This is a genomic window from Streptomyces sp. bgisy100 (genome assembly GCF_057709105.1).
Genome location: NZ_JBYITE010000052.1, coordinates 1 through 46,606, shown reverse-complemented (window position 1 = coordinate 46,606; position 46,606 = coordinate 1). Strand labels below are relative to the sequence as shown.

Genomic DNA, 46,606 nt, shown 5'->3' with positions numbered 1-46,606 from the left:
CTGGTGTCCCGGGTGTCCCCCCCCCGGCCCGGCCCACCGCCCGGGCCGCGGGTTCGGGGGGGGACGGGCCGGGACACCATGGGGCCGGTGGGAACGCCGGCGCCCCTGGGGTTCCGGCCCGCGCGGGAGCACCGGAACCCGCCGTGCCGCCCCTCGCGCAACGGCACGGCCGCGCCTAGGCTGACTCGCGGGTAACGCCCTCGGACGAAGCGGCGACAGCACGGCATCGGACGGGTCGGCGGCGCCCTCCGGCGACGAGGCGAGGAGGAGACCGGTCATGACGGGCTGGACCCCGAACGACATTCCGGATCAGACCGGGCGCACCGCCGTGGTGACCGGCGCCAACAGCGGCCTCGGCTACGTGACCGCCCGCGAGCTCGCCCGCCGAGGAGCCCATGTGGTGCTCGCCTGCCGGGACGCCACGCGCGGCAAGGAGGCCGAGGCCCTCATCCGGAGCGAAGTCGCGGACGCCGACGTGCAGTTCGCCCCGCTCGACCTCGCGGACCTCTCCTCCGTGCACGACTTCGCCCGGTCCTTCGAGCGCGCCCGGCTCGACCTGCTGATCAACAACGCGGGAGTGATGGCCCTGCCGCACCGGCGGACCATCGACGGCTTCGAGATGCAGTTCGGGGTGAACCACCTGGGGCACTTCGCCCTGACCGGCCTGCTCCTGCCCAAGCTGCTCGCGGCGCCCGCGGGCGCGCGGATCGTGACGGTCTCCAGCGGGCTGCACGTCCTGTCCAACATCGACCCGCGCGACCTCAACAGCGAGCGCGGTTACCACCGCTGGGTGGCGTACGCGCGGTCCAAGAGCGCCAACCTGCTGTTCGTGCACGAGCTGGCACGACGGCTGACCCGCGCGCACGCCCCGGTGACGGCCGCCGCCGCACACCCCGGCTACGCCTCCACCAATCTACAGACCGCGGGGGTGCGCATGGAGGGCCGCCGGGCGGCCGAGAAGATCGTGGCCGCCGGCAACCGGCTGCTGGCCCAGCCCGCCGAGAGCGGTGCCCTGCCCTCCCTGTACGCCGCCACCGCTCCCGGGGTGCGCCAGGACTCCTACATCGGCCCCCGCCTGCACTGGCGCGGCGCACCGGGCCCCGCCCGACGCGCCTCGTGGACCCGCAACGACCTGGCGGGCGAGCAGCTCTGGGGCGCCTCCGAGCGGCTGACCGGGGTGGCGTACGCGGCGCTGGAGCGGTAGAGCGGGGGCGGTGAGGCCGGTCCCCGCCCGGTGGAGCGGCTTGGATGGCCGCCGGGCAGGGACCGGCGTCCCCCTGGTGACGTCGGCGATGGAGCGGATGCCGCCCAGCAGCACGGTGCCAGTGGGCCCAGGCTGCCGTATCCGGGCAGTGACGATCGAGGGCTGCGGCTCTCAGGTTCCACCTCTGTGCATCACCCGCCGTTCCTGCCGTGATCCGTCGCATAAGCCCGGAAGGTGTCGCGAGGAGTGCCGCCACAGTGGAGGAAGCGTTCGTCGAGGACGGCGGCGAGGTCCGCGAGTGCGGTGGTGAGCAGAGCCGCCGCGAGTCGTACCTCGGGATTCCGGGCGCTTCTGCCCCGTTCGGCGAGTTCGTCGGCATACAGGATGCTTGCGGCCAGGGACGTCCGGTCATACCCCTCGTGGAAGTAGTAGGACTCGGCGTACTGAAGCAGGTCGACGGATACCGCCGCCAGCCGTTCGGCAAGGCCGTCCAGGATGCGTGCTCCGAGTGACGAGTCGAGCTGCGGCGGCCCTGGATCATTGCGCTGCAGTTGGGACAGCCGCAAAGCCACGGCTCGTCTGCGGCCGAGTGCCGGGTAGATCTCCAGAACCCAGGAGACCGTCGCTGTGAGGAGCGCGAAGCCGACGAGTGCTTCGAGCGGGGCGACGATGCGGAGCCACGGCTCGGTCGGGGCGATGTCGCCGAGCCCCAGGGTCGCCACGGTGACCAGCGAGATGTAGAGGGCGTCCACCGGCCCGTGGTGCTCGTCCGGCTCCAGGCCGGTGGCGAACGAGAAGGACTCCGGCAGATGGGGCCAGTAGATCAGCGCCCATCCCACGACAACGGCACCCGCCCACATGGCCACCACGGTCACCATGGCGAGCGGACCGGCCAGCCCCGCTGCCCGTTTCCGGAAAGGAAGCCGCTGGGACAGTTTCCACAGCGCGGCCATGACGTGCCGACTCAGGGCGCCGTGGCGGGTCGGGTGCCACAGCGTATGGAATACGTCTCGCAAGGCGGCCATGACCAGCCCCGCTCCGAGCAGTGAGACCAGCCATTTCATACGCGTCTCCCAAGGCGCGGCGTAGGCAGTGCCCAGCATGCATGCCGGGCCGCCGGGAAGCCTGCACGGCACGCCCCGGCGGGCCTGTCCCCCACCCCTCCCCCGTCCGCCGGTCAAAGAGCACTGCCGCTTCACCACTCGTTGTCACCCCGGTCACGGCCCGCTCCTATCGTCCGGTGGCGCGTGACTCCGTGCGCCGTCCGGCCACTGGGTGGTCACACAACTGGCGGTGAGTGACAGTGGAACGTCGTACTTTCCTGCGTGGAGCAGTCATCGGCACCTCGGCCGCGGCCTTCGGCGGCACCCTGATGCGGGGAGCCGCCTACGCGGCCCCCGCACAGCCCGGCCCCGGCCCCTACGGCGCCCTGGGCGCGGCCGACGCGAACGGCATCCACCTGCCCGGCGGATTCAGCAGCCGGGTGATCGCCCGGTCGGGACAGACCGTCCCGGGCACCTCGTACACCTGGCACAGCGCACCCGACGGCGGCGCCTGCTTCGCCGACGGCACGGGCTGGATCTACGTCTCCAACTCGGAGATCAACCCCGGCGGCGGCGCGAGCGCCGTCAGCTTCAGCGCGGCGGGCACCGTCACCGGCGCCCGCCGCATCCTCTCCGGCACGCGGCAGAACTGCGCGGGCGGCAGAACGCCGTGGAACACCTGGCTGTCCTGCGAGGAGGTCAGCCTGGGCTACGTCCACGAGACGGACCCGTGGGGCGTGCAGCCGGCCCGGCGCCGCGACGCGATGGGCCGCTTCAAGCACGAGGCGGCCGCCGCCGACCCGGTGCGCCGGACGGTCTACCTCACCGAGGACGAGACCGACGGCTGCTTCTACCGCTTCACCCCGGACACCTGGGGCGACCTGTCCAGCGGCACCCTCCAGGTGCTCAAGGCCGGTTCCGCGACGTCCGGTTCGTTCAGCTGGGCGACCGTGCCCGACCCGGACGGTTCCCCCACCGTCACCCGGAACCAGGTCTCCGGCGCCAAGCGGTTCAACGGCGGCGAGGGGTGCCACTACGCCAACGACACCGTCTGGTTCACCACCAAGGGCGACAACCGGGTCTGGCAGCTCGACCTGGCGGCCGGCACCTACCAACTGGCCTACGACGACTCCCTGGTCGTGGGCACGGACGCCCCGCTGACCGGCGTGGACAACATCACCGGCACCTCCTCCGGCGACCTCTTCGTCGCCGAGGACGGCGGCACCATGGAGATCTGCGTCATCACCCCGGACGACGTCGTCGCGCCGTTCCTGCGGATCAGCGGCCAGTCCGCCTCCGAGATCACCGGCCCGGCCTTCTCCCCCGACGGGCGGCGGCTCTACTTCTCCAGCCAGCGCGGCACGAGCGGCAGTTCATCGGCCGGCATCACCTACGAGGTCACCGGCCCGTTCCGGACGTAGCCCCCGGCCCGACGCGGACGCGGGGGCCGCACCGGCGGCCGAGGTCAGTCGGCCACGGCCTCGATGAGGGAGAACGGTGCGGCCCCCGCGAGCGGGGTGACCGAGACGACGGCCAGGCCCCCGCGGCGGCACACGTCCTCGAAGTCCCCGCGGGTGCGCTCCCTGCCCCCCACGTTCACCAGCATGTTGAGGTCGCTCAGATAAGTCACCCCGCCGCCGGCACCGGGCCCGGCTCCGGTGTCGACGGCGGGGGTGCCGACGGCGTCGGGAAGCACGGGTTCCACGATCACTACGCGGCCGCCGGGCGGCAGCGCCTCGCGGCAGTGGCTCAGGATCGTGACCGCCTGGTCGTCCCGCCAGTCGTGCAGGACGCTCTTCAGCAGAAAGAGGTCCGCGCCCTGCGGAACCGAACGGAAGAAGTCCCCGGCGACCAGGGAACAGCGTCCCTCCAGCCCGTGCCGCTCCAGCGTCCTCGGCGCCTGCGCCAGGCCCTCCGCCGTGTCGTAGAGGACACCGATGAGACCGGGATGCGCCTCGAGCAGGGCGGCCAGGAGGGTTCCGTCGCCGCCGCCGATGTCCGCGACCGTGCCGAAACGGCCGAAGTCGAAGGCGTACGGCAGCGCGGCGGCGGTTTCTCCGGTGGCCTGGCTCATCGCCGCGTTGAACTCCGCGGAGAGCTCGGGGTTCCGGCCGAGGTGGCTGAAGAAGTCCGTGCCGAAGACGGCGTCGAACGCGAGGTCTCCGGTGCGGACACTGTCGTCCAGGTGCTCCCAGGCACGCAGCACCGCCGGCTCGGTGAACATCCGCACCAGGGAGACGAGCGAGCCGGGGCGGCCGGGGTCGAGGAGTGCGCCCGCGGGGGTCACCGCGAAGGAGCCGGGGGTGTCTTCCCTCAGCAGGCCGAGACCGGCCAGGGCGCGCAACAGCCGGGTCATGGGCTGGGGCTCGGCCCCGGCGTCGGCGGCCACGTCGGCGGCCCGGCGCGGTGTCTCGCCGATCAGTTCCGTCACGCGCAACCGGACCGCCGCGCGCAGGGTTTGCGCGGCCATGCTCCCGAAGACCAGCCGGACGATCAGGTCGCGATCGGCCATGCCCGGTGCTCGGACATCGGTGTTCACCACAGGTGTCTTCCTTCTTGTCGGATGTGCTCGGTGTCGGATGTGCTCGGTGTTGGATGTGCTCGGTGTTGGATGTGCTCGGTGAGGTGGACGTGCTGATGCCGGGCCGGTGCACGAACCGGCCTGCCCGCCCGCGCGCCTCGCTGTCACTCCGGTGATCCCAGGGGCCACTCCGGTGATTCCAGAGGCCGGCCGGCGGTCGTCGCCCTTCCGGCCAGGTCGCCCGGCGTGCATCCGGCGAAGGCCAGGACGTCGCGATGGAGATGAGGCTGGTCGACGTATCCGCACGCCAGGGCCACGTCGGCGGCGCTCTCGCCCGCGCAGAGCGCCCGGGCGGCGTGGTCGAAGCGGACCAGCATGGCGGCGCGCTTGGGGGTGAGGCCGATCTGGGCACTGAACCTGGACCACAGCCGCTTGCGGCTCCAGCCGCAGGACGCGGCGAGGTCACCGACCCGGATCCGGCCCCGATGGGCCACGATGCCGTCCCAGGCGGCGGCGACCTCAGGTGACATCGACGGTGCCGGATCCACCCGCCGCGTGAGGAACTCGTCCACCAGCACGAGGCGTTCCTGCCATGTCGCGACGTCGGTCAGCTGCTCGTGGAGGCGCCCCACATGCCGCCGCCCCCACAGGTCGTCGAGCCCGGCGATGGACCCGTCCAGTTCGCACAGCGGGACACCCAGCAGCGCATGAGCGGCTCGGGGTGACAAGCGCATCTCGACGCACTCGGCACCCTCGCCGCGGATCCGGGCCGGACCGGGCGACAGCGTGGCGACAAGGCTCCTCAACGGCACGCGCCCGGCGGCTCGTTCCACGGTGAACGGCTCGTCCCCGAGCCCGATGACGACGATCACGGCGGGCTGCGGGAGCACCTGCATGTCCAGTCCGGCAACGGTACGGTTGCGGAACCCGGCCATCCGGACGCCGTCGAGAGTCGTGCCCCCGAGGGGGTGGACGGCCTCCCAGCCGTTCTCGGCATCGTGGTCCAGGGGGTCGGAGATCCCCACGTCGTAGCTGCGCATGCCGCTACCCTCGCCGACGCCGACAGTCCTGTCTTGGACGAAAGTTCCGTGGCCCGTGCCGGTGCCTGCCGGTACGAGCGGTGGACGGGCGGACACCGGCACGGGCGGTCCCGGCCCCACGTGCCGGCATCGTCGCGCCACCGGCCGGGCCCCCGTCCGGGCGGTCGCCCTGCCGCGAAGCGGGCCCTGCCTGCTCAGGCACCTGCCCCTCAGGCACCGCCCCTCAGGAACTGGCCCCGCCCGCCGCGGCCGACACCTCCGCGAGCTCCGACGGCGACGGCACCACGGCGGCGCCGCCCCGCAGCAGGGCGGCGCCCAGCGGCGTCAGGGTGTGCAGCACCGCGCCGCCGTGCCGCAGGGTGACGACCAGCCCGGCCTCCCGCAGCACGCTCGCATGCTGGCTGGCCGACGCGGCCGACACCCCGACCCTGCGGGCGAGTTCCCCGGTCGTACAGCCGTGGCCGATGGTCCGCAGCACCGCGGACCGGGTGTGGCCCACCAGCTTGCCGAGCGAGCCGACGTCCCCCGCGCAGCTGCGCACCGGCTTCGTCGGCACCGACTCCTCGGTGTGCTCCACCGGGTAGACCAGCACCGGCGTCAGATCCCGGTCGTGGAACGTCACCGGGGTCCTGCGGCAGAAGAACGACGGCAGCAGCAACAGCCCCCGGCCGCCGAGGTACAGGTCCCGGTCGACCGGATAGTCCGACTCCAGCACCGGGGAGCGCCAGCGCATGGTCCCGGGCAGCGACGCCAGCAGCCGGTCGGTGCCGCCGTCCAGCAGCGCCCGGCCGCGCGCCGCCCGGTCGGCCTCGATCCGGGCCCGTATGTGCGGCCAGTACGGGGCGATGGCGGCCCGGTGGTAGCTGCGCAGGGCGCCGATGAGCCGGCCCAGCGCCCCGCTGTCGCCGTCGGCGAGCTCGCGCAGCCAGCCCGGCCGGGTGCGCGCCGTGCCGAGCAGCGACAGCTCGCGCTGCAGCCGCGGCGCCGGTGTCTCGCGCAGCGCCTCGATCGCCGGCTCCACTCCGAGCACCCCTTCCGGAGGCGTCAGGAAGTCGGGGAAATAACCGCGCGACGGCACCAGGGAAGAGAGCAGGCGTGTTTCACCATTCAACCTGGATCGCGCTTCACAACGCCACGGTCCGTAAACCGTTGGCCCTTGCTTGTCGCGTAGTCGGTGAAAACTGAGGACGGATTCCCATAGCGCGTCCGGACGTGCGGCTATCCGGACCCGGGCGAGATCAAGCCCGGTGAAATGGATGCGTAGCACCAAACCCCCACAAGTGGCCCCCGCCTTTGTCCCGGTCACCGAGTATGCACTCCAGCACTGTCGGTTACCACGCCGTTTAAGCCACAGTTGAAACGGGTCGCGGGCCTCCGGCCGCTACCGAAATGCTGGACCCCGTCGGGCACACGGAAGCCGCCGATGGGACTGTTGTGGGGGCAGTGCGGCGGTTCGCTTCCGGGCGGCTTTGGGTACCGCCTCGCGCTCGGCAGGGGTTACGGCCTGCGGTCCGGTGCATACGAGCCCGCCCGGACCGCGGGTCGACCACCTGGCAGCCGTCCGCGACAGGGCACCCTCGGGACGCGGGCCCCTCCGGACGCGTCGACACCTTCACGCATGACGAACCAGCCGCACACCGGCCACCCACGACAGCGCTGCCGCATGCGTCCCATGCTCATTTGCAAGGCGGTCGTTCCACCGATCCTGCAGAAGTCTCCACCGCCGCAGAGGGGTTGCCGGTATCCCCCGGAACGCCGCACAAGAAGCTTCGACAAGTACGCCAACGGCCCTGCCTGTCCGAGCGAAATCATTCACACCGGGAGACGGGCCGATTTTCGCGCGACAGGCGCCCGGGCCCGGAATGGCGATTGAGGCACCTTCTCCGGCCCGGAAATCATCCGAGCGCGCCATGGACAACTCCGGGGCAGGACGGCTCGTGAGTATCGGCTCGCATGACGGCGGCCCGCGCTCCGCGGCTCGAAGGACTCACACCGGCCCGGAGAGGCCGGGCACATGCCGAGCAGCGCGCCGGGCGACGGAGCGCCGGACTCCGGGGCGGCGCCGTTCACCCCGACGCCCCGCCCTCGTGCTCAGCCTTTGCTGGTAAGGGTCCGGAGCAGGGTGTCGAGATAACGGCGCTGACCCTCGACATCGGAGGGCAGGGCCTGCGGGACCGCATGGATGAGCTGGATCTGACCGAGGTGCGCGGTGTAGACCAGCACGCCGCGACGGTGCGCCTCGTCGGCGGGAAAACCGAGATCGGTGAAGATCTGGGTGACGAACGCGATCCGGCGCTCGGTCACCCGTCGCAGTACAGCGGCCACTTGAGGGTGTGAGATCGACGTCAGCAGCGTGACTTCGATCGGATCCCCGGTGGTCGCCGCCGCAGGGACCGCTTTGAACAGACTGCGCAGCCGCCGCTTCGGGTCCGTCTCCGGTTCCACCACAGCGATCACGTGTTCCGTATTCGTCTCTTCCCAATGGCTGAGCGCGGCCTCGATCAGCGCGTCCCGGTTGGGGAAGTGCCAGTAGAAACTGCCCTTCGTGGCCCCCAGGCGCTTGGCGAGCGGCTCGACCGCGACAGCCCTCAGGCCGCCCTCACCGATGGCCGTCAGGGCTGCGTCGACCCAGTCCTGAGCAGCCAGTCGGCCACTCTCACGGGATGGCTGATTCTTGCGGTGCACCATGACGCCATACGCTACCGTATGGACATCCATACGCTTCCGTATGGTGCGCGGCGGAGGGCGCGCAAAGGCGATCCGTCGCGGTCGTGCGGGCCCGACGTGCCTGCGTCGAGACCCGTACGGGAGCAGGAGCGTCAGGAGGGGGCGTCCGCGGCACGGTACCGCGCCACCCCTCCCTTCGAAACGGGGGAACGAGACCATGCGAACGAACCAGCCAACAGTGCGCGGCACATGGACGAAGAGCGGAACCGACGACAGGAAGCCGGCGGCGGTGGGCGCCGACGGGCCCACCACCGATCGGCCGGCCGGCCACGGGGGGACCGAGCCATGCTGACCGAGAAGGGATTCTGCACCCGGGACGTGGCTCCGGAGGACCGGTTCGACTACTGGCGGGAAGTCCTGTCCGAGAACGACGCGCCCGCGGAGATTCTCAGCGGACGGGCAGCCGACTTCCCCGCGTCACTGCGCATCCTGCAGCTGGGCGCCGTACGCCTGTGGAGGGCCGAGCACCCCCGGATGACGCTCCGCCGCACCCGGAAACTGATCCGGCGTTCCGATCCGGAGATGTTCCACCTGTCACTGGTCCTCCGCGGCAGCAGGACACTGACCCTGCACGGGCGCGAAGTGCACTACGGAGCCCATGACATGACGCTCCTCGACACCTCGCGCCCCTACCTCATGGAGGCACGCGCCGAAGACGGCCGGGAGCGCGTCCTGAGCACGGATGCCTTCATTCCGCGTCACCTGCTGCCGCTGCCGGCAACGGGCATCAGCCGGCTCCTCAACCGGCGGATTCCCGGGCGGGACGGGCTCGGAGGCATACTCGCCACCTTTCTCACCCGGATCTGGGACGACGCCGGCTCCTATCACCCCACCGACGGGCCACGGCTGGGCACGGTCGCCACCGATCTGCTCTTCGCCCTCTTCGCCCACGTCCTCGACGCCGAGCGCACCCTCGAACCGGAGACCCAGCGCCGCAACCTGACCCTGCGCATCAAAACCTTCATCCACCAGCACCTCTCCGACCCCGGCCTCACCCCCCGCACCGTCGCGGCCGCCCACCACATTTCCCGCAGCTACCTGCACCGCCTCTTCCAGGAGGAGCAGCTCACCGTCGCCGGCTGGATCCGCCACCAGCGACTCGAACGGGCACGCCACGACCTCGCCGACGCCTCGCTGTGCCACACACCCGTCTACGCCGTCGCCGCCCGCTGGGGCTTCCCCCGCGCCTCCGACTTCACCCGCGTCTTCACGTCCGCCTACGGCATGTCGCCCACGGCCTACCGGAACGAAGCGCGCCTGCTGAACATCAGCGTGTAGCGCTCGTCCGTGGCCGCCGGCGGACACATCGCCGGGCTCTCGCCATCGAGGCCCGATCAGGATCGTGCCGCACAGCCCATCGGGCATCCGACCGACGTCAGGTGTGCCGCGGTCCGGAGGGAGTGCGGGCCGGAAAGGAACGGGGGCGGCACCTCCGCACAAGGTGCCGCCCCATTCAGGTGCCGAAGCCGCCGGGTCGAGGGTGAGTCCCGGCGGGTGCTCCGGCGTGCGTGGCGAGGCGCCGACCGTCGCCCCGCCACTTCTCAGCGGTGGTCGCTGCCCTCGCTCTCGGCGGCCGCACGGCCCGCCTCGAGACGCGCCACCGGGATCCGGAACGGCGAACAGGAGACGTAGTCCAGGCCCGCCTCGTGGAAGAAGTGGACCGAGTCCGGGTCACCGCCGTGCTCGCCGCAGACGCCGAGCTTGAGGTCGGGACGGGTCGCCCGGCCGGCCTCGACGGCGTTCCGGACCAGCGAGCCGACACCGTCCCGGTCGATGGTCTCGAACGGGCTGACGCCGAAGATGCCCTTCTCCAGGTACGCGGTGAAGAAGCTCGCCTCCACGTCGTCGCGGGAGAAGCCCCACACGGTCTGGGTGAGGTCGTTGGTGCCGAAGGAGAAGAACTCGGCGGCCTCCGCGATCTGGCCGGCGGTCAGCGCGGCCCGCGGCAGCTCGATCATGGTGCCGAGGGTCAGCTTGAGGTCGGTGCCGGTCGCGGCCTCCACCTCGGCGATGACCTGCTCGGCCTCGTCGCGCACGATCTCCAGCTCCTGCACCGTGCCGACCAGCGGGATCATGATCTCGGCCCGCGGGTCGCCCTTGGCGTTCTTGCGCAGGGCCGCGGCCTCGGCGATGGCCCGCACCTGCATGGCGAACAGCCCCGGGATGACCAGGCCGAGCCGCACACCGCGCAGACCCAGCATCGGGTTCTGCTCGTGCAGCTTGTGGACGGCCTGGAGCAGCCGCAGGTCGTTCTCGTTCGGGTCCTTGCGGGACTCGGCGAGGGCGACCCGGACGGACAGCTCGGTGATGTCCGGCAGGAACTCGTGCAGCGGCGGGTCGAGCAGCCGCACGGTGACCGGCAGCCCGTCCATCGACTCGAACAGCTCGACGAAGTCGTCGCGCTGCAACGGCAGCAGGGAGCCCAGCGCCTCGTCGCGCTCGTCCTCGGCGTCCGCCAGGATCAGCCGCTCGACCATCTCGCGGCGCTCACCGAGGAACATGTGCTCGGTGCGGCAGAGCCCGATGCCCTGGGCGCCGAAGCGGCGGGCCCGCGAGGCGTCCTCGGCGTTGTCGGCGTTGGCCCGTACCCGCAGCCGGCGTACCCGGTCCGCGTAGGCCATGATCCGGTGGACGGCCTTGACCAGCTCGTCCGCGTCCTCGGCACCGGCGTGCATCCGGCCCTCGAAGTACTCGACGACCGGGGACGGCACGACCGGCACCGTACCGAGGTAGACCTTGCCGGAGGAGCCGTCGATGGAGACGACGTCGCCCTCCTCGATCACCACGCCGCCGGGCGCGGTCATCCGCCGCCGCTTGGTGTCGACCTCGAGTTCCTCGGCACCGCAGACACAGGTCTTGCCCATGCCGCGGGCGACGACGGCCGCGTGCGAGGTCTTGCCGCCGCGCGAGGTCAGGATGCCCTCGGCGGCGATCATGCCGTTGAGGTCGTCGGGGTTGGTCTCCCGGCGGATGAGAATGACCTTCTCACCGGAGCGGGACCACTTGACCGCGGTGTAGGAGTCGAAGACCGCCTTGCCGACGGCCGCGCCCGGGGAGGCGGCGATGCCGCGGCCGATCTTCTCGGTCTTCGCGTTCTCGTCGAACCGGGGGAACATCAGCTGGGCGAGCTGGGCGCCGTTGACCCGCTGCAGCGCCTCGGCCTCGTCGATCAGCCCCTGGTCCACGAGCTGGGTGGCGATCCGGAAGGCGGCACCCGCGGTGCGCTTGCCGACCCGGGTCTGCAGCATCCACAGCTGACCGCGCTCAATGGTGAACTCGATGTCGCACAGGTCCTTGTAGTGCGTCTCGAGGGTTTCCATGATCTGCATCAGCTGGTCGTACGACGCCTTGTCGATCCGCTCCAGATCGGCCAGCGGCACGGTGTTGCGGATACCGGCGACGACGTCCTCGCCCTGCGCGTTCTGCAGGTAGTCGCCGTAGACGCCCTGGTGGCCGCTGGCCGGGTCGCGGGTGAAGGCGACGCCGGTGCCCGAGTCCGGGCCGAGGTTGCCGAAGACCATGGAGCAGATGTTGACCGCGGTGCCCAGGTCGCCGGGGATGCGCTCCTGACGGCGGTAGAGCTTGGCGCGGTCGGTGTTCCAGGACTCGAAGACGGCCCGCACGGCGAGGTCCATCTGCTCGCGCGGCTCCTGCGGGAACTCGCGGCCGGTCTCCTTGGCGACGATGCCCTTGAACTGCTCGACGAGCCGCTGGAGGTCGGCGGAGTCGAGGTCGACGTCGACCTTCACACCCTTGGCCTGCTTGGCCTCCTCGATGGCCTCCTCGAAGAGGTCGCCGTCGACGCCGAGCACGGTCTTGCCGAACATCTGGATGAGCCGCCGGTACGAGTCCCAGGCGAACCGCTCGTCCCCGGCCTGCGCGGCGAGCCCGCTCACCGACTCGTCGGAGAGGCCGATGTTGAGGACCGTGTCCATCATGCCGGGCATGGAGAACTTGGCACCGGAACGTACGGACACCAGCAGCGGGTCGTCCGGCTGGCCGAGCTTCTTGCCCATGTTCTGCTCGAGCGCCTCGAGGTGGGCGCTCACCTCGTCCCGCAGCGCCGGGGGCTCACTGCCGCTGTCGAGGTAGACCTTGCAGGCCTCGGTGGTGATGGTGAAGCCCGGAGGCACCGGGAGACCGAGGTTGGTCATCTCGGCGAGGTTGGCCCCCTTCCCGCCGAGCAGGTCCTTGAGGCCCTTGTTGCCCTCGGTGAAGTCGTAGACGAACTTCTGCTGATCTTCTGTTTCCGGCACGGGACTCGACTCCTCGCGGACGGCTGCCCTGACGGCCGGGAGCGTACCCAGATCGAAGGCATGTGAGTACGTCCACTCGGCCGTCATGCGGCTGTAACCACTCGTCCGCCACCAGATCGAAAGTACGAAGCTCAGACGTCACTCATTTGAGCGCCTTCAAGAATTGAACTCAAGACTACTGAGTGCCACTGAAACACAAGATCTAATCACTCAACGCGAGAAAGTCGTCCAGTTCTCGAAGCTTCAATGGGTGGCACCCAGTGCCACCCATTGAAAAGGCGCACCCCGCCCACGAATGCTCATCTGAGCGGGGCCCCTATCAGGGGTGGCGAGGATCACGCGCTCAGCGAAGGCCGGATCTCATCCTGTGGACACATTCGGAGCAGTGTCGGCTCAGATGAGCACCCGTGTGGCGACCCGTTGCGTCGGCCGTTTCTGTGATACCGAGACTCGGAGTGACCAGCTCCGGACGGAGCGCGACGAAGGGCAGGGCCGGCCGCATGACAGGGCACCATCTCCTGGTCCACGACGGCACCTTCGCCGTGGTGACCGACTCCGGCGACATCACGGGCGCCCGCGGCGCCTCTCCCGACGGGCTGTTCTCCCGGGACGCCCGTCATCTGAGCCGGTGGCAGCTGACCGTGGACGGCGCACCGCCCGAGGTGCTCGTCGCCGCCGCGCAAGCGGGCCCCGACCGCCCACTGGCCGCGGTCCTCACCCCGCCCGCCGCGCCGGCCGAGCCGGCGGCCTGCACGGTCCGGCGGGAGCAGGCGGTCGCCGACCGCTCCCTGGCCGAGCGCATCCGGCTGACCAGCAACCGGCCCGAGCCGGTGACCGCCCGGATCACCCTGACCGTGGACGCCGACTTCGCCGACCAGTTCGAGCTCCGCAGCGACCGGCACCGCTACGACAAGGCGGACGCCGTACGCTCCGCCGACGCCTCGCCGGACGGCGTCACCTTCGGCTACGAGCGGACGGCGCCCGCCGGGCGCCCGGCCTGGCACTCCCGCACGGTGATCCGCGCGATCCCCGCCCCGGACACGGTGGCGCGCACCGCGGGCGGCACCGCCCACACGCTGGAGTGGCGCGTCGAGCTGCCCCCGCACGGCAGCGGACAGATCACCCTCCAGGCCTGGGCGGTGCCCTCGGGCACCGGGGAGGAGCCGCCGCCCATCGAGCCTCCGGCCGTGGCACTGGCCGGGCCCGCCCGGGAGAACGCCGCCTTCACCGGACAACACCCCCGGCCCCGGGATCTCATCGGCTGGCCCGAACTGGCCCGCACATGTGAGCAGGGGCTGGCCGACCTCGCCGGGCTGCGCATCCCGGCGAACGGCCCGGGCGGGGAGCCGCTGCGGGTGCCCGCGGCCGGCATCCCCTGGTTCCTCGCCCTCTCCGGGCGCGACTCCCTGCTCACCTCGCTGTTCGCCCTGCCGTACCGGCCCGAGCCGGCCGCCGCGACCCTGACGGCGCTCGCCGCGGCCCAGGGGACGGGGTACGACGAGCCCCCGGCGCCCGGCGGCACCGGCCGGCAAGAGCAGCCGGGCCGGATCCCGCACGAGATCCGGCACGGCGAACTGGCGCACTTCGGACAGGTCCCGTACGGGCGCTACTACGGCGCCGTCGACGCCACCCCGCTCTTCCTGACCCTGCTGCACGCGTGCACCGAGCGGACGGCGGACGACGGCCTCGCACGGCGGCTGGCGCCCCAGGCACGGGCCGCCGTGGAGTGGATGTTCCGGGACGGCGGGCTGACCGAGCACGGCTGGCTGGTCTGCTCAGGGGACGAAAGCCACCGGGGCGGCGACTCCCACCAGAGCTGGCGCGACTCCCCCGGGGCCTTCTGCCACGACGACGGCACCCCCGCGGCGGGGCCGGTCACGGTGGCCGCCGCCCAGGGCTACGCGTACGACGCGCTGCTCCGCACCGCCGGCCTGGCCCGCAAGACCTGGGACGACGTGGCCTTCGCGGACCGGCTGGAGGAGGCCGCCGGCCGACTGCGCGGCCGCTTCCACGAGGAGTTCTGGATGCCGGAGGCGGACTTCCCGGCAGCGGCCCTGGACGGGGCGGGCCGCCGTGTCGAGGTCCTGACCTCGGACGCGGGCCATCTGCTGTGGTCGGGGATTCTGGACCCGGCGCACGGCGAGGCGGTCGGCCGCCGGCTGCTGGGCCCGGACTTCTTCTCCGGCTGGGGCATCCGGACCCTGGCTGCGGGCCAGCGGCCGTACCACCCGCTCTCCTGGCACCGGGGCGCGATCCGGCCGCACGACAACGCACTGAGCGTGCTCGGGCTGGCCCGCTACGGGCTGACCGAACAGGCCCTGGCCGTGACCCGCGGTCTGGTCGAGGCGGCCGCGGTGCACGGCTGGCGGCTGCCGGAGATCATGGCCGGCTACGGCCGGGACGAGCATCCGGTACCGGTGCCGTGCCCGCACTCGGGCTCACCCCGGGCGTGGGCGGCCGCCACCCCGCTGGCCCTGCTGAGCGCGCTGAGTCCGGGGTTGGGGTGATCGGGCGGAGGCCTGGGAGCGGGGCCTGGGGCTGGCCTGGGGCTGGGGCTGGGGCTGGGGCTGGGGCTTGGTGGGCCGGGGGCCGGGACTGGGGCTGACGCCGGGCCTGGGGCTGGGGCTGGGGTAGGGCTGAGGCGTAGGGCCGGGGTGATCGCTGCGGGGGTGGGGCGGTCGCTGCTGGGCTGGGGTGGCACCGCGGGGCTGGGGTGAGCGCGCGGCCGGCCCGGATCGCGGCGCGCCCGGGCCTGAGGCACCCGGGCCGTCCGGGAGCGGGCACGGCGACCGGGCCGGACCGGCCCTTCTGCCGTCGTCCCCGGCCGTTGCCCAGCGTCCCCTGCCGTCCCCGGGATCAGCCGCCGGAGGTGTCGAGCTCCGCGTCGGCCCCGATCCCGGCGCAGTCGTAGGGGTCGTCGAGCCAGCCGTCCGGCAGGACCACCCGGTTCCTGCCGGAGGTCCGTCCGCGCGGGCCGTCCGCGCCCTGCGGCCAGGGCTGGTCCAGGTCCAGCTCGTTCAGCAGAGCGTCCAGCTCGTCGAGCGACGAGGTGATCGCGAGCTTCTTGCGCATCTCCGAGCCGATGGAGAAGCCCTTGGTGTACCAGGCGACGTGCTTGCGGAAGTCGATGACACCCCGTGCCTCGTCCTCCAGCCACTCCCCCAGGAGCTGGGCGTGCCGCCGCATGACGACCGCCACCTCCTTGAGCGTCGGGGCTGCCGGTCCGGCGCCGGTACCGGCCCCGCCCGGCTCACGCCCGTCCGGGTTCTCGAAGGCCGCGACCAGGTCTCCGAAGATCCAGGGACGCCCGAGGCAGCCCCGGCCCACCACGACGCCGTCGCAGCCGGTCTGCCGCATCATCCGCACCGCGTCGTCGGCCGACCAGATGTCCCCGTTGCCGAGCACCGGGATCTCCGGCACGGCCTCCTTGAGCCGGGCGATCGCGTCCCAGTCGGCGGTGCCGCCGTAGTGCTGCGCCGCGGTGCGCCCGTGCAGGGCGATCGCGGTGACGCCCTCCTCGACGGCGATGCGCCCCGCGTCGAGGTAGGTGATGTGATCGTCGTCGATGCCCTTGCGCATCTTCATGGTGACCGGCAGGGAGCCCGCGCCCGCCACGGCCTCCCGGAGGATGGAACGCAGCAGGTTCCGCTTGAAGGGCAGGGCGGAGCCGCCGCCCTTCCGGGTCACCTTGGGCACCGGGCAGCCGAAGTTGAGGTCGATGTGGTCGGCCAGGTCCTCGTCCGCGATCATGCGGGCGGCCTTGCCGACCGTGACCGGGTCCACTCCGTAGAGCTGGATGGAGCGGGGCTTCTCGGTCCCGTCGAAGTGGACCAGCCGCATCGTCTTGGCGTCCCGCTCGACCAGCGCCCGCGTGGTGATCATCTCGCTGACGAACAGCCCCTTGCCGCCGCTGAACTCGCGGCACAGGGTGCGGAACGGCGCGTTGGTGATGCCGGCCATGGGGGCCAGGACCACCGGCGGCTGCACCGTGTGCGGGCCGATCTGCAGCTGGGTCATCGGGAGAGCGTCCTTCAGGCGTGACGGGCGGGTCGGCGTCCCCGCGGTGCGGTCTCGGCGACCGGCTGTCCGGCGGGACGGCCTCCCATTGTCCCGCATCCCGGGGACGGTCCGGACGGTGCGGTTCGTCGTGGCCGCCCGACCGATGGTTGTACGGTTCAACCGTGTCCGGACTCAGCCACCGGCGGCGGCTACTCGTGCTCGGTATCTGCTGTATGAGCCTGCTGATCGTCAGCCTCGACAACACCGTTCTGAACGTCGCCCTGCCCGCCATGCGCCGCGACCTGGACGCCTCCGTCCCGGGCCTGCAGTGGACCATCGACGCGTACACGCTGGTGCTGGCGTCGCTACTGATGCTGGCCGGCTCGACGGCGGACCGGATCGGTCGGCGGCGGGTGTTCCAGGCGGGTCTGGTGCTGTTCACCGTCGGCTCGGTGCTGTGCAGCGTGGCTCCCGGCCTGGGCTGGCTGGTGGCCTTCCGGATGGTGCAGGCCGTCGGGGGCTCGATGCTCAACCCGGTGGCCATGTCGATCATCACCAACACCTTCACCGACCCCCGGGAGCGGGCCCGCGCGATCGGCGTCTGGGGCGGGGTCGTCGGCATCAGCATGGCCGCCGGACCACTGGTGGGCGGGGTGCTGGTGGACGGCGTGGGCTGGCGGTCCATCTTCTGGCTCAACCTCCCGGTGGGGCTGGCGGCCCTGGTGCTCACCGCCCGGTACGTCCCCGAGTCGCGGGCGGCGCGGCCCCGGCGGGTGGACGCCGTCGGTCAGTTGCTCGTCATCGCCCTGCTGGGATCCCTCACCTACGCGATCATCGAGGGCCCGGCGGCCGGCTGGACCTCGCCGCTGATCCTGACCTGCGCCGCCGTCGCGCTCCTCGCCGCCGTGACGCTGGTGCGCTACGAGCAGCGCCGCGAGGAGCCACTGATCGACCCGCGGTTCTTCCACAGCGCGCCGTTCAGCGGGGCCACGGTGATAGCGGTGAGCGCGTTCGCGGCGCTGGGCGGCTTCCTGTTCCTCAGCACGCTCTATCTGCAGGAGATCAAGGGGCTGTCGGCGCTGCAGGCCGGGGTGTGGATGCTGCCGATGGCAGCGACGACGTTCGTCTGCGCCCCGCTGTCCGGACGGCTGGTGGCCGTCCGGGGCCCCCGGCTGCCGCTGTTGCTCGCCGGGGTGTCGATGGCCGCGAGCGGTCTGCTGTTCGCGGTGTTCGACGCGCAGCGCTCGGACGGGCTGCTGCTCACCGGCTACGTGCTGTTCGGCGTGGGATTCGGCCTGGTGAACGCGCCGATCACCAACACCGCGGTCTCCGGCATGCCGCGCTCCCAGGCAGGCGTGGCCGCGGCCGTCGCCTCCACCAGCCGGCAGGTCGGTCAGTCGCTCGGGGTGGCGGTGATCGGCGCGGTGCTGGCGACCGGGGTACGCGCCACGGCCGACGCCGGGGCATTCGTCGCGGCGAGCGGCCCGGCCTGGTGGATCATTGCCGGGTGCGGTGGGGCGGTGCTGGCCGTGGGACTGGCCACCACCGGTGGCTGGGCGGCCCGTTCGGCCCAGCGGACCGCCGCCCTGCTCGAACGGGGCACGGTGGATCAGGCGTCCGCGAGCTCGAGGGCGTGAAGCCGCTCCAGCCGCTCGCGCGACTCGTCGTCCGCAGGGACGTAGGTGACGATCCGCGGTCCCTGCCGGGGACCCAGCCAGAGGCTGGTGTGGTGGAGGCGCAGCATGCCGACCCGGGGATTCCGGATGCGCTTCAACTGGTCCGTCGCGTTCAGCACCTCGTGCTCCTCCCAGAACGTCCGGAACGCGGGCGAGACCCGCTGGAGCCGGTGGAGCAGCGTGGTCCAGGCGGGCTCGGCGAGGTGTCCGGCCATCGCCGCCCGGAACTTGGCCACCATCGCCCGTTGCGACTCCTCGAGATCGACCAGGGCGGCCTGCCAGTCGGCGTTGGTGAAGCCCAGCCACATGCAGTTGCGGTCCTCGTACGGCAGCGCGTCGAGGTTGACGATCATCCGCGCGAAGCCACGGTTGTAGGCGAGGACGTCGTACCGGCTGTTCTGGACACAGGCCGGGTACGGCTCCAACTGCTCCAGCATCAGACGCAGGGACGGGGAGACGCTGGGACACGTGCGCCCGGGCGCCGGGTCGGACACCGCGGCGAGCGCGAAGAGGTGGCTGCGCTCACTCGGGTCGAGCAACAGGGCGCGGGCGACGGCGTCGAGGACCTGCGCGGAGACATGAATGGGGCGCGCCTGCTCCAGCCACGTGTACCAGGTGACCCCCACCGCGGAGAGCTGCGCGACCTCCTCACGGCGCAGACCGGGCGTACGGCGACGCCGCCCCCGGGGCAGTCCCACCTGCTCGGGGGCGATCCGTTCCCGACGGCTGCGCAGAAAGTCGGCAAGCGCGGCCCGCTGCGCCGCTTCCCCTTGGGGGCGCTCCGGGGCGGTGGCCCGGGTGGTGGGGTTTGTGGGGGTGGCAGCCTCCGTTGACGGAACCCGGCCGGCCGGGGCCTGCGCCGCCGTCCGGGACTGCGGGGTCGACCTGAACTGCGGGGTCGACCTGAACTGCGAGGTCGACCGGGACTGCGAAGTCGTCCCGGACTGCGAGGTCGACCAGGACTGCGAAGCCGTCCCGGACTGCGAGGTCGACCAGGACTGCGAAGCCGTCCCGGACTGCGAGGTCGTCGCCTGCGCTGGAGTGGTCATAACGTCAGGGTGCCGCACCGTTCAGCCCGTTTCCAGGTAGTCCCGATACCAGGATAAAGAGACTCTGGTACCCGGCTCAGTGCTGATCGATCCTCGGAACCGTGAGCGATATCCGACTAGGCACCCCGACCTCCACCCACACCGCTGTGGCTGCCGCCGCGCCGCCCGCACTCGGCCGACTCGGCCTGTTCACCGTGCTGCTGGGCGCCTCCCTTCCCCTGATCGACTTCTTCATCGTCAACGTCGCCCTGCCGTCCATCGACCGGGAGCTCTCCGCCGGCCCCGCACTGCTGGAACTGGTGGTGGCGGGGTACGGCGTCTCCTACGCCGTCCTCCTGGTGCTGGGCGGCCGACTGGGGGACATGTTCGGTCGCCGCAGGCTCTTCCTCATCGGGATGGCAGCCTTCGGCCTGACCTCGCTGGCGTGCGGCGTCGCGCCGGACGCCTGGTCGCTGGTGGCCGCCCGGGTGGCGCAGGGCGCAGCCGCGGCCCTGATGCTCCCCCAAGTGCTGGCCACCATCCAGGCGACGACCTCCGGCGCCCGCCGGGGGCGCGCGCTGAGCCTGTACGGCGCGACGGCGGGGCTGTCGATGGTCGCCGGGCAGGTCCTCGGCGGCGTTCTGGTGGCGGCCGATCCGGCGGGGACCGGCTGGCGTTCGGTCTTCCTGGTCAATGTGCCGGTGGCGCTGCTCGGTCTGGCGCTCGCGGCCCGCACCGTCCCGGAGACCCGCTCCGAACGGCCCGCTCCGGTCGACCTGCCGGGCACCGTCCTGCTGGGCATCTCGCTGACCGCACTGTTGGTGCCGCTCACCGAGGGACGGGCCGCCGGCTGGCCGCTGTGGACCTGGGTCCTGCTGGCGGCGGTTCCCTTCACGGTCGGCGCGTTCTGGGCGGTGGAGCGACGGGCCGACCGGCAGGGCCGTACGCCGCTGGTGCCACCGAGTCTGCTGACGTTGCCGGGGCTGCGGCGCGGGCTGCCGATGGTGCTGCCGTTCTCCATCGGCTTCGGCGGCTTCATGTTCGTCGTGGCGGTGGCACTCCAGCAGGGACTGCACCTCGGGCCGGTGGCGGCCGGTCTGGCGCTGGTACCGATGGCGCTGGCCTTCTTCGTCGCCTCGCTGCTGGGCCCGCGGCTGGTCGGCCGGTACGGCAGCCGAGTGGTGACCGCCGGCGGTCTGCTCCAGGCCGCGGGGCTGGCACTGATCGTCATGGCCACACTGCGGAACTGGCCGGAGCTGGACTTCGGGGACCTGCTGCCGGGCACGGCACTGGCGGGGTTCGGCCAGGGCTTCCAACTGCCGGTGCTGTACCGCATCGTGCTGGCGGACGTGCCGGGTGACCGAGCCGGGGTCGGCAGCGGTGTCATGGTGACCACCCAGCAGTCGAGCCTGGCGCTGGGCGTGGCCACCCTCGGCAGCCTGTTCCTGGTGCTGGACGAAGCGGTGGGGATGCGCGACGCGCTGGCCGGCACGCTCGTCGCGCAACTGGGGCTGGTGGCACTGACGGTGCTGCTGAGCCTGCGGTTGCCGCGCACGGTGACCTGACGGGCGGGCCCGACGGGCGGGCGCAGGGCCGGGCGCGGGGCACGGCGATGCTCCCGGGCCGCCTGACAACTTACGGAGGACCGATGCGCCGAACGTGACCGAGCGCTCGGCGGGGCGGAGGCCCGTAAGCCGGCACGGAGGCCACAGCCGGAGCAGCGCGAGACCGCACCGGAGCGATGCGGAAGCCAGGAGTGGGGACCGGAGCCGGAAGAGAGCGAGGAGGACCGGGGCCCACTGGAGAACGGGATGGGTCCGGCGGCCGGAGTGGGGTGTGGTCGGTGCCGGCCGCCGGAGGCACCCCACACCGCCCCGCGCCCCCATTCGTCCGCAGCACCTCATCTCGCTGTCCCTGCGCATCGCGTCCCCCTGTCCGTCCCGGCGCATCGCATCGTCCTGCGTTCCGACGTTCACCGTGCCTCACTCGGCCGCCGTCGGCACCCACTCCGCCGCCGATCCCCACGAACGAGTGACAACTATTGAAATCTGTCATCGCGCATGTCATGGTCGATGAGCAGAAGGGCATTGCCCAGCACTCTCCGGCCCGCGGGCCGCCGACCTCCACGGAGTTCCCATGACGTTGCAGCAAGTCCCCCTCCGCACTCTCGGCTCCACCGGCCCCCGGGTCCCGGCGCTCGGCCTGGGCTGCATGGGGATGTCCGCGCTCTACGGCGAGACGGACGAGAAGGAGTCGATCGCCACCATCCATGCCGCTCTCGACGCGGGACTGACGCTGCTCGACACCGGCGACTTCTACGGCATGGGTCACAACGAGCTGCTGATCCGCGACGCACTACGGAGCAGCAGCCAGGGCCGCGACCGGGCCGTCCTCAGCGTGAAGTTCGGAGCCTTGCGGGATGCCCGGGGCGGCTGGTCCGGATACGACGGACGGCCGGCCGCGGTGAAGAACTTCCTGGCCTACTCGCTCCAGCGCCTCGGCACCGACCACGTCGACATCTACCGGATCGCCCGGGTGGACCCGGCCGTACCGATCGAGGAGACGATCGGGGCGATCGCCGAAGCGGTCGAGGCCGGGCAAGTGCGGCACATCGGTCTGTCCGAAGTCGGCTCCGACACCCTGCGCCGGGCGGCCGCCGTGGCCCCGGTCTCGGACCTCCAGATCGAGTACTCCCTGCTCTCCCGGGGCATCGAGGCGGACATCCTGCCCACCTGCCGGGAGCTGGGCATCGGCATCACCGCGTACGGCGTGCTCTCCCGAGGCCTGATCAGCGGGCACTGGAGTCGCGACCGCCGGCTCGACTCCCGTGACTTCCGCGGCATGAGCCCCCGCTTCACCGGGGACAACCTGGACCACAACCTCGATCTGGTGGAAGCTCTCCGCAAGGTCGCCGATGCGAAGAGTGCTACCGTCGCCCAGATCGCCATCGCCTGGGTCCTGGCCCGCGGAGAGGACATCGTTCCGCTCATCGGCGCCCGACGGCGCGACCGGCTCGGCGAGGCTCTCGGCGCACTGGAGGTCACGCTGGACGCGGACGACCTCATGGCGATCGAGACGGCTGTCCCAGCAGGCGCGGCAGCGGGAGCACGCTATCCCGCGGGCCAGATGGCGCACCTGGACAGCGAGAAGATATAGCCCCCGTACCCGAACGAGAGGCCCCAAGGACCCGATGCCGCCCGAGACTCTGACCCCCGCCCGCATCCTCGAAGTCACCGAGGAGGTGCTCCGGCGGTATGGCCCGGCCAAGGCCACGGTGGTCGATGTGGCGCGGGCACTGGGCGTCAGTCACGGCAGCGTCTACCGGCATTTCCCCAGCAAGGCCGCGCTCCGCGAAGCGGTCACGGCGCGCTGGCTCGACCGGACCTCGGCCGAACTGGACACGATCGCCTCCGGGCCCGGGCCGGCCGCAAGCCGACTCGAGCTCTGGCTGTCCGCACTGTTCGACGCCAAGCGCCACAAGGCGGGCGACGACCCGGAGCTCTTCGCCACCTACATGGTGTTGATCGGCGAGAGCAGCGGAGTCGTCGACCAGCACATCGACGACCTGGTGGGGCAACTGGCGAAGATCCTCAAGGACGGCTGCGATCAGGGGGTGTTCGCCGCGCCGGAGGCCGGCTTCGATGTCACGGCGCGCGCGGTGTTCGACGCCACGGGCCGCTTCCACGACCCGGCGTATGCGATGGAGTGGTCCGCACCGGAGATCACAACCGCGTTCGCCGGCGTACGGGACCTGGTCCTGCGGGGGCTGCGCAGCTGAGCCAGGTGCTGCACGGTGCCTACGCGTTGAACCAACCCGCACAACACACGAGTAGCCGGTCCGTGCCTTGCACTACGCCGAGCATCTGAGCCCTACCCTGCGCGGCACCCGAATCGAATGCTGCGTGTCCGAGGGTGTCGGATGCTGCAGCGCCCGTCGCCCTCAGGAGCTGCAGTGCCCGACGGGCCTCGGCCTCCGGTCGGCTCAGGCCGAGGCCGGGGCGCGCCAGCCCGTGTCACGTCCCGTCGCGGCCAGCAGCGCGTCGAAGGCCGAAGCCCCGTCGGGCACCGGCAGGGGGTCGCCGAAGACCTTCATCTGCCGGGCCGTCGGGGCCATTTCGTCCACCAGCGCGGCGAGCGCGCCGATGCTCGCGGTGTCGGGGGTGAAGGACTGCCCGGTGGCGCGTGCCAGGTCCCAGGCGTGCACCGTCAGGTCGAGCAGCACCATACTGCCGAGCGTCCGCGCGGGAAGGTTCATGGATCCGGCGGTGCCCTCGTCGGCGCCCGGTGCGGCCCAGGCCTCGACGAGCCGTGCGGTCTCGTCGCCGAAGCGTCCGCGCCAGTCCCCCTCCAGATAGTCGGGGGTGGTGGTGAAGTCCGCCTCCTTCCGGGCGGCCACCGCCTGGAAGCCGATGACCACATGAAGGAGGTGATTGAAGAGATCGCCCACGGTGTACTCCGCACAGGGGGTGGGCGCTCCGAGCTGATCGTCACGCAGGCCCTGCACCACGGGCGCCGCTTCCCGGGATGCCGATTCGAGCAGTTCACTGATTCCGGTCGTCATGGCTCCGACGCTAGAGGAGGTCCAGCGGAGGCGGCTTGAAAAAACGCGACGTACGATCGCCGTCATGGCACGACCACGGCGTGACACCCGGGGCATCGTGGACGCCCCGGAGCTCCTCCGGCGGGTGCGCTTCCGCCGCCGCGAACCCGCCGGGCCGCTGCGTCCGTACCTGGAGCACTACTGGCTGATCGACTGGGATCTGCCCGAGCCGTACGCCTCCCATGTGGTGCCGCACCCGTCCGTCAACGTCGTCTTCCAGCGGTACGGCGACGGTGAGGGCTTCGGTGAGCTGTCGGGCATCGGCCAGGAGCTCGCGACGCACAAGCTCGAAGGCATCGGCCGGGTGTGCGGTGTGCAGTTCCGGCCCGGGGGTTTCCGGCCGTTCGCGCCCGGCCCGCCGGTGTCGCGGTGGACGGGGCGGCGGCTCCCGCTCGCCGAGGTCTTCCACGACGCCGCCGGGACCGCGGAGGCGGTACTCGGCCCGGCCGAGGAGGACGCCCGGGTCGCCGCCCTCGACGCCTTCCTCCTGGCGCACGGCCCGGTGGCGGACCCGCAGGCCGATCTAGCCATGGCGCTCGCCCACCGCATCCGTACCGACCGGACGATCCTGCGGGTCGCCGACTTCGCCCGCGCCGAGGGGCTGTCCGTGCGGACGCTCCAGCGTCTGTTCGCCGGCTACGTCGGGGTCAGCCCCAAGTGGGTCATCCTGCGCTACCGGATCCACGAGGCCATGGAGCGCGCCGCGCTGGAGGCGGACGTGGACTGGGCAGGCCTCGCGGCCGAACTCGGCTACAGCGACCAGGCACATCTGGTCCGCGACTTCACCGCCAAGGTCGGTGTACCGCCGACGGCCTACGCGAGCTGAACCAGGGCTTGAACCCACCAGCAATGCACTGCCACGCGCGGCAACGCACCGAAACGCAACGCAACGCACCGGCGCCCCGGACCTGCGAGGTCCGGGGCGCCGGGATCAGCCGTGGGCCGAGGGGTTCGCCGCTCAGCAGCCGAGCAGGCGACCACCCAGGTAGGCCTGGATCTGGTCCAGCGACACGCGCTCCTGCTTCATGGTGTCGCGCTCACGCACGGTCACCGCGTTGTCGTCCAGGGTGTCGAAGTCGACGGTGACGCAGAACGGCGTGCCGATCTCGTCCTGGCGGCGGTAGCGGCGGCCGATGGCGCCCGCGTCATCGAACTCGATGTTCCAGTTCTTCCGCAGGTCGGTGGCGAGGCCCTTGGCCTTCGGCGACAGCTGCGGGTTGCGGGACAGCGGCAGCACGGCCACCTTGACCGGGGCCAGGCGCGGGTCGAGGCGCATCACGGTGCGCTTCTCCATGACGCCCTTGGCGTTCGGCGCCTCGTCCTCGTTGTAGGCGTCGAGCATGAAGGCGAGCATCGCCCGGTTCACACCGGCCGCCGGCTCGATGACGTACGGGGTCCAGCGCTCGCCGGCCTCCTGGTCGAAGTACGACAGGTCCTGGCCGGACGCCTTGGAGTGCGCGCCCAGGTCGTAGTCGGTGCGGTTGGCCACGCCCTCCAGCTCGGAGAACTCGGTGCCACCGAAGTTGAAGCGGTACTCGATGTCCGCGGTGCGCTTGGAGTAGTGCGAGAGCTTCTCCGCCGGGTGGTCGTACCAGCGGATGTTCTCCTCACGGATACCGAGGTCCCGGTACCAGTTCCAGCGCTGCTCCATCCAGTACTCGTGCCACTGCTCGTCCTCGCCCGGCTTGACGAAGAACTCCATCTCCATCTGCTCGAACTCGCGGGTGCGGAAGATGAAGTTGCCCGGAGTGATCTCGTTCCGGAATGACTTGCCCATCTGCGCGATGCCGAACGGCGGCTTCTTGCGCGAGGTCTGCTGCACGGCCGCGAAGTTGGTGAAGATGCCCTGTGCGGTCTCGGGACGCAGGTAGGCGACGGAGCCGGAGTCCTGGGTCGGGCCGAGGTGGGTGGCGAGCAGGCCGGAGAACTGCTTGGGCTCGGTGAAGGCGCCCTTGTTGCCGCAGTGCGGGCAGTTCACGTCCGTGAGCCCGTTGGCGGGCAGGTGGCCGTGCTTGGCCTCGTACGCCTCCTCCAGGTGGTCCGCGCGGAACCGCTTGTGGCAGGAGGTGCACTCGGTGAGGGGGTCGGTGAACGTGGCGACGTGACCGGAGGCCTCCCAGACCTCCGGGGCCAGGATCACCGACGAGTCGATACCGACCACGTCGTCGCGCGAGGTGACCATGGAGCGCCACCACTGGCGCTTGATGTTCTCCTTGAGCTCGACGCCCAGCGGTCCGTAGTCCCAGGCGGCGCGCTGGCCACCGTAGATCTCGCTGCACGGGTAGACGAAGCCACGGCGCTTGCTCAGGCTGACGATGGTGTCGATCTTGTCGGCGGCCACGGTGCTCTCTTCATTACGACGACGAAGGTCATGGTGGGATCCGCCGGAACACCCGCGCGCGGATGGGGACCGCCCCGCCCGGAGGGTGCGGGAGGCCGGCCCCTGCGGCCCAGCGAATACCTCAGATTACCGGCGGCTGTACCCCCTGGATCAAATCGGTTCGGCCTTGCTCCGCCCGATGCGCTTTGTTGACAATCGTTTCCACCTTTGTTGAAAATGAGTGTCATGAACGTAGGACGCCGTCTCATACCCGCCGCAGCCGTCGCCGGCGCCACCGCGCTCGGCCTGGTAGCCCTCTCCGCCTGCTCCCCCGCCGGCGGCTCGACCGGCACGAAGAACGGCAAGCTGGACGTGGTGGCGTCCTTCTACCCCATGGAATACCTGGCGAAGGAGATAGGCGGCAAGCACGTCTCCGTCTCCGCCCTGACGAAGCCCGGCACCGAGCCGCACGACCTCGAACTCACCCCGCAGCAGACCGCCCGGCTGGGCGAGGCCGGCATGATCCTCTACCTCAAGGGCCTGCAGCCCGCGGTCGACGAGGCCGTCGGCCAGGCCGAGGTGAAGAACACCGTCGACGCCGCCGGCCTGACCCGGCTGGAGCACCACGGCACCTCCGTCGGCCACGGTCACGAGCACGGCCACGGCGAGGAGCCGCACGGCGGCGAGGGGGACGCGGCCGACCCGCACATATGGCTCGACCCGGTGAAGTACGCCCAGGTCGCCGAGGGCGTGGGCAAGGCCCTGGAGAAGGCCGACCCGGACCACGCCGCGGACTACCGGAAGAACACCGAGCAGCTGGTGGGCAAGCTCGACGGGCTCGACAAGGAGTTCCGGAACGGCCTGAAGAAGCGTTCCACCGACACCTTCATCACCACCCACGCCGCCTTCGGCTACCTGGCCGAGCGCTACGGCCTGGACCAGGAGGCCATAGCGGGCCTCAGCCCGGAGTCCGAGCCCAGCCCGGCGCGGATCCGGGAGCTGCACGGGATCGCCGGGAAGGACAAGGTCAACACGGTCTTCTTCGAGGCGATCGCCAACAAACGGACCGCGAAGAGCCTGGCCCGGGACGCCCGGCTGAAGACCGATGTCCTCGACCCGCTCGAGGGGATCACCGCACAGTCCCAGGGCCACAATTACCTCGAGGTCATGCAGGCGAACCTGCGGAACCTGCAGAAGGCGCTCAGGACCCCATGACGGCACAGGACCCCATGACGGCTCGGGACCACATCACGGAGGCATCCATGGCACGCCGCGCCGAAGACCGTACCGGCGACGAGGAGCAGCCGGTCGTCTCGCTGCGCGGGGCATCCGCCTCGCTCGGCGCGCGGCCGGTGCTGCGCAAGGTCGACCTGACCGTGCGGCGCGGCGAGGTCGTCGCCCTGCTCGGCGCCAACGGCTCCGGGAAGTCGACGGCCGTACGGGCCGTGGTGGGGCAGGTGCCGCTCACCGGCGGTGAGCTGGAGCTGTTCGGTACCGAGGGGCGCCGGTTCCGCGACTGGGCGCGCATCGGCTACGTGCCGCAGCGCACCACTGCCGCGAGCGGCGTGCCGGCGACGGTCCGCGAGGTCGTCTCGGCGGGCCGGCTGTCCCGGGCCAGGCTGGGCGTGCTGCGCCGCGCCGACCGGGCCGCGGTGGACCGGGCCCTGGAGCTGGTGGGCATGGCCGACCGGGCCAAGGACTCCGTGAACGCGCTCTCCGGCGGCCAGCACCAGCGGGTGCTGATCGCCCGCGCCCTCGCGGCCGAACCCGAACTTCTGATCATGGACGAACCGATGGCCGGTGTGGACCACGCCAGCCAGGAGGTCCTCGCCGCGACCCTGCGCGAGGCGGTCTCCGACGGCGCCACCGTCCTGCTCGTCCTGCACGAACTCGGTCCGCTGGAGCCGCTGATCGACCGAGCCGTGGTGCTGCGCGACGGCTGCGTGGTCCACGACGGGCCGCCGCCGCAGGCCGTCGGCCAGCACGCGCTGCCGGGCCACGACCATGTGCATCCGCACGCGGACACCGCCGCGGAGCCGATCCGGACGGGGCTGCTGACCTGATGACCACCACAACGACCCACCGCACCGGCCGCCGCCTCCCGCGGCCGTCCCGGGGGTGCTGAGAGCCATGGACCTCCTCACCTACGACTTCATGCAGCGGGCGCTGCTGGCCGCCGTGCTGGTGGGCATCACCGCCCCCGCCGTCGGGATCTACCTCGTGCAGCGCCGCCAGGCGATCATGGGCGACGGCATCGGGCACGTGGCCCTGACCGGTGTCGCCCTGGGCTTCCTCACCGGCACCAACCCGGTGTGGACGGCCGTGCTGGTCTCCTCGCTCGGCGCCGTCCTGATGGAGCTGATCCGCTGGTACGGCAAGGCGCGCGGCGATCTGGCGCTGGCGATGCTGTTCTACGGCGGCATGGCCGGCGGCGTGCTGCTGATCAATCTTTCGCCGAACGGGTCCAACGCCAGCCTCACCTCGTATCTCTTCGGCTCGATCACCACGGTGTCCCGGTCCGACGTGGTGGCGATCTCGGTACTGGCCGCCTTCGTGGTGCTGATCACGCTGGGGCTGCGGCGCCAGCTGTTCGCCGTCTGCCAGGACGAGGAGTTCGCCCGGGTCACCGGTCTGCCGGTCCGGCTGCTGAATCTGCTGCTGGCCGTCACCGCGGCCGTCACCGTCACCGTGGCGATGCGGGTCGTCGGCCTGCTGCTGGTCAGCGCGCTGATGGTGGTCCCGGTGGCCGCCGCCCAGCAGGCCACCCGCGGTTTCGCCATGACGCTGGCCCTCGCGATCGGGATCGGCGTGGTGGTCAGCCTGTCCGGCACGGTCGGCTCGTTCTACGTCAACGTGCCGCCCGGGGCGAGCATCGTCATCCTCGCCATCGCCGTCTTCGGAGTGATCACCGCGCTCGCCGCGCCGATGGCGAAAAAACGGGCCCGACGGGCCGCGGCGGCCGGGGAAGAGTGCACCCTTGAAGTACCACCGGGCGTCGCCGCCACGGGGGACGACGTCAAGGTGTAGCCGCTTCCGCACGCCCGGGCTGGCACAATGGCGACCCGTACGTGCGGAACGGGTGATCTTGAGGAGGCAACGGTGGCTACCGCGGGGAGCAGTTCGGCGAACACCGCCCCGGTGCGCGGCCGGTCGACCCGACAGCGCGCCGCAGTGGCGGCGGCACTCGACGAGGTGGACGAGTTCCGCAGCGCCCAGGAGCTGCACGACATGCTCAAGCACCGTGGCGACTCGGTCGGCCTGACCACCGTCTACCGCACCCTCCAGTCGCTCGCCGACGCCGGCGAGGTGGACGTCCTGCGGACCAGTGAGGGCGAGGCCGTCTACCGCCGTTGCAGCACCGACGACCACCACCACCATCTGGTGTGCAGCCACTGCGGCAAGGCGGTCGAGGTGGAGGGCCCGGCGGTGGAGAAGTGGGCCGAGCAGATCGCCGCCGACCACGGCTTCGTGGACGTCGCCCACACCATCGAGATCTTCGGCACCTGCGGGGAGTGCGCGGCAGCGCGGTCCTGAGCCCGCAGGAGAGCGGCGAGGACGGCAGAACGCCCCGGGAGGCCCGCCGGCGCGCGAACGCCCCCGAGGGGCCCATCCAGCGCGAGAACCGCCCCGGGGCCCGTAGGGCGCGCGGACAGCGCCCGAGACGGCTCCGTACGCCCTCCGCACACGCACACCCGCCCCCAGGACCGGGGAACCCCGCGGCGCGGTCCCACCACGCCCTCCAGCGCGCCCCGCTCCCCCCACGACGTCCGCCCCCGCACCGGACGAGGCGCGGGGGCGGAGCGGCGGCCTTCCGGCCGGGGTACGAACCGGGATTCAGGAACCGGCCGGGGTACGAACCGGGCGGGGGTTCAGGAACCGGCCGGGGCGGACGTCCCGTCGGTCTCCTCCCCCGCATTCGGCAGCGCGCCGCCGAACCGGCGGTCCCGGGAGGCGTACTCCAGGCAGGCCCGCCACAGGTCACGGCGGTCGAAGTCCGGCCACAGCACATCCTGGAAGACCATCTCGGCGTAAGCGCTCTGCCATATCAGGTAGTTGGAGGTGCGCTGCTCGCCCGAGGGGCGCACGAACAGGTCCACGTCCGGCATGTCCGGGTAGTACATGTACTTGGCGAGGGTCTTCTCGTTCACCTTCGAGGGGTCGAGCTTCCCCGCCTTCACGTCCGCGGCGATGGCCGCCGCCGCATCGGCGATCTCCGCACGGCCGCCGTAGTTGACGCAGAAGTAGAGCGTCATCGCGTCGTTGTCCTTGGTCTGCTCCTGTGCCACCTGGAGCTCCTGGACGACCGACTTCCACAGCTTCGGCATCCGGCCGGTCCAGCGGATCCGGATGCCCAGGGCGTCCATCTCGTCGCGGCGGCGCCGGATCACATCGCGGTTGAAGTTCATCAGGAAGCGCACCTCGTCCGGCGAGCGCTTCCAGTTCTCGGTGGAGAAGGCGTACAGGGAGAGGTTCTTGACGCCCATCTCCAGACAGCCCTTGAGGACGTCCATGACGACGCCCTCGCCGACCTTGTGCCCCTCGGTGCGCGGCAGACCGCGCTCCTTCGCCCAGCGGCCGTTGCCGTCCATCACGACCGCCACATGGTTCGGCACCAACTCGGCCGGAATCCTCGGCGGGCGCGCACCGGACGGGTGCGGCTCGGGGGGCAGGTACTCGCGGCGGCGGCCCAGAAGCCCGCGTCGTGCCATTGCGTTCCGTCTCCTATTTCTCTACATACCTGAGCGAGCGCAGTCCGCGCTCCAAATGCCAGTGCAGATACGCCGCCACGAGTCCACTGCCCTCCCGGGCGTGCCGGGCCTCGCTCCGGTCCGCGGTCTCCCAGTCGCCGGTCAGCAGCGCGCCGAGCAGCGTCAGAGCTTCCGTCGAGGGTACGACGCTGCCGGGAACCCGGCAGTCGACGCACACGACGCCCCCGGCGGCGACCGAGAAGAACCGGTTGGGGCCGGGCATCCCGCAGCGCGCACACGCCTCGAAGCTCGGGGCGTAGCCGTTGACGGCGAGGGAGCGGAGCAGGAACGCGTCCAGGACGAGATGCGGCTCGTGCGCCCCCGACGCCAGCGTCCGCAAACCCCCGACGAGCAGCAGGTACTGCTGCACGGCGGGTTCGCCCTCGTGGTCGGTGAACCGTTCCGCGGTCTCCAGCATGGCGGTGCCGGCGGTGTAGCGGGCGTAGTCGGTGACGATGCCGCCACCGTACGGGGCGATGGTCTCGCTCTGGGTGCAGAGCGGCAGGCCACGCCCCACGAGTTCGCTGCCCCGCGCGAAGAACTGCACGTCGACGTGGGAGAACGGCTCCAGCCGGGCCCCGAACTTCGACTTGGTGCGGCGCACTCCGCGGGCGACCGCCCGCACCCGGCCGTGGCCGCGCGTGAGCAGCGTGATGATCCGGTCCGCCTCACCCAGCTTCTGGGTGCGCAGCACGATGCCGTCGTCGCGGAACAGACTCATGCCGCCATTGTCCCGTACGGAGGGACCGGCACCGGCGGCCGGGGCGCGGGTCGAGGGCGGGGCGGGCACATCGGGAAGGGCGGTACGGCGCGGGTCGCGGCGGGCCGGGTCAGGAGGGAGTGCGGGCCGCCGCGGCGAGCAGCCCCTCGGTCTCCTCGTGGCCGAGGAGGAGGGCCCGGCCGACGGCGGCGAGCGCCTCGCGCTCCGCGGGGCTGTACGGGCCGTCGGCGAGCGCGATCCGGGCGCCCTGCAGCAGGATCCCCTCCCGGCCCACCGGGGCGAGGTGCGGGGACAGCGGTTCGAGGGCCTCGTGGAGCTCGATCGCCAGCGCGGTGCCGCCTTCGAGGCCGCCGTCGAAGCAGCCGGGCAGCCGCCCGGTGTCGGCGGCCAGGGCTTCGACCAGCGCGAGCAGCTGTTCTCCGGTGCAGTCCTCGAATCCGGCGCCGCGCACCGCGCCGACCGCGACCTCCCGGACACCGCGGTCCTCGGCGCCGCCCGCCGCGAGGACGGCGAGCGCGACGGTGTGCACGGCGTCCCGGAGCATGGCGGAGAAGCGGGTGGTGGTCGGGTGGTCGAGGACGTCGGCGCCGAACCGTCCGTGGCAGGAGCAGCACTCGACGACGGGGCCGGTGGCGCCGCGCGGGAGGAGCGGCAGACCGAACACGGCGAGCCGGCGGCGGCCGGTGCGCCGGCGGTGGTTGCGGTCACCCCCGCAGTCCGGGCAGAAGAACTCACCGTCACCGACGGTGCGCCACGTCGTGCGCATTCCCCACACGCGCTGCATTGCGCACCTCCGCCACATCGGCCCCGAATGTACCGACACGGACTGCCGTCACTCGGTGACTCTTCGGCAACGGCGCCGTGTGGAGGTGATGTTAACCACATCCGTGATGCGACGTCAGCACCCTGTGCGGAGCCGGCCGTCCGGCCGCGCGCCGCGGCGGCGCCCCCCGGCGCCCGGGAGCGGGCATCCGGACCCGCCCGACCTGCGGCGGGCCGGTGGGGCGCCCGGCGGGAGCCGGCCGCCGGGCGGCGCAGATCACACCGCGGGCCCACCCCGGACACGGCTGTTCCCCCGTTCCGGCGCCGGAACGGGGGCACAGGGGCGGAAACGGCGCGGAATCAGCCGCGCGCGGCCCGGTTCACCGCGGAGATGACGGCCTTCAGCGACGCGCGGGTGGTGTTGGGGTCGGTCCCGATGCCCCACAGCACCTTTCCGTCGATGGCGCACTCGATGTACGAGGCGGCGCGGGCGCTCGCGCCCTCGCTCATCGTGTGCTCCTGGTAGTCCAGCAGCCGGGCGTCGATGCCGATCGCGGCCAGCGCGTCGAAGAACGCGGAGATCGGGCCGTTGCCGGTTCCGGTCAGGACCGTGTCCACCCCGTCGACCACGGCCTCCACGGTGAGCGCGTCCCCGCCGTCCGTGGTGGTCGAGGTCTGGGCGGAGCGCAGCGCGATCCGGCCCCAGGCGTTCTCCGGGGTGGGCAGGTACTCGTCCTGGAAGGTGGACCAGATCTGCGCCGGGGTGACCTCGCCGCCCTCGGTGTCGGTCTTCGTCTGGATGATCTTCGAGAACTCGATCTGCATCCGGCGCGGCAGGTCGAGGTGGTGGTCGTTCTTCAGGACGTAGGCGATTCCGCCCTTGCCGGACTGCGAGTTGACCCGGATCACGGCCTCGTAGGAGCGGCCGACGTCCTTGGGGTCGATGGGCAGGTACGGCACGGCCCACTCGACGTCCCCCACCGGCTTGCCCTGAGCGGCGGCCTCGGTCTCCATGGCCTCGAAGCCCTTCTTGATGGCGTCCTGGTGGGAGCCGGAGAAGGCGGTGTAGACCAGGTCGCCCGCGTAGGGGTGGCGCGGGTGGATGGTCATCTGGTTGCAGTACTCGGCGGTGCGACGGATCTCGTCGATCTGCGAGAAGTCGATCTGCGGGTCGACGCCCTGGCTGAACAGGTTCATGCCCAGCGTCACCAGGTCGACGTTGCCGGTGCGCTCGCCCTGGCCGAACAGGCAGCCCTCGATGCGGTCGGCGCCCGCCATGACGGCCAGTTCGGCGGCGGCGACGGCGGTGCCGCGGTCGTTGTGCGGGTGCACCGACAGACATACGTGCTCACGGCGGGAGAGGTTCCGCGACATCCACTCGAAGCGGTCGGCGTGCGTGCTCGGGGTCGAACGCTCCACGGTGGCGGGCAGATTGAGGATGATCTCGCGGCCGGACTCCGGCTGCCAGACGTCCATGACGCCTTCGCAGACCTCCAGGGCGAAGTCCAGCTCGGTGTCGGTGAAGATCTCGGGGCTGTACTGGTAGCCGAAGGCCGTCTCGTCGCCCAGCAGCTTCTCGGCGTACTCCATGACCAGCCGGGTGCCGTCGGTGGCGATGGCCTTGACCTGCTCACGGGAGCCGCGGAAGACCACCCGGCGGAAGACCGGCGCGGTCGCGTTGTACAGGTGCACGGTCGCCCGGTGCGCGCCCTTCAGCGACTCCACGGTGCGCTCGATCAGTTCCTCGCGCGCCTGGGTGAGGACGGAGATCGTCACGTCCTCGGGGACGGCGCCCTCTTCGATGATCGAGCGGACGAAGTCGAAGTCGGTCTGTCCGGAGGAGGGGAAGCCGACCTCGATCTCCTTGTAGCCCATGGAGACCAGCAGGTCGAACATGGCCCGCTTGCGGGCCGGGGACATCGGGTCGATCAGCGCCTGGTTGCCGTCCCGCAGGTCGGTGGAGAGCCAGCGCGGGGCCTGCGTGATGCGGTTGTCCGGCCAAGTCCGGTCGGGGATGTCCACGGCCTCGTACCGGCCGTAGCGGTGGATCGGCATTCCGGAGGGCCGCTGGGTGACGGACGCCGCGGTGATGGGCGTGGGGCGACCGACGGAAGAGGCGGGGTTCATGTGCGCTGGGCTCCTGTCGAAGGGTTCTCGACGGCCGACGGTGGGCAACACCGGACTCCGCGGGGAGGGGGTCGGCCTCGACTACAGACCCTCGCCGCGGCGGCTAAGAAGAAGCAGCCCATAACGCATGATGATCCGCAGCGTAGCGGAGTCCCCCGCCCGCCGCCGAGTCCGTTCCAGCATGCAAGACGGACATGGCGTGACAGTGGAGTGGTGTGACAGCGGGGCACTGGGGCAGCGAGGGCCGGGCCGTCACTCCATTGCGGTAATCATGGTCGCAACCAGTGACACTTTCATCACTCCGTGCCACATTGCGCAGCATGACCCCAGTCTTCTGCACGATCGTGCCGCCCCACGTCCTCGACAAGCTCGCCCGGGCCGGCGACCCGGCGCTGGCCTCGCCCGCCCGGCGCACCCTGGAGCACGACGCCTCGCAGCGCACCAGGCGCCGGCTGACCACGGTCATCGGAGCCGCCGCCGCGACGGCCGCCCCGGGCCCCGCCGACAAGCCGCTCCGCACCATCTGCGACGCCCGGCACCGGGAACAGCTGCCGGGCACCAAGGTGCGCGGCGAGGGCGACGAACCGGTCAAGGACGCGACCGTCAACCGCGCCTACGCCGGGCTGGGCGCGACGTTCGAGCTCTACCTCAAGGTCTACGGCCGCAGCTCCATCGACGGCTCGGGGCTGCCGCTGGACGCGACGGTCCACTACGGCGAGGACTACGGCAACGCCTTCTGGGACGGCCACCGCATGGTCTTCGGCGACGGTGACGGCGAGATCTTCCTCGACTTCACCATCCCGGTGGACGTGATCGGTCACGAGCTGACCCACGGCGTCACCCAGTACACGGCCAACCTGGAGTACTTCGGCCAGTCGGGCGCCCTCAACGAGTCGATGTCCGATGTCTTCGGCTCACTGATCAAGCAGTACGCCCTGGGCCAGACCGCCGGGGAGGCCGACTGGCTGATCGGTGCGGGTCTGCTCGCCCCCCGCGTCACCGGGGAGGCCCTGCGCTCCATGAAGGCCCCGGGCACCGCGTACGACGACGATGTCCTGGGCAAGGACCCGCAGCCCGCGTCGATGGACGACTACGTCCGCACCGGCAGCGACAACGGCGGGGTGCACATCAACTCCGGCATCCCCAACCGGGCCTTCTACCTCACCGCCGCGGAGCTCGGCGGCCATGCCTGGGAGCGGGCCGGGCAGATCTGGTACGACGTGCTGACCGGGGGCGAGCTGGCCTCGGACGCCGAGTTCGCGGACTTCGCCCGGCTCACGGTCGCCGCCGCGCAGGCCCGCTACGGCGAGGGCGCGGAAGGGGAGGCGGTGCTGAAGGCCTGGTCCGAGGTGGGGGTGCCGACCGGGCGGCAACGCACGGCGGGATGACGGCGGGAACGGCCCCCGGAGTGGGTACTGGTCCAGCCATGCGCATTCACGTGACACGCAGCGGAGGGTTCGCGGGCATCGAGCGCAGCGCCGAGGTGGACACCTCGGGGCGGGCCGATGCCCCCCAGTGGCAGGCGCTCGCCGAGGAGGCGGCGGCCGGAGGCCGGGACGCGCCCCCGGCCGGGGTGCCCGACGGCTTCAGCTACCGGATCACGGTCGACGGCCGCACCTTCCACTGCGCCGAGCCGCGGCTGAGCGACGCCCAGCGGGAGCTGGTCACCCGGGTGCTGAAGGAAGGCGCGTAGCCGGAAGGTCGTGCCCGCCCCCGCGGGGCGGGCACGGGCGCTGGGGCGGGCCCCTAGAAGCCCAGCTTGCGCAGCTGCTTGGGGTCCCGCTGCCAGTCCTTGGCGACCTTGACGTGCAGGTCGAGGAAGACCGGGGTGCCGAGGAGCGCCTCGATGTGCTTGCGCGACTTCACGCCGACCTCCTTCAGCCGGGCGCCCTTGGGGCCGATGATGATGCCCTTCTGGCTGGGCCGCTCGATGTAGACGTTGGCGTGGATGTCGAGCAGCGGCTTGTTCTCGGGGCGCCCCTCCCGGGGCAGCATCTCCTCGACGACGACCGCGATCGAGTGCGGCAGCTCGTCCCGCACACCCTCCAGGGCGGCTTCGCGGATCAGCTCGCCGACCATGACCTGCTCGGGTTCGTCGGTGAGGTCGCCCTCGGGGTAGAGCGCCGGGCTCTCGGGGAGCATCGGGACGAGCAGATCGGCGAGCAGGCCGACCTGCCGGTCGCCCACGGCGGAGACCGGGATGATCTCGGCCCACTCGATGCCGAGCTCCTTGCCGAGCCGGTCGATCGCGATGAGCTGCTCCGCGAGTTGCTTGGAGTCGACCAGGTCGGTCTTGGTGACGACCGCGACCTTGGGGGTCTTCTTGATCCCGGCCAGCTCGGTGGCGATGAAGCGGTCGCCGGGGCCGAGCTTCTGGTCCGCGGGCAGACAGAAGCCGATGACGTCGACCTCGGCCCAGGTGGTGCGCACCACGTCGTTGAGCCGCTCGCCGAGCAGGGTGCGCGGCTTGTGCAGCCCCGGGGTGTCGACCAGGACGAGCTGGGCGTCGGGGCGGTGCACGATGCCGCGGACGGTGTGCCGGGTGGTCTGCGGCCGGTTGGAGGTGATCGCCACCTTCGTCCCGACCAGTGCGTTGGTCAGGGTCGACTTGCCCGCGTTGGGGCGGCCGACGAAGCACGCGAAGCCCGCGCGGTGGGTCGCCTCCGGCGCGGACTGGGACGAGGGGGATCGGTCACTCATGGCGCCCATTCTCCCCGATCGTCCGGCCCGGCTCGACCAGCCCGGGGGACCCGGGCCCGGAGGGGGCGCGCCCGTCGGCCCGTGCGTCGGCGCCGCGGGGCGCGGGCGCCCCGGTCACCCGACGGTGACGGAGGCGCGGAGCGTGCCGTCGGGGCCCGCGAGGAGGACGGGGGTGTCCGGGCCGCCGAGGTCGCGCACCGCGGCCCGGTCGCTGTCCGAGACCTCCTCGGCGTCGGTGACCAGGGCCGCGGCCTCCAGGGACTGGGCGCCGCCGGCCACCGCCATCGCCACGGCGGTCTGCAGCGCGCTGAGCTTGAGGGAGTCGAGGTCGACGGTGGCGGCGACATAGGTGCGGCCGGTCTCGTCCCGTACGGCCGCCCCCTCCGGGACGGAGTTCCGCGCCCGGGCGGAACGGGCGAGGATGATGATCTTGCGGTCGTCCGGGTCGAGAGGCGCTTCGCTGCTCATGCGGACGAGCATATGCCGCGCCCCGTCACCCGGCGCGGGAGGGCCGCCAGAGGGGAGAGCCGGGCGTGGAGGGGCCGCTGGTGGGAGCCGGACGGGGAAGGAACGCCGGCGGGAGTGCCGAACATCGGAGGGACGCCGGCGGGAGTGCCGGACGTCGAAGGGACGGGTGGGAGTGCCGGACGGGCCACCGCCGACGGAAAGCCGGGGGGCGGGCGTCTCTCGGTGACCGGCAGCCGCTGGACGCATGGGCAGTCGCCACCGTCGTCGCGACGGCCCCGGACGGGTGGGCCGCCAGCCGGCCCCGCCGCGTCGGCGGCCGTCAGCCCGCGACCGTGGAGATCGACTCGCGGCGCCCCTCGGGGGAGGTCAGCCAGGCCAGCTTCGCGGCGGTGTCGGTGCCGTGCAGCGGGTTGTGCAGCACCACCGTCAGGTCCGGGCGGGCAGGCAGGCGCAGCTGGGTGCTCTCGAAGAACAGGCTGCCGGCCACCGGGTGTTCGTGCTCCTTGACGAGCTGCCCGCCGGCCCGGACATCACCGCGGGCCCACAGCTCGGTGAACTCCTCGCTCACCGCGGAGAGTTCATCGATGATCTGCTGGAAGCCCTCGTCGTCCGGGTGCTCGGAGACCGACGCACGGAACTGGGCTACGACCGCGGGCGCCGCCTCCTGCCAGGTGCGGCTGCGCGACCGGTAGGCCGGGTCGGTGAAGAAGTCCACCAGGCAGTTGCCGCCGGGGCCGAAGCCGAAGACCAGCGTGGCGGCGTCGTTGTACATCACCGTGTTCCAGTACGGGTCCAGGATGTGCGCGGGGAACGGCATCCAGCCGTCGATCAGCCGGCGCAGCCCGTCGCATATCGGGGAGCCGGGCTCCTCGGCCTCGGGGAGCGGCGGGTTCAGCCCGGCGAGGATGTAGAGATGGCGCCGTTCGGCGCTGCCGAGCCTCAGCACCCGGGCGACCGCGTCGAGGACCTGCGGGGAGACCGTGATGTCGCGGCCCTGCTCCAGCCACTGGTACCAGGAGGCGCCGACCCCGGCGAGGACCGCGACCTCCTCGCGGCGCAGTCCGGGCGTGCGCCGCCGGGCGCCCCCGTCGGGCAGCCCCGCCTCCGCCGGGCTGATCCGGGCCCGGCGGCTCATCAGGAAATCCCGTAGTTCCTGCCGCCGACGGGACTTCGCGCCCGCCGCCTGCCGTGCCGCCCCGGTCCCCGTCACCGGTTCCCCCTCCTGCTCGCCCCCGGCACCGTCCGGTCACTGTCTGCCTGGTGGTGCGACCACCAGCATAAACTCCCGCTCCCCGGGGGGACTTGGCGCCGCGGAGGCTGGTCGCATGGCGATCGACACCACTTCTCCACCGGCAGCTCATACCCCGCCCCGGGCGGAACGGCTCGCCCCGCGGGCCCGGCTCGTGCTGCTCATCCTGTGCGCGGCCCAGTTCATGGTCGCGCTCGACTTCTCCATCCTGAATGTGGCGCTGCCCGTGCTGGGCGAGGACCTCGGATTCGGCCAGTCCGACCTCCAGTGGGCGGTCACCGCGTTCGCGCTGCCGTCGGGCGGCTTCCTGCTGCTGTTCGGCCGGATCGCCGACCTCTACGGGCGGCGCAGGCTCTTCCTCACCGGCCTGGGCCTGTTCACCGCGGCGTCGGTGCTGGCCACGCTGGCCTGGGACCCGGCGTCCTTCCTCACCGGGCGTGCGCTCCAGGGCCTGGGCGCCGCGGTCGTGGTGCCCACCGGTATGTCCCTGCTGACCACCACCTTCCCCGAGGGGCCGCAGCGGGACCGCGCGCTGGGCGTCAGCGGCACCCTGATGTCGCTGGGCTTCACCGTGGGCATGGTGCTGGGCGGTGTGCTGACCGACACGGCCGGCTGGCGGTCCACGATGGGCCTGCTGGCGGTGGCGGGCGCCGGCGTGCTGCTCGCCGCGCCCGGGCTGCTCGCCGAGAGCCGTCATCCGCAGCGGCCCCGGGTCGACGTTCCGGGCGCCGTCACCGTCACCGGCGGTCTGCTGGCCCTGATCTACGCCCTGTCGACGGCGGCCCAGCGCGGCTTCGGCGGTGCGGACGTGCTGCTGACCCTGGCCGCCGGGGTGGTGCTGCTGGGCGCGTTCGTGGCCGTGGAGTCCCGGGCGGCAGAGCCGCTGGTGTCCCTGCGGATGCTCCGCCGTCCGACGGTGGCCTGGGGCAACGCCGGGGGCCTGACCGCCTTCGCGATGATGAGCTCCGTCATCTTCCTGCTGACCCTCTACCTCCAGGAGGTGCTGGGGCTCTCGGCCTTCTGGACGGGGCTGGTCTTCGGTGTGCAGGGCGTGGTCGCGGTGTTCTCCGGGATGATCGCGGCGCGCCTGGTCGCCCGGATCGGCGCCCGGTCGACGCTGCTCCTGGGGCTGTTGACGCAGGCGCTCTTCACCGCGCCGCTGTTCCTGCTCGGGACAGCCGCATGGGGCGCCTGGGCCGCCACGGCGGGGGTGACCCTGGCCTGCGCCGGGCACCTGTGGGCGATCGTCGCGTACGGCAGCATCGCCACGTCCGGTGTCCCGGACGGCGAACAGGGGCTGGCCACCGGTCTGGTGACCAGTTCCCAGCAGGTGGGGCTCACGGTCGGCATTCCGCTGCTCAGCGCGTTGGCGACCAGCCGGGGCGACGCCCTGCGGGAGGCCGGTGCGGACGCCGTCGCGGCCACGCTGGGCGGCATCCGGCTGGGGCTGGGCGTGGACGCCGTGGTCGTGGCGGCCGTGGCGGTGCTGATCGGCGTCGGGCTGGGCCGTCGCGGGGGTGCGGCCCGCGGCTGACGGACCCTCCGGACGCGGGGAGGCCCGCCGCGGTCCGCGGCGGGCTCCCGGAGCCCTGCGGTCAGTCGTCGGTGTCCGCGCCCTTGCCGTCCGGCGGGCCCTCACCGGAGCGCACCGGCTCGACCAGGACCGTGACGATCCGGTTCCGGCGGCCGGCGGGCGACTCCGCGGTCAGCCGGAGGGCCTTGAGCGTCGGGTCGGCGGTGTCCTCGGAGAGGTCGACCTCGGCCGTCGCCCCGGCGATCGGGACCCGGCCCAGCGACTTGGCGAGCAGCCCGCCGACGGTCTCCACGTCCTCGTCGTCCAGTTGGAGCCCGTACAGCTCGCCGAGGTCGCCGATGTCGAGCCGGGCGGTGACCCGGTACCGCTCCTCGCCCAGCTCCTCGACGGGCGGCAGCTCCCGGTCGTACTCGTCGGTGATCTCGCCGACGATCTCCTCGAGGATGTCCTCGATGGTGACGATGCCGGCGGTGCCGCCGTACTCGTCGATCACGACGGCGACGTGGTTGCGGTCGTGCTGCATCTCGCGCAGCAGGTCGCCCGCGTTCTTGGTGTCGGGCACGAAGGCGGCCGGGCGCATCGCGGTGGAGACCAGGTCGGTCTCGGCGTCCCGGTTGATGTGCGTCTTCCGGGCGAGGTCCTTCACGTACACGATGCCGACGACGTCGTCCTCGTTCTCCCCGGTCACCGGGATGCGGGAGAAGCCGGAGCGCAGCGCGAGGGTGAGCGCCTGGCGCACGGTCTTGGCCCGCTCTATGACGACCAGGTCGGTGCGCGGCACCATCACCTCGCGGACCAGGGTGTCGCCCAGCTCGAAGACCGAGTGCACCATCCGGCGCTCCTCGTCCTCGATGAGGGACTCCTGTTCGGCGAGGTCCACCATGGCGCGGAGCTCCGCCTCCGAGGCGAAGGGGCCCTTGCGGAAGCCCTTGCCGGGGGTGAGGGCGTTGCCGAGGAGGATCAGGAGCTGCGGGACCGGCCCCATGACCCGGGCCAGCGGCAGCAGCACGTACGCGGCGGCGGTGGCGGTGTTCAGCGGGTGCTGTCGGCCGATGGTGCGCGGGGAGACCCCGACGGCGACATAGGAGACCAGCACCATCACGCCCAGCGCGACGGCCAGCGCCTCCCAGGTCTCCCGGAACTCGCGCACGCACACGTAGGTGACCAGGACCCCGGCGGCCATCTCGCAGGTGACGCGGACCAGCAGCGCCACATTGAGGTAGCGGGTGGGGTCGGCGGCGACGGCCATCAGCTTGGCGCTGCCGCGCCGCCCGGAGCGGACGGCCTCCTCCGCACGGAACCGGGTCGTCCGGGCGAGGCCCGCCTCGGCACAGGCCGCGAGCCAGGCCACGACGACGAGCAGGACGGCGGCCGCGACGAACGATCCGGTCATCGCGTGGTGGGGGCCGGGGAGGGCCCTTCGAGGCCGCGCTCGGCACGCCAGCCGTCGACGATCGCCTTCTGCAGACCGAACATCTCGGCCCGCTCGTCCGCCTCCTCGTGGTCGTAGCCGAGCAGGTGGAGGACGCCGTGCACGGTGAGGAGCTGGAGCTCCTCGTCCATGGAGTGGGCCGTCTCCGCCTCCTCGCCCTGCTTCTTCGCCACCTCCGGGCAGAGCACGATGTCACCGAGGAGCCCCTGCGGGGGCTCCTCGTCGTCCTTGGCCGGCGGGCGCAGCTCGTCCATCGGGAAGGACATGACATCGGTCGGGCCGGGGAGGTCCATCCACTGGATGTGGAGCTGCTCCATGGCGTCGGCGTCGACGACGATCACCGAGAGTTCGGAGAGCGGGTGGATACGCATCCGGGTGAGGGCGTAGCGGGCGACGTCCAGGACCGCCTGCTCGTCGATGTCTGTGCCGGACTCGTTGTTGACGTCGATCGACATGGGGTTTTCGCGTTACTTTCGTTGGATTGTCACAGCCCGTTGCGGCTGTCGTACGACTCGTACGCGTCGACGATACGGCCGACCAGCTTGTGCCGGACGACGTCACTGCTGTTCAGCATCGAGAAGTGGACGTCGTCCACCCCGTCCAGGATCTCCCTGACCTGGCGCAGACCGCTCTTGGTGCCGCCCGGCAGGTCGATCTGGGTGACGTCACCCGTGATCACGATCTTGGAGTCGAAGCCGAGCCGGGTGAGGAACATCTTCATCTGCTCGGGGTTGGTGTTCTGCGCCTCGTCGAGAATGATGAACGCGTCGTTGAGCGTCCGGCCGCGCATGTACGCCAGCGGGGCGACCTCGATGGTGCCGGCCGCCATGAGGCGCGGGATCGAGTCCGGGTCCAGCATGTCGTGCAGCGCGTCGTAGAGCGGGCGCAGATACGGGTCGATCTTCTCGTAGAGGGTGCCCGGCAGGAAGCCGAGCCGCTCCCCCGCCTCGACCGCGGGCCGGGTCAGGATGATCCGGTTGACCTGCTTGGACTGCAGGGCCTGCACCGCCTTGGCCATGGCCAGGTAGGTCTTGCCCGTACCGGCCGGGCCGATGCCGAAGACCACCGTGTGCTTGTCGATCGCGTCGACGTAGCGCTTCTGGTTGAGCGTCTTCGGGCGGATCGTGCGGCCGCGGTTGGACAGGATGTTCTGGGTGAGCACCTCGGCGGGGGACTCGGTCGCGCCCGCTGCTCCGTCCTCCTCGCGCAGCATGGCGATCGAGCGTTCCACTGCGTCCTCCGTCATCGGCTGGCCGGTGCGGAGCACCAGCATCATCTCGTCGAACAGGCGCTGGATCAGAGCCACTTCCCCGGCGTCGCCGACGGCGCTGATCTGGTTGCCGCGGACATGGATATCGGTGGACGGGAAAGCCCTCTCGATCACTCGCAGCAGGGAGTCGCCGGATCCCAGGACCGTGACCATGGGGTGCTTGGCCGGGACGGTGAAGTGGGCGCGCGCCTGCCCCTGCGCGGGAGTCTTGGCTGGTGTCTGAGTCATGAGCCGGCTCTCTGGCCTGCTCACCCCGCCTTCCATACTCGACATGCCGCGCGCCATGCCGCACGGCACCTTGGGATACCAGCCTACGACGGAGCACCGACACCGCCCGAGCGCTTTTCGCGTACGCCCGTACGCGCTCCGCGTCCGGGCTCAGCGCGGCCGGAAACCGATGGTGGGCACCGCCCGGCGCAGCGGCCAGGGCCGGGCCCCGGCGGGCAGCAGCTCGTCGAGGAAGCGGTACCGGCGCAATGCCGCCGCCTGGTCGTCGAACGACTTCACGTGCTGCCACCAGGAGGCGACCTCCACCCAGCCGGGCGCGGACAGCGAGCCGCCGAACTCCTGCACCGAGAGGGCGGCGGTCAGCCCGGCGAAGGCGAGCCGGTCGCCGAGCGGCCAGCCGGCCAGGGTCCCGGTGACGAAGCCGGCGACGAAGACGTCCCCGGCGCCGGTGGGGTCCAGCGCCTCGACCCGGATGGCGGGCACCTCGGCGGTCTCCCCGGTGCCGCCGTCGACGGCGTACGCGCCGTCGGCGCCCATGGTGACGACGGCGACCGGCACGGTCTCGGCGAGGGCCCGGGCGGCGGCGCGCGGGCAGTCGGTGCGGGTGTAGCGCATCGCCTCCTCCGCGTTGGGCAGGAAGGCCTCGCAGAGCTCCAGGTCGGGGAGGGCGGCGAGGTCCCACTGCCCGGTGTCGTCCCAGCCGACGTCGGCGAAGATCCGGCTGCCCCGCCCGGCGGCGACCCCGATCCACTCGGCGTGCCGCCCGGGGGCCAGCGCCGCGACACAGGCGCGGGCGGGCGGCGGGCAGGCCGGGTCGAGCCCGGCGGGCGGCGCCTCGTGGCCGTGCGTGACCATCGTGCGCTCCCCCTCGTACGCCATGGAGACGGTGACCGGGGAGTGCCAGCCGGGCACCCGGTGCGACTGCTCCAGGTCGATGCCCTCTCCGGCCTCCAGGCTGTCCCAGCAGTAGTCGCCGTACATGTCGTCGCCGAAGGCCGCGGCGAGCGAGGTGCGCAGGCCGAGCCGGGCGAGCGCGGTGGCCATGTTGGCGACCCCGCCGGGGCTGGAGCCCATGCCACGCGCCCAGGACTCGGTGCCGCGGACGGGGGCGCTGTCGAGCCCGGTGAAGATGATGTCGAGGAAGACCGCGCCGGTCAGATAGACGTCCACCGCCGGATCAGCGGAAGTGCGCAGCGCGGCGAGCGGATCGAGCAAGTGGCCGGGCGCCGTCTCCCGCGCTTCAGGAATCCCGTCCGGTGTCGTCCCCATGATGTTCCCCGGTCTCACCACGTTCGTTGCAGGTTGCACCACCATGACCCATCGTACGAACCGGGTCGAGCACCGCTCAGCGGCGCTTGGGCAGGGCGACCCGCATGAGGTCCCGGGCGACGGTGAGCTCCCCGTCGAACCCGGCGGCGCGCGCCTGGCGTTCGAACTCGGCGGGCTCGGCGTAGCGCTGCGAGAAATGGGTGAGCACCAGGTGCCGCACGCCCGCCTCCGCGGCGGCCCGCCCGGCCTGCCCGGCCGTCAGATGGCCGTGCTCCTCGGCGAGCCGGGTCTCGTCGTCGAGGAAGGTCGACTCGATCACCAGCATGTCGCACCCGTCGGCGAGCGCGTGCACGCCCTCGCACAGCCGGGTGTCCATCACGAACGCGAAGCTCTGGCCCCGCCGGGCCTCGCTGACCTGGTCGAGCGTGACGGTGACACCGTCCTCGGTGGTGAACACGCCGTCCCGCCGGATGCGCCCCACATCGGCGCCGCGGATGCCGAACCCGGCCAGCCGGTCCGGCAGCATCCGCCGCCCGTCCGGCTCGGTGAGCCGGTAGCCGTAGGACTCCACGGGGTGCGAGAGCCGCCGGGCCTCGAAGGTGAACTCCGGCCCCGCGACCAGCACACCTCCCTCGCCGGAAACCGGCTCCTCCGTGATCGGAACGGTCTCCCGGTAGGCCGTGGACCAGCGCAGCCGGTCGAAGAACCGCTTCCCGCTCTCCGGGTAGTGAGCGGTGACCGGATGCGGCACCCGGTCGAGGTTGATCCGCTGGATCACCCCGGCCAGTCCGAGCGAGTGGTCCCCGTGGAAGTGGGTGACGCAGAGCCGGTTCAGATCGTGCGCGGCGACCCCGGCGAGCAGCATCTGCCGCTGGGTGCCCTCGCCGGGGTCGAACAGGATGCCTTCGCCGTCCCAGCGCAGCAGGTAGCCGTTGTGGTTGCGGTGTCGCGTGGGCACCTGGCTGGCGGTGCCGAGGACGACGAGTTCGCGGGAGGACAAGGGACTATCCGGGGGGCCAGTTCAGGCCACGGCCGCCGAGCACATGGGCGTGCGCGTGGAAGACGGTCTGCCCGGCGCCGGAGCCGGTGTTGAAGACGATGCGGTAGCCGGTGCCGACCACCTTCTCCTCGGCCGCCACCTCACCCGCCTCCCGCAGGATCTCGGCCGTCAGCCCCGGCTCGGCGGCCGCGAGAGCGGCGGCATCACGATAGTGCGCCCTGGGGATGACGAGAACATGCGTGGGCGCCTGGGGGTTGATGTCCCGGAACGCGACGGTCGTCTCCGTCTCCCGCACGACGTCCGCGGGGACCTCTCCTGCGGCGATCTTGCAGAACAGGCAGTCGGTCTGCGGTTCTCCCGCCATGCCGAGCCTCCTTCAACCGGTGCGATCAGTACGTCCGCATGCTAACGGGCCCACCGACGCCCCCCACGATCACCACCACCCACCGAACCACACGCCACAGCCCCGACCTGCACGTCAGGGCCACCGGACCAGGCGAACACGGCGGCTCCCCACCACGGGCCGAGTGGCCTGGACGCAAGGGAATGGGCGCGCAGGGCCGGCGAACGCAGGGCGCGGGGCCGCAGGGCCGGGTGAACGCAAGGGCGCCGGGCCGGTCCGGACATGACGGCAGCGGGGCCGCAGGGCCGGGTGAGCGCAAGGGGGTGGGGGCGCAGGGGTGG

The 46,606-nt window shown here is 71.8% G+C and carries 40 protein-coding genes; 17 read left to right on the top strand and 23 right to left on the bottom strand.

The window, feature by feature from the left end; all coding sequences use genetic code 11:
- Window positions 1-277: 277 nt before the first annotated feature.
- Window positions 278-1,204, top strand: coding sequence for an oxidoreductase (locus AC3EQ1_RS26635; RefSeq protein ID WP_432096874.1), 927 nt, complete (start codon window positions 278-280; stop codon window positions 1,202-1,204).
- Window positions 1,205-1,395: 191 nt separating this feature from the next.
- Here the strand turns inward: AC3EQ1_RS26635 and AC3EQ1_RS26630 are convergent, their stop codons facing one another.
- The gene (locus tag AC3EQ1_RS26630) at window positions 1,396-2,268 is read right to left on the bottom strand and encodes a potassium channel family protein (RefSeq protein WP_432096873.1); all 873 of its coding nucleotides are present in this window, start codon (window positions 2,266-2,268) and stop codon (window positions 1,396-1,398) included.
- Window positions 2,269-2,507: 239 nt separating this feature from the next.
- Between AC3EQ1_RS26630 and AC3EQ1_RS26625 the strand changes: the two genes are divergently transcribed.
- A complete protein-coding gene (locus AC3EQ1_RS26625; protein WP_432096872.1) occupies window positions 2,508-3,668 on the top strand; it encodes an alkaline phosphatase PhoX in 1,161 nt (386 codons plus the stop codon).
- A 44-nt stretch (window positions 3,669-3,712) separates the two neighbouring features.
- On the opposite strand, the gene AC3EQ1_RS26620 is transcribed toward AC3EQ1_RS26625, so the two are convergent.
- From AC3EQ1_RS26620 to AC3EQ1_RS26605, 4 genes are all read right to left on the bottom strand, one after another.
- Window positions 3,713-4,789, bottom strand: a complete 1,077-nt coding sequence (locus AC3EQ1_RS26620; protein WP_432096871.1) for a methyltransferase — start codon at window positions 4,787-4,789, stop codon at window positions 3,713-3,715.
- Between the two features lie 143 nt (window positions 4,790-4,932).
- Window positions 4,933-5,808: a helix-turn-helix domain-containing protein gene (locus AC3EQ1_RS26615; RefSeq protein ID WP_432096870.1), complete on the bottom strand. Its 876-nt coding sequence runs from the start codon at window positions 5,806-5,808 to the stop codon at window positions 4,933-4,935.
- A gap of 223 nt (window positions 5,809-6,031) precedes the next feature.
- The gene (locus AC3EQ1_RS26610; protein WP_432096869.1) at window positions 6,032-7,075 is read right to left on the bottom strand and encodes a helix-turn-helix domain-containing protein; all 1,044 of its coding nucleotides are present in this window, start codon (window positions 7,073-7,075) and stop codon (window positions 6,032-6,034) included.
- An 824-nt stretch (window positions 7,076-7,899) separates the two neighbouring features.
- The gene (locus tag AC3EQ1_RS26605; protein ID WP_432096868.1) at window positions 7,900-8,496 is read right to left on the bottom strand and encodes a TetR/AcrR family transcriptional regulator; all 597 of its coding nucleotides are present in this window, start codon (window positions 8,494-8,496) and stop codon (window positions 7,900-7,902) included.
- 324 nt (window positions 8,497-8,820) lie between these two features.
- Here AC3EQ1_RS26605 and AC3EQ1_RS26600 point away from each other — a divergent pair, with 324 nt between their 5' ends.
- Window positions 8,821-9,813 carry a helix-turn-helix domain-containing protein gene (locus AC3EQ1_RS26600; RefSeq protein ID WP_432096867.1) on the top strand — a complete coding sequence of 331 codons (993 nt, stop codon included), beginning with the start codon at window positions 8,821-8,823 and terminating at the stop codon, window positions 9,811-9,813.
- 263 nt (window positions 9,814-10,076) lie between these two features.
- Here AC3EQ1_RS26600 and ppdK read toward each other — a convergent pair whose 3' ends face one another.
- On the bottom strand, window positions 10,077-12,791 hold the full coding sequence (gene ppdK / locus AC3EQ1_RS26595) for a pyruvate, phosphate dikinase (protein WP_432096866.1): 2,715 nt from the start codon (window positions 12,789-12,791) through the stop codon (window positions 10,077-10,079).
- A 500-nt stretch (window positions 12,792-13,291) separates the two neighbouring features.
- On the opposite strand from ppdK, the gene AC3EQ1_RS26590 reads away from it, so the two are divergent.
- Window positions 13,292-15,298, top strand: coding sequence for an amylo-alpha-1,6-glucosidase (locus tag AC3EQ1_RS26590; protein ID WP_432096865.1), 2,007 nt, complete (start codon window positions 13,292-13,294; stop codon window positions 15,296-15,298).
- A gap of 349 nt (window positions 15,299-15,647) precedes the next feature.
- On the opposite strand, the gene dusB is transcribed toward AC3EQ1_RS26590, so the two are convergent.
- On the bottom strand, window positions 15,648-16,808 hold the full coding sequence (gene dusB, locus AC3EQ1_RS26585) for a tRNA dihydrouridine synthase DusB (RefSeq protein ID WP_432096864.1): 1,161 nt from the start codon (window positions 16,806-16,808) through the stop codon (window positions 15,648-15,650).
- A 164-nt stretch (window positions 16,809-16,972) separates the two neighbouring features.
- Between dusB and AC3EQ1_RS26580 the strand changes: the two genes are divergently transcribed.
- Window positions 16,973-18,427, top strand: coding sequence for an MFS transporter (locus AC3EQ1_RS26580; RefSeq protein ID WP_432096863.1), 1,455 nt, complete (start codon window positions 16,973-16,975; stop codon window positions 18,425-18,427).
- Here the strand turns inward: AC3EQ1_RS26580 and AC3EQ1_RS26575 are convergent.
- Window positions 18,400-19,164, bottom strand: a complete 765-nt coding sequence (locus AC3EQ1_RS26575) for a helix-turn-helix transcriptional regulator (protein ID WP_432096862.1) — start codon at window positions 19,162-19,164, stop codon at window positions 18,400-18,402. The genes AC3EQ1_RS26580 and AC3EQ1_RS26575 overlap by 28 nt on opposite strands.
- Window positions 19,165-19,282: 118 nt before the next feature.
- Here AC3EQ1_RS26575 and AC3EQ1_RS26570 point away from each other — a divergent pair, with 118 nt between their 5' ends.
- The 4 genes from AC3EQ1_RS26570 (at window position 19,283) to AC3EQ1_RS26555 (ending at window position 23,272) form a co-directional block, all read left to right on the top strand.
- Window positions 19,283-19,555, top strand: a complete 273-nt coding sequence (locus tag AC3EQ1_RS26570) for a hypothetical protein (protein ID WP_432096861.1) — start codon at window positions 19,283-19,285, stop codon at window positions 19,553-19,555.
- A 70-nt stretch (window positions 19,556-19,625) separates the two neighbouring features.
- Complete coding sequence (locus tag AC3EQ1_RS26565) at window positions 19,626-21,059, top strand: MFS transporter (RefSeq protein WP_432096876.1); 1,434 nt, start codon at window positions 19,626-19,628, stop codon at window positions 21,057-21,059.
- A gap of 571 nt (window positions 21,060-21,630) precedes the next feature.
- Window positions 21,631-22,650 carry an aldo/keto reductase gene (locus AC3EQ1_RS26560; protein ID WP_432096860.1) on the top strand — a complete coding sequence of 340 codons (1,020 nt, stop codon included), beginning with the start codon at window positions 21,631-21,633 and terminating at the stop codon, window positions 22,648-22,650.
- A 34-nt stretch (window positions 22,651-22,684) separates the two neighbouring features.
- The gene (locus tag AC3EQ1_RS26555; protein WP_351506235.1) at window positions 22,685-23,272 is read left to right on the top strand and encodes a TetR/AcrR family transcriptional regulator; all 588 of its coding nucleotides are present in this window, start codon (window positions 22,685-22,687) and stop codon (window positions 23,270-23,272) included.
- Window positions 23,273-23,476: 204 nt separating this feature from the next.
- Here the strand turns inward: AC3EQ1_RS26555 and AC3EQ1_RS26550 are convergent, their stop codons facing one another.
- Window positions 23,477-24,055 (bottom strand): TIGR03086 family metal-binding protein, encoded by a 579-nt coding sequence (locus AC3EQ1_RS26550; protein ID WP_432096859.1) that lies wholly within the window; start codon window positions 24,053-24,055, stop codon window positions 23,477-23,479.
- A gap of 64 nt (window positions 24,056-24,119) precedes the next feature.
- Between AC3EQ1_RS26550 and AC3EQ1_RS26545 the strand changes: the two genes are divergently transcribed.
- The gene (locus AC3EQ1_RS26545) at window positions 24,120-24,920 is read left to right on the top strand and encodes a DUF6597 domain-containing transcriptional factor (protein ID WP_432096858.1); all 801 of its coding nucleotides are present in this window, start codon (window positions 24,120-24,122) and stop codon (window positions 24,918-24,920) included.
- Window positions 24,921-25,052: 132 nt separating this feature from the next.
- Here AC3EQ1_RS26545 and AC3EQ1_RS26540 read toward each other — a convergent pair whose 3' ends face one another.
- Complete coding sequence (locus tag AC3EQ1_RS26540; protein ID WP_388845780.1) at window positions 25,053-26,435, bottom strand: glycine--tRNA ligase; 1,383 nt, start codon at window positions 26,433-26,435, stop codon at window positions 25,053-25,055.
- A 225-nt stretch (window positions 26,436-26,660) separates the two neighbouring features.
- Here AC3EQ1_RS26540 and AC3EQ1_RS26535 point away from each other — a divergent pair, with 225 nt between their 5' ends.
- From AC3EQ1_RS26535 to AC3EQ1_RS26520, 4 genes are all read left to right on the top strand, one after another.
- The gene (locus AC3EQ1_RS26535; RefSeq protein ID WP_432096857.1) at window positions 26,661-27,629 is read left to right on the top strand and encodes a metal ABC transporter substrate-binding protein; all 969 of its coding nucleotides are present in this window, start codon (window positions 26,661-26,663) and stop codon (window positions 27,627-27,629) included.
- Between the two features lie 47 nt (window positions 27,630-27,676).
- Window positions 27,677-28,477, top strand: coding sequence for a metal ABC transporter ATP-binding protein (locus tag AC3EQ1_RS26530; protein ID WP_432096856.1), 801 nt, complete (start codon window positions 27,677-27,679; stop codon window positions 28,475-28,477).
- A 67-nt stretch (window positions 28,478-28,544) separates the two neighbouring features.
- Window positions 28,545-29,441: a metal ABC transporter permease gene (locus AC3EQ1_RS26525; protein WP_432096855.1), complete on the top strand. Its 897-nt coding sequence runs from the start codon at window positions 28,545-28,547 to the stop codon at window positions 29,439-29,441.
- A 72-nt stretch (window positions 29,442-29,513) separates the two neighbouring features.
- Complete coding sequence (locus AC3EQ1_RS26520) at window positions 29,514-29,948, top strand: Fur family transcriptional regulator (protein WP_351506221.1); 435 nt, start codon at window positions 29,514-29,516, stop codon at window positions 29,946-29,948.
- A 335-nt stretch (window positions 29,949-30,283) separates the two neighbouring features.
- Here the strand turns inward: AC3EQ1_RS26520 and AC3EQ1_RS26515 are convergent, their stop codons facing one another.
- From AC3EQ1_RS26515 to leuA, 4 genes are all read right to left on the bottom strand, one after another.
- Entirely contained in the window at window positions 30,284-31,123 is an 840-nt protein-coding gene (locus AC3EQ1_RS26515; RefSeq protein ID WP_432096854.1) for an isoprenyl transferase, read from the bottom strand.
- 13 nt (window positions 31,124-31,136) lie between these two features.
- Window positions 31,137-31,883: a DNA repair protein RecO gene (recO, locus tag AC3EQ1_RS26510; RefSeq protein ID WP_351506217.1), complete on the bottom strand. Its 747-nt coding sequence runs from the start codon at window positions 31,881-31,883 to the stop codon at window positions 31,137-31,139.
- Between the two features lie 109 nt (window positions 31,884-31,992).
- A complete protein-coding gene (locus tag AC3EQ1_RS26505) occupies window positions 31,993-32,667 on the bottom strand; it encodes a tellurite resistance TerB family protein (protein WP_432096853.1) in 675 nt (224 codons plus the stop codon).
- 338 nt (window positions 32,668-33,005) lie between these two features.
- The gene (leuA, locus tag AC3EQ1_RS26500) at window positions 33,006-34,772 is read right to left on the bottom strand and encodes a 2-isopropylmalate synthase (RefSeq protein WP_432096852.1); all 1,767 of its coding nucleotides are present in this window, start codon (window positions 34,770-34,772) and stop codon (window positions 33,006-33,008) included.
- A gap of 320 nt (window positions 34,773-35,092) precedes the next feature.
- Here leuA and AC3EQ1_RS26495 point away from each other — a divergent pair, with 320 nt between their 5' ends.
- Together AC3EQ1_RS26495 and AC3EQ1_RS26490 are read left to right on the top strand one after the other, a co-directional pair.
- On the top strand, window positions 35,093-36,160 hold the full coding sequence (locus AC3EQ1_RS26495; RefSeq protein WP_432096851.1) for a M4 family metallopeptidase: 1,068 nt from the start codon (window positions 35,093-35,095) through the stop codon (window positions 36,158-36,160).
- A 38-nt stretch (window positions 36,161-36,198) separates the two neighbouring features.
- Entirely contained in the window at window positions 36,199-36,465 is a 267-nt protein-coding gene (locus AC3EQ1_RS26490; RefSeq protein ID WP_432096850.1) for a protealysin inhibitor emfourin, read from the top strand.
- A 53-nt stretch (window positions 36,466-36,518) separates the two neighbouring features.
- Here the strand turns inward: AC3EQ1_RS26490 and era are convergent, their stop codons facing one another.
- The 3 genes from era to AC3EQ1_RS26475 all read right to left on the bottom strand — a co-directional run bounded on the left by era (window position 36,519) and on the right by AC3EQ1_RS26475 (window position 39,075).
- Window positions 36,519-37,481: a GTPase Era gene (gene era, locus AC3EQ1_RS26485; protein WP_432096849.1), complete on the bottom strand. Its 963-nt coding sequence runs from the start codon at window positions 37,479-37,481 to the stop codon at window positions 36,519-36,521.
- Between the two features lie 105 nt (window positions 37,482-37,586).
- Window positions 37,587-37,952 carry a cytidine deaminase gene (locus tag AC3EQ1_RS26480; protein ID WP_432096848.1) on the bottom strand — a complete coding sequence of 122 codons (366 nt, stop codon included), beginning with the start codon at window positions 37,950-37,952 and terminating at the stop codon, window positions 37,587-37,589.
- A 307-nt stretch (window positions 37,953-38,259) separates the two neighbouring features.
- On the bottom strand, window positions 38,260-39,075 hold the full coding sequence (locus AC3EQ1_RS26475) for a helix-turn-helix transcriptional regulator (RefSeq protein WP_432096875.1): 816 nt from the start codon (window positions 39,073-39,075) through the stop codon (window positions 38,260-38,262).
- A gap of 190 nt (window positions 39,076-39,265) precedes the next feature.
- On the opposite strand from AC3EQ1_RS26475, the gene AC3EQ1_RS26470 reads away from it, so the two are divergent.
- Window positions 39,266-40,723, top strand: a complete 1,458-nt coding sequence (locus tag AC3EQ1_RS26470) for an MFS transporter (protein WP_432096847.1) — start codon at window positions 39,266-39,268, stop codon at window positions 40,721-40,723.
- A 61-nt stretch (window positions 40,724-40,784) separates the two neighbouring features.
- On the opposite strand, the gene AC3EQ1_RS26465 is transcribed toward AC3EQ1_RS26470, so the two are convergent.
- The 6 genes from AC3EQ1_RS26465 to AC3EQ1_RS26440 all read right to left on the bottom strand — a co-directional run bounded on the left by AC3EQ1_RS26465 (window position 40,785) and on the right by AC3EQ1_RS26440 (window position 46,286).
- The gene (locus tag AC3EQ1_RS26465) at window positions 40,785-42,116 is read right to left on the bottom strand and encodes a hemolysin family protein (protein ID WP_432096846.1); all 1,332 of its coding nucleotides are present in this window, start codon (window positions 42,114-42,116) and stop codon (window positions 40,785-40,787) included.
- Window positions 42,113-42,610, bottom strand: coding sequence for an rRNA maturation RNase YbeY (ybeY, locus tag AC3EQ1_RS26460; protein WP_432096845.1), 498 nt, complete (start codon window positions 42,608-42,610; stop codon window positions 42,113-42,115). Before ybeY ends, AC3EQ1_RS26465 begins: the two co-directional genes overlap by 4 nt.
- A 29-nt stretch (window positions 42,611-42,639) precedes the next feature.
- Window positions 42,640-43,653, bottom strand: a complete 1,014-nt coding sequence (locus AC3EQ1_RS26455) for a PhoH family protein (protein WP_351506196.1) — start codon at window positions 43,651-43,653, stop codon at window positions 42,640-42,642.
- 150 nt (window positions 43,654-43,803) lie between these two features.
- A complete protein-coding gene (locus AC3EQ1_RS26450; protein WP_432096844.1) occupies window positions 43,804-44,922 on the bottom strand; it encodes a carbohydrate kinase family protein in 1,119 nt (372 codons plus the stop codon).
- Between the two features lie 76 nt (window positions 44,923-44,998).
- Window positions 44,999-45,922 (bottom strand): ribonuclease Z, encoded by a 924-nt coding sequence (locus tag AC3EQ1_RS26445; protein WP_432096843.1) that lies wholly within the window; start codon window positions 45,920-45,922, stop codon window positions 44,999-45,001.
- Between the two features lie 4 nt (window positions 45,923-45,926).
- Window positions 45,927-46,286 carry a histidine triad nucleotide-binding protein gene (locus AC3EQ1_RS26440; RefSeq protein WP_432096842.1) on the bottom strand — a complete coding sequence of 120 codons (360 nt, stop codon included), beginning with the start codon at window positions 46,284-46,286 and terminating at the stop codon, window positions 45,927-45,929.
- Between the last annotated feature and the right edge of the window lie 320 nt (window positions 46,287-46,606).

Coding starts and splice junctions, on each gene's coding strand:
- recO (WP_351506217.1), bottom strand. CDS start 31,883: ATGAGTCTGTTCCGCGACGACGGCATCGTGCTGCGCACCCAGAAGCTG.
- dusB (WP_432096864.1), bottom strand. CDS start 16,808: ATGACCCAGCTGCAGATCGGCCCGCACACGGTGCAGCCGCCGGTGGTC.
- AC3EQ1_RS26450 (WP_432096844.1), bottom strand. CDS start 44,922: ATGGGGACGACACCGGACGGGATTCCTGAAGCGCGGGAGACGGCGCCC.
- AC3EQ1_RS26535 (WP_432096857.1), top strand. CDS start 26,661: ATGAACGTAGGACGCCGTCTCATACCCGCCGCAGCCGTCGCCGGCGCC.
- AC3EQ1_RS26615 (WP_432096870.1), bottom strand. CDS start 5,808: ATGCGCAGCTACGACGTGGGGATCTCCGACCCCCTGGACCACGATGCC.
- AC3EQ1_RS26490 (WP_432096850.1), top strand. CDS start 36,199: ATGCGCATTCACGTGACACGCAGCGGAGGGTTCGCGGGCATCGAGCGC.
- AC3EQ1_RS26555 (WP_351506235.1), top strand. CDS start 22,685: ATGCCGCCCGAGACTCTGACCCCCGCCCGCATCCTCGAAGTCACCGAG.
- era (WP_432096849.1), bottom strand. CDS start 37,481: ATGGGCGCCATGAGTGACCGATCCCCCTCGTCCCAGTCCGCGCCGGAG.
- leuA (WP_432096852.1), bottom strand. CDS start 34,772: ATGAACCCCGCCTCTTCCGTCGGTCGCCCCACGCCCATCACCGCGGCG.
- AC3EQ1_RS26525 (WP_432096855.1), top strand. CDS start 28,545: ATGGACCTCCTCACCTACGACTTCATGCAGCGGGCGCTGCTGGCCGCC.
- AC3EQ1_RS26560 (WP_432096860.1), top strand. CDS start 21,631: ATGACGTTGCAGCAAGTCCCCCTCCGCACTCTCGGCTCCACCGGCCCC.
- AC3EQ1_RS26590 (WP_432096865.1), top strand. CDS start 13,292: ATGACAGGGCACCATCTCCTGGTCCACGACGGCACCTTCGCCGTGGTG.
- AC3EQ1_RS26495 (WP_432096851.1), top strand. CDS start 35,093: ATGACCCCAGTCTTCTGCACGATCGTGCCGCCCCACGTCCTCGACAAG.
- AC3EQ1_RS26465 (WP_432096846.1), bottom strand. CDS start 42,116: ATGACCGGATCGTTCGTCGCGGCCGCCGTCCTGCTCGTCGTCGTGGCC.
- AC3EQ1_RS26480 (WP_432096848.1), bottom strand. CDS start 37,952: ATGCTCGTCCGCATGAGCAGCGAAGCGCCTCTCGACCCGGACGACCGC.
- AC3EQ1_RS26470 (WP_432096847.1), top strand. CDS start 39,266: ATGGCGATCGACACCACTTCTCCACCGGCAGCTCATACCCCGCCCCGG.
- AC3EQ1_RS26505 (WP_432096853.1), bottom strand. CDS start 32,667: ATGCAGCGCGTGTGGGGAATGCGCACGACGTGGCGCACCGTCGGTGAC.
- AC3EQ1_RS26455 (WP_351506196.1), bottom strand. CDS start 43,653: ATGACTCAGACACCAGCCAAGACTCCCGCGCAGGGGCAGGCGCGCGCC.
- AC3EQ1_RS26545 (WP_432096858.1), top strand. CDS start 24,120: ATGGCACGACCACGGCGTGACACCCGGGGCATCGTGGACGCCCCGGAG.
- AC3EQ1_RS26550 (WP_432096859.1), bottom strand. CDS start 24,055: ATGACGACCGGAATCAGTGAACTGCTCGAATCGGCATCCCGGGAAGCG.
- AC3EQ1_RS26475 (WP_432096875.1), bottom strand. CDS start 39,075: ATGAGCCGCCGGGCCCGGATCAGCCCGGCGGAGGCGGGGCTGCCCGAC.
- AC3EQ1_RS26600 (WP_432096867.1), top strand. CDS start 8,821: ATGCTGACCGAGAAGGGATTCTGCACCCGGGACGTGGCTCCGGAGGAC.
- AC3EQ1_RS26440 (WP_432096842.1), bottom strand. CDS start 46,286: ATGGCGGGAGAACCGCAGACCGACTGCCTGTTCTGCAAGATCGCCGCA.
- AC3EQ1_RS26530 (WP_432096856.1), top strand. CDS start 27,677: ATGGCACGCCGCGCCGAAGACCGTACCGGCGACGAGGAGCAGCCGGTC.
- AC3EQ1_RS26515 (WP_432096854.1), bottom strand. CDS start 31,123: ATGGCACGACGCGGGCTTCTGGGCCGCCGCCGCGAGTACCTGCCCCCC.
- AC3EQ1_RS26605 (WP_432096868.1), bottom strand. CDS start 8,496: ATGGTGCACCGCAAGAATCAGCCATCCCGTGAGAGTGGCCGACTGGCT.
- ybeY (WP_432096845.1), bottom strand. CDS start 42,610: ATGTCGATCGACGTCAACAACGAGTCCGGCACAGACATCGACGAGCAG.
- AC3EQ1_RS26630 (WP_432096873.1), bottom strand. CDS start 2,268: ATGAAATGGCTGGTCTCACTGCTCGGAGCGGGGCTGGTCATGGCCGCC.
- AC3EQ1_RS26635 (WP_432096874.1), top strand. CDS start 278: ATGACGGGCTGGACCCCGAACGACATTCCGGATCAGACCGGGCGCACC.